Genomic DNA, 54,289 nt, shown 5'->3' on the forward strand with positions numbered 1-54,289 from the left:
CCGTTCGAGCAAGTCGAACAAGAGCTGACGCGCACGAACGCCGGCACTGGGCTCGGTCTCGCGCTCACCAAGTCGCTCGCGGAAATGCACGGCGGTAAGCTTGCGATCCAAAGCGAAGTGGGACGCGGCACGATCGTGACGATCACCCTGCCGCGCACATTCGGCGGCCATCGCGAACCGGAAGCCACCGCAGCCGAGTAATTATTGCTGCTGGCGGCGCTCGCGCCGTTCCCGACGCCGCTCGCGTATTTCCTCGCGCCGTTCCTGCCACCGCTCGCGCACGGGCGCCGCCTCCTCGCCCGCCAGGTCGCCAGCGGGCGCCAAGGCGGCGCGGCGCGCCGGCCGCGCGCGACGTAGCGCGTCAATGGCAGCGCGACGCTCCGCCGGTGTTAGCTGTCCGAACGCTTCGACGACGTCGTCGTGAATGACGCCGATCGCGGCTTGATCGGCTTCACGCAAGCGCGCGAACGCAGCACGCACACGCTCGACATCGTACGGCTCGGCCGCCGCTGCGTCGAACGCCTCGCGACGCGCTTGACTCGCTGTGCTGCGCGCTGTGCGTGACTCGACCCAACTATCGGCCAGCTTGCTTCGCATCGCGGCGCGGGTCGTTTCGCTCGGCATCGCCACGATAAAAGCGCGCGCGCCGGGCATGCGCGTGACTGCCGCTTCGGGCGCGTCGCGTTGGACCCGCACGCCCGCGCCATAAGCGCCTGCCACGGCGCCGACTACGATCAGGTTGAACGCCACTGAGATGAACAGCAGCGTTCGCCATGGGAACGGTTTGTCGCTCATCCCTCGTCTCCGTCGTCGCCAAACGGCGCTTCGAACGCCGCCGTGAAGTAGCCGTCGTCCTGATCGGCCAGCGGCGCCAGCATGCCCCCGCCATAGCCCAGCACAATTCCAAACACCGCGCACGCGGCCAGCGCCAACGCCGCGCGCGTATCGAACGCAGCGCTTCGGCGTGGAGCGGTTGCGAGGATGCGCGCCGCGAGGGCGCTCGTGTCTGGCGCGCCGCCGGCCAGGCTCAGTGCGCGATCCAGCGCTCGCGCCGCGTTGAGCATTGCCGCCGCCCCGGCATCCTGCGCGGCGAACGCCTCGCCCGCGGCGCGCTCATCGTCCGGCCAACGCCGGAAGTCGGCGCCGTAAGCGTCCAGCAAAACCTCGAACCGTTCGCGGTCCATCGTCCGTCCTTCCTTCGTCACACCCGCGAGGCGCCGTCGGCGTCCCCGATTAGATCTTGAGCCACGTCGGCGAGCGCCGCCTTCAGCGCGCGCCGTCCGCGCGCGAGCAGCGACTCCAAAGCTTCAACGCTGATTTCCAGCGTTTCCGCCGCGGCAATGTTTGTCAGTTCCTGAAAGTGCACCAGCTCCAACGCCGCGCGCTGGCGCTCCGGCAGGTCGGCAAGCGCCGCGTGCACTTTCTGCGAACGCTGTCGCGCCAGCCATTGATCGCTCGCGAGCGGCGCGCGGTCGGCGACGTAAACGCCGGCATCCGGATCGGATTTTTCGCGGCGGCGGCGCAGGCGGTCGTAGCAGAGATTGAGCGCGACGCGGTGCATCCAGGTTTCGAACTTGGCCGCACCCGGTTTCCAGCGCGGCGCCTCGCGCCAGACGCGGAGAAACACGTCCTGCGCCACGTCCTCGGCCTCGGCGGCGTCGTTCAGCATGCGGCGGGCGAGGCCGACCATGCGCGGCAAGTGACGGCGCACGAGTGCGGACGCGGCTTGGGCGTCGCCCGCCCCCGCGTTCCGGACTAGTTCGGCGTCCGGGTCGATCACGTGCGCATCGCCTGCCGCACCGAACCTCCGCTGCTATGAACGCACCAGCGGCGCCGATCCGTCGCCGGGCGAGCCAACTATCTGCGCGAAATCGGCGCGGACGGCTTGTTGCAAGGCGCTCAGGCGCCGCTCGGCCTCTTCCACGGTCTCGGCGCCCAGCAGCGCGGCGATGCGTGCCGAAAGCGGCGCGGGCGCGGCTTCGGGCGAGAACTCGCCATCGACCGCGATCCGAAGCAGCTGTTGGAGGTCGCTCAACATGCGCCAGGTGTTGGCCAGCCTGTCGCCGGCCTCTTGGCTCAACAGGCCTGCCGCCGTCAGGCGTTCGAGCGCTTCGCCTGTGTTCGCAGCCACGATTTGGGGCGCCGCAGCGGCGTGGATGAGCTGGAGCGCCTGGGCGATGAACTCGATGTCGACGAAGCCGCCGGGCGCCAGCTTCAAATCCCACGCGCCCCGGCCCCGGCGCTCGCGCTCCATCCGTCCGCGCATGTCGGCGACATCGGCCGCGACTTTGGCGGCGTCGCGCGTACGGGCGAGCGCCGCACGCACAGACGCCATCACGCGCGCGTTCAGTTGCTCATCGCCCGCGACGGGCCGTGCGCGGGTGAGCGCCTGCAACTCCCACGTCCAAGCTTCTTCGGCGTAGTAGCGCTCGAACGAGGACAGGCGCACCGCAACCGGACCTTTCGAGCCGGACGGGCGGAGCTTGGTGTCGATGTCGTAAAGCGCGCCTTCCTCGGTCGGCGCCGATAGCGCGCTGATCAAGCGTTGCGTGAGGCGGGTGTAGAAGTCCGAAGCGGCGGAGGCTGCCTCGACAGGGGCGTCGTAGACCAGCATCAGATCCAGATCGGAGCGCTCGGCCAATTCGCTGCCGCCGAACTTGCCCAATGCCAAGACAACGAAGGCGCCGGGTTGCTTGCCGTACTGGCGCTCGGTCTCTGCGAGCGCCGCGTCTACCATCGCGATCACGCACGCCTCGGCGAGATCGGATTGCGCCGGGCCTACTTCCGCCGCCAACGATATGCCTTGAAGCACTTGCACGCCGATCCGGAACGCCTCCTCGCGATGGTAGCGGCGCGCAGCGTTGAGTTTGGCTTCAAAGCTGCCCGTGTCCGCCAGTTGTGCTTGCAGCTCGGCGCGCTTGCGGCCCGGTTCGTCCTGACCGAACGGCACGGTGAAACGCGGCTCAATCAGCGCGTCGAGCAGAGCCGGTTGGCGCGCCAGCGCGTCGGCCAGGCGCGGCGCCAGGGTGAATAAGCGCGCGAGCAAATCGAGCAACGCCGGACGGGCATCGAGCAACGCCAGCACTTGAACGCCGGCGGATAGCCCTGCGAAGAAGGACGTAAAGCGGGCGAAGGCCTGATCGGGTTCGCCCGCAGTTGCGATGGCGCGGAGCAAGCGCGGCGTCAGCCGTGTCAGCAACTCACGGGCGCGCTCGGAACGCATGGCGCGGATGCGGCCATGGTGCCAGCCGCGGATGGTTTGGCTGACGAAGGCGGAATGGGCGAATCCCAGTTTTTCGATCGTTGCGAGTGTCTCGGCGTGATCCTCAACGCCGGTGAAAATGAGACTGCCGAGCGGATCGGCCAAGCTGTCGCCACGACCGAACAATTGATGGTCGATATCCGAGACGATGCGGCGCTGATCGATCAGCGCCTTGTCGAAGGCATCGAGGCTTTCGAACCCGGCGAGCGCGGCGACGTGGGCGCGCGTTTCCCTGTCGCCCGGCACTTTATGGGTCTGCGCGTCTTCCAGCATCTGGATGCGATGTTCGACGTCGCGGAAGAACACGTACGCGTCATGCAACGCCGTGCGCGCGTCAGCCGTGATCGCGCCTGCATCGACCAACGCATCGAGGGCGGCGAGTGTCCGTCGTGTCCGCAGCGCCTTGCTGCGGCCACCGAGGATGAGTTGTTGGGTTTGCGCGAAGAGCTCGATGTCACGGATGCCGCCGCGGCCGAGCTTTACGTCGAACACGGGATCGCCGAGTTCGGCGCTTTTGTGCGCGGAGAGGATTTGGCGCTTGATCGAATGGACGTCTTCGACCGCGGCATAGTCGAGATGCTTGCGCCAGATGAAGGGTTCGAGTGAGGCGAGGAACGCGCGGCCGCAGCTGCGATCACCAGCCGCGGCGCGGGCTTTGATGAAGGCGGCGCGTTCCCAGTTCTGGCCGAGGTTTTGGTAGTAGTGCTCGGCTGACGCGATCGAGACGGCGACTGGCGTTGAGCCCGGATCGGGGCGCAGGCGCAGGTCCGTGCGGAAAACGTAGCCGTCAGCCGTGACTTCTTCCAACGCGCGCACCATTGGCGCAACTAGACGAACCGCGGCAACGCGCGGCTCCTTGGCTTGTGCGACGGCCAGCAACTCAGGATCGAAGAACACCGAGAAGTCGATGTCGCTGGAATAGTTGAGTTCACCCGCTCCCATCTTGCCCATGGCGATGAGCGCGAAGCCTGGGACTGGGCCAACGTCATCGTTCGCCGGCGAAGCGACGATGTCGCCGCGCGCGATGCTCTCGCGGGCGCCGAGCGCCAGAGCGGCGCGCAGCGAAGCGTCGGCGAAGTCCGTCAGCGCACCGGTCACGCGTTCGAGCGGCCAGACGCGCGCGAGATCGGCGACGGCGGCAGCGAGATGTACAGCGTCCTTCGCGCGGCGAAGCGCGCGCATGCCTTCTTCGATTGGTGGCGGGTCTTGCTCGATCGAACGCGCATCTGCGATCGCCTGGGCAAGCAGGCGCTCAGGCCATTGCGAGTCAGGTTGATCGAGCAGGTCGGGACGGCGTTCAAACAGCCGCTTCAAGTACGGTGCGTGATCGGTCAGCGCCGCTAAGGCGCCAGCCCAGGGCGAGGCGCCAAAGGACGCTGGCGCGGCGCCACGCGCGAGCGCGGGGCCAACGCCGCTCACGCCGCCGCCGGCAAGACGAGCGCCGCACCGAGGCCGGTCTTGTCGCCATTGCTGAGGCCATCACGCAAATGCAGGCCGCCTTGATGCAGGCGCGCGACTGCGGCCACCAAGCTCAGCCCCAGGCCCACGCCCGGCGTCGAGCGTGCAGTTTCCAAGCGCACGAAGCGCTCCAGCACGCGATCGCGTTCAGCGGGCGGCACGCCGGGACCATCATCCAGCACGTCGATCTCGATGCGTCCGTCCGGGCGCCGCAAAGCGCGGACTTCTACGTTGCCGCCACTCGGCGTGTACTTCAGCGCGTTTTCGATCAGGTTCGACACCGCTTGCGTGAAGAGGCCGTGCTCGCCGCGCACGACCAAGCCGTCCTGCACTTGAGCGCGCAAGGTGAGGCCCTGTTCTTCCGCTGCTGGCTCGTAGAACTCGGCAAGTTCACGCAGAATCTCGCTCGCATCGACGCGTTGCAGGCGCCAATTCGACGCCGTCTCCACCCGCGCAAGCTTCAGCACGGCGCTGAACATATTGAGCAGTCGATCGGCTTCATCGACGGCCTTGCGCAGCGCTTCGCGATCAGCGTCGGTATCCGGTGGCGCGTCGAGTGCGTTCTCTATCTTCTGTTTGAAGCGGGTTAGCGGCGAGCGCAGATCGTGCGCGATGGCGTCGCCGGCGGTGCGCGTTGTGTTCATCAGCCGCTCGAGCCGATCGAGCATGGCGTTCATGGCTTCCGCCAATTCGTCAAACTCATCGCCGACGCCCCGCACAGGGGCGCGGCGCGTCATGTCGCCCGCCATGACCTCGCGCGCGGTGTTGGACAGCGCTTCGGCTCGGCGTGCGGCCTGGGTGGCCGCAAGAAGCCCACTGACGATGGAGACGATCAGGCCGACGATTGCGACGGTCCACAGCACCTGGGTGATGCGGCCCGCGATAATGGCGCTGTCACCGAGATCGCGCGCGACGAGCAGGATGGGGCCGTTGATCAGACGCCCGACGCGCCCGCTGGCGCGCCCGCGCACCGGCTCGCCGTTTTCGTCTACGCGCTCGAAACTGAAATCGACGCGCTCCGGCGTTTCGCGTGGCGCCGCCGGCAATTGCTGGAAGTCGCCGGTGACGACGACGCCATTGCTTTCAGCAAGTACGTAGAGGAACGGCCCTTGCCGCGCGGCGCGCTCGACCACTTCCTGGTTCAGCCGCCGCATGCCGCCTTCGGCGTAGGCGCGCTCCAGCGTGGCGTATTCCTGGTCAGCCAGGACGTTGGAGTCGCGGATGAGTTGGCCCACGGTGGCGAAGTAGACGTAGACCAGCATGGCCACGACGAACGCAAGCACGACCCCGGCTTGCACCAGGGCAAGCCGGAACGTTGTCGTGCGAAGGAGCGCGTCGAGGCGGGGCCTCATCCCTCCAGGCGATAGCCTGAACCGCGAACGGTGTGCAGTAGCGTTTGCGCGAAATCACGATCGATCTTCGAACGCAGACGCGAGATGTGCACGTCGATCACGTTCGTCTGAGGATCGAAATGATAGTCCCAGACGTTTTCGAGCAGCATCTTGCGCGTCACTGTCTGACCGGCGTGGCGCATGAGGTATTCGAGCAGGCGGAACTCACGCGGCTGCAGGTCGAGCTTCTTGCCGTCGCGTTTCACGGTTCGAGCCAGCAGATCCATTTCCAGATCGCCGACTTGCAGGCGGGTGGCGGGACCCAGATCGCGGCCGTGCCAGAGTGAACGGACGCGCGCGAGCAGCTCGCGGGTCGAGAACGGCTTGCCGAGATAGTCGTTGGCGCCGGCGTTCAGGCCCTCGATGCGGTGGTCTTCGTCATGCAGCGCAGACAAGATCAGCACCGGCGTCGAAACGCCCTTGCCGCGGAGGTCGCGCACGATCGACACGCCCTGCTTCTTCGGCAGCATGCGATCGAGCACGATCACGTCGTACGCGCCATTGAGCGCCATCGACTCGCCGAGTTCGCCGTCTCCAGCGTGATCGACTTCATGACTATCGGCGGCGAGCGAGGCCTTCAGGCTCTCGGCCATATCGAGGTCGTCTTCGACCAGCAGCACGCGCATGGCGCTTGTCCCCCTCATGATCAACCTTCACCCACATCAGCGGCCACAAAGCGGCGGCCGGTGCGGCCATCGACTTGCAGCAGCAACGGGCGTCCGGCTCGACGCGCCGTCTGAACAGCGGAATTGAGTTCGGCGGTGGTGCGCACAGCGCGACCGCCGGCTTGCAGGATCAGGTCACCGGCTTGGATGCCCTTTTGAGCGGCGTCGCTCGAAGGATCGACCTGGGTGATGACCAGACCGCCTTCGTTGCCAGTGAGCTCGTAGCGCGCGCGATCCGCTTGCGCCAACGGACGCACCGAGACGCCGAGGCCAGCTTGCGCCACACCGCCGCCCGTGCCGGCTTCTGGCTCAGGGGTTTCGTTCGGCGTCGGTGTCGCGCTGGCCAGCAATTGCTGCTCCGACGGGCGCTCAAGCAAACGCATGGTCAGATTGCGGCGCTGGCCGTTGCGGAGGATTTCAATGCGCGAGTTGGCGCCGATCGCAGTGGCGCCGACGCGCTGGGTGAGGTCGCGGCTATCTTCGATGCGATTGCCGTCGAAGGTCAGGATGACGTCGCCCTGCTGAATGCCGGCGCGCGCGGCCGGGCCATCGGGAACGACGCTGGCGACAAGCGCGCCCTGCGCTTCTTCGAGACCGAGGCTGCGGGCGATGTCGTCATCGAGCGGTTGAATCGAGACGCCAATCCAGCCGCGCGTGACGCGGCCTGACGCCAGCAGCTGGCGCACGATGCCGTTCGCGGTGTTGGCGGGAATGGCGAAGCCGATGCCGACGTTGCCGCCGGTCGGCGAGAAGATGGCGCTGTTCACGCCGATGACGTTGCCGTTCAGGTCGAACGTCGGTCCACCCGAGTTGCCGCGATTGATCGGCGCGTCGATCTGCATGTAGTCGACGTAGGCGGAAGAACCCGCGTCGCGGCGGCCCATGGCGGAGACGATACCCGCGGTGGCCGTGCCATCAAGGCCGAACGGGTTGCCGACGGCGACAACCCAATCTCCCACGCGCACATGGCTGGCGTCGTCGAAGGTCACGTACTGGTAACGGCCGCCACCGCGCACGCGGAGCACAGCAATATCGGTGGCTTCATCGGAGCCGACGATGTCGGCTTGGACGTCACGGCCATCGCTGGTGCGAATAGTGATTTCTTCGGCGCCTTCGATGACGTGGTGATTGGTGACAATGACACCGCTCTGATCGACGAAGAAACCTGAGCCGAGCGAAGTGGGCGCGGGGCCAGGACGGCCCGGACGGCCGCGGAAGAATTCTTCGAAGCCTGGCGGCAAACCTTCTTGCGATTGACCCTGCGCCGCGTCGGGACGCTGGCGTACCGAGATCGAGACCACCGCGGGACGCACGCGCTCGATCAGATCCGCGAAGCTCATCGGCGCGCCACTCGGGGGCACGACTGCTGATGGATTGATTTCCTGGGCGCTTGCGAACAGCGCCGGCGCGCCGGCAAAGCCAGCAAATAGAACCACTGCCGCGCCACTGGCGATGGCCGTGCGGCGCAGGAATTTCACTGGCAGTTCAAACGTCATGGATGACCCTCGGGGAGAACACGTCGATTGGAGGCTTTGCCCGGCTCTCTTGCAAGCCCCTTCGTGGCGCAACACACGGTCCCGTAAGCGCCGTTTGGGGCGAGATTGGGATGGATTGGGGCGGAAGCTGGCGGCTTTTTTAGGACCAACAGCGGCAAGTGCGACGAGCCGCATGGTGAGGACGACGTTTACCGCTCGCCTTCTTCCGGCGTCAGCGGCGGTTCGTTCTCCACACGGCGGCGGCGCGTGGTTGTGACAGCAGCCAGCCCTACGCCCAACAGGAGAAATGGCGCGGCCCACAGCGCCCAGGTGCGGGCGTCAAAGGGCGGGCGGAACAGTACGAAGTCGCCGTACCGATCGCGAAAGAAAGCGCGGATCTCGGTGTCGCTGTCGCCAGCCGCAATGCGTTCGCGCACGAGGGCGCGCATGTCGCCAGCAATGTCGGCGGTCGATTGGGCGATGGGCTCGTTCTGGCATTGCACGCAGCGGATTTCGCGGTCGAGCGATTGCGCACGCGCCTCTTGCGCCGGATCGCCGAGGATGGCGGGCGCAGCAGCGGCGAGAAGCATCGCGAAAACGGTCATGCTGGGCGCCTCTTTGAGCGCGAGACAGCGACCAAACTGAGCAGGCCGCCGAGCCCCATCATCAGTGCGCCGAGGAAAATCAGATGCACGACCGGATTGTGATAGAGCCGCACGGCCCAGGCGTTGTCCTGACCGCGCACCGGATCGCCGATTGCAATGTAGAGATCGCCGTCGAGGCCGCTCAGAATGCCGACTTCCGTCGTCGGTGTCGGTGATGTCGGGTAGAAGCGGCGCTCCGCGGAGAGTGAGCGCGCACCGTCCGCGCGGTCGACGCGGAAATTGGCGCGGGTGGCGGAGTAGTTCGGGCCGTCGATGCCGCCGACTTCCAGCAGCGTGATGCGTTGACCGGCAAAGTCGACGCCCTGTCCCGGCGCCAGTGCGAGCGCGCGTTCGGCGCGGAACGCGGTTTCGGCGACGGCGCCGATGGTCAGGACGCCAGCGCCGATGTGCGCGACGCTCATCGACCACACTAGCAGCGGCAGCGCGGCAATCTTCGCAAGTGCCGCGCCTTCGCCGCGCGCCGCGCGCGTCCAAACATAAGTGAGGCCGCCGGCGATCAGCCACACGCCGATCGCCAGGCCGATCGCAGGCACGGCGCGCCATTGCGTCGTCACGAGCGCGACGATCAACGTGAGCAGCGCGAGTGCGACGGCCGGCGCGAGCCGCGTCAGCGCTCCCTTCCAGTCGCCGATGCGCCACGTCATCATCGGACCGAAAGGCAGCAGGATGAAGAGCGCCGCGAGCAAGGGCGCGACCGTTGCGTTAAAGAAAGGCGGGCCGACGGAGATCAAGCCGCCGCCTGCGGCCTCGACGATCAGAGGATAAAGCGTGCCGATCAGCACCACGCCCGCGGCGATTGCCAAGCCGAAATTATTCCAGACCAGCGCGCTCTCGCGGCTGATCGCGGCGAAGCCTGAGGGCTGCGCGAGTTTCGGCGCTCGCCACGCGTAAAGGCCGAAGCCGGCGCCGAGTGCTATGGCAAGCAGCACCAACACTGCGATGCCGCGGCGCGGATCGATGGCGAAGGCGTGTACGGATGTGAGCACACCCGAGCGCACGAGGAAGGTGCCGAGCAGTGCTAGGCCAAAGCCGAGGATCGCCAACAGGATGGTCCAACTCGCCATCGAGCCGCGCCGTTCGGTGACGATTGCGGAGTGTACGAGCGCGCAGGCGATGAGCCACGGCATGAAGCTGGCGTTCTCGACCGGATCCCAGAACCACCAGCCGCCCCAGCCGAGTTCGTAGTAGGCCCAGTACGAACCGAGCGCGATGCCGAGCGTGAGGCAGGTCCACGCGAGGAGCGTCCACGGCCGAAGCGCTTTCGCCCAGGCCTGATCGGCGCGGCCTTCGAGAAGCGCTGCCAGCGCGAGCGAGAATGGAATGCTTAGGCCGACATAGCCGAGATAGAGCATCGGGGGATGCGCCGCGAGTGCGGGATCCTGCAGCAGCGGATTAAGTCCCGCGCCTTGCATTGGCGCCGGATCGAGACGCGCGAAAGGGTTGGAGAGAAAGAGCGTGTAGATCAGCGCGCCGGCCGTCACGAGGCCCTGGACGCCGACGGCGCGCGACCACAAACTCAAATGCTGGGCGCCGCGCGTTGTGGCAAAGATCGCGCCGAACAGCGCCGAGACGAGAGACCACAAGAGCATCGAGCCTTCGTGGTTTCCCCACGCGCCGGCGATCCGGTACACGAGCGGCTTGTCGATGTGCGAATTGGCGGCGACCGCCGCTACGGAAAAATCCGAGCGCACGAAGGCGGCGATCAAGCAAACGAATGCGATCGCGCACATGAACGCCGCCGCCTGCGCCACAGCGGTCGTCGCTTCTGCGCGAGAGTCGCGGCGCGAGGCCGCCAGACCCAGCCAGCCCTGTGCAAAGCTAAGCGCCAGCGCCAAGGCCGCACAGAACGCGCCGATTTCCGCGATCATTGCGCGCCCTTCCACTCGCCGCGTTGCTTCAGCGCTTCGGTGACTTCGCGCGGCATGTAGGTTTCATCGTGACGGGCGAGCACGCGCTCGGCTTCGAACGCGACGCCGGGTGTCCAGCGGCCTTCGGCTACGACGCCTTGGCCTTCGCGAAACAAGTCCGGCAACAGGCCATCGTAACGGACTTCGACTTCGACGGCGCCGTCGGTGACGTTGAAATGGTTCGAGCCATCATCGGCGCGGCGCAGAGTGCCATCGACGACGAGTCCGCCGAGCCGCACGCGTTGACCAGCCTGCGCCTTCTCCGCCAACTCGGACGGCGCAACGAAGTAGACGACGGAGTCGCGTAAGCCCGCGAACGTCAGCGTCGCGGCCAGCACCAGCACGGCGCCCGCGACGCCGATCATCATGAGGCGTTGATCTCTGCGGCGCATGGTCAGCCTCCTCGTCGCGCGCCGGCGCCCATTTGGCGGGCCATGTCACGGCGTGGATCGTCCGGCGCCATGCGGGTGTAAGCCTCTGACCAGAACGCGCGCGCGTCGGCTTCGCGATTTTCCTCCATTGCGGCCATGGCCTGATATATCCAAGGCGCCGGATCGTTGGTGAGCGCACCCGCTTGTTGGAATAGCGCAAGCGCTTCGGGCGTCACGCGGCCGTCTTCGATGCGCACGAGCGCGCGGCCTAGGCCCAGCATCGCTTCCGCCAAGCGAGGATCGCGCCGCAGTGCGCTGTCGAACGCCGCCGCCGCTTCGCGGTAGCGGCTTTGGCCCAACAGCAGCTGACCACTGTAGAATAGCGGCAGCGGATCGCGCGGATTGGCGCGCGCGGTTTCGCGCAGGATTGCGAGCGTTTCGTCGGCGGTGAACGTGCTCGGGTCGCGTTGCTTTAGTGCTTCGAGGCGCTCGGCATAGGGCGCGTCAGCAAGTTCCGGGCGCCCGATGGTAATGTAGACGCCGAGCGCCGCAACCGAGACGATCGCGCACAACATCAGCGCCGGCATGCGCGAGCGCACGCCGCCGCCGGCGCGGCGATAGGCGCGCAGCACCCAGAACGCCGCGGCCGCCGTGATGACGGCGCCAACTAGAAGGACGGCAAGTGAGGACCACACGGCGCAAGGTGCTAGCGGGATTTGGCCAGGCGCGAAACTGCCCGCTCGCCGCAGGCTAGTCGGTCGCGGGCAGGCGCAGGCGCGCTTTGAGACCACCCAGTTCGCCGCGTTCGAACAGAAGTTCGCCCGCGTAGAGGTCGACTGTTTCTTTCAGGATCGAGAGCCCCAGGCCCTGCCCAGGCGCAGCTTCGTCCAGCCGCGCACCGCGCGCCATCGCGAGCGATTGTTCACTATCGGACAGGCCAGGGCCGTCATCTTCGACCACGATCTCCATCAGGCCGTTGCTTTCGAACGGCGGCAGCAGGCGGACGATGACTTGGCTGCGCCCGTACTTGCACGCGTTGTCGATCAGATTGGCGACCATTTCGAGCAAATCTTCGCGTTCGCCCCGGAAGGTCACGTCGCCTTCGGCTTCGATGGAAATATCGACGGCTTTCTGGTGATCGTATTTTTGCTCCATCATAAAAATAAGATCTTCGAGATTTTGCAACACCGGCGTGCGGTAGGCGATTGTCGGCGCCTGGGCGCCGGCGCGCGCCTCGGCGCGGGCGGCGACGCGGGCGCGGCGGAGTTGGCGCTCCACGAACGCTTCCATCTCGTCGATCGATTGCCTCATCACCTCGTTGTTCTTTCCATCAGCCGCCGCGTTCTTCAGCACGGCGATGGGGGTCTTTAGCGCATGGGCGAGATTGCCGACGTGACGGCGGGCGCGCTCGACGACTTCACGGTTGTGATCGACGAGGGCGTTGAGCTCTTCGGTGACGGGCTGGATTTCGGCGGGATACTCGCCGCCAAGCCGCTCGGAATCGCCGCGTCGAACGCTGGCGATGTCGCGCTGCAATTGATGCAGCGGCTCCAGCCCCACGCGGACTTGAAGCACCGACACGGCTGCAACCATCAGCGCGCAGAACGCCACGAACACAGCGAACGCGAGGCCCACGAGATTCGCCGCCGGCGCCAGGATCGCGCGCGGCGCGACGCCGACGAGGAAAAGGTATCGTCCTTCCAGCTGCGGAATCTGTTCGACCCGCGCGATCACGCGGAGCGGTTCGTTGTCCGGTCCCGCGACATCGATATAGCGAGGGCCGCGCGGCGCGTTAGCCGCGGTCAGTTCGGCTTGCAGCTTGGGATCGAGCTGAATGTTGACGTCGAACAGCGAGGGCGAAATCACCTGCACTTCGAGCAGATCGTCGTGGATGCGCGCAATCTGGAAGTAGCGCCCGCTGAGCGGCTGCAAATAGCGCGGATCGTACGGCAGATCCTGCAGCGCCAGTTCGCCGGCGAGGCCGGGGCCTGAATTGCCGATCAAATTGTCGGCGACGCTTTCGATTTCGGGATCGATGAGAAGGCGCAGCAGAGCGCGATTGAATTGCGCGTGCGCGATGAAGCCCATCGCAACCAGTCCCAGCACGCTAACAATCGCAATCGTCGCCAGCCGCGCCGCCAGCGAACGGCGGATCAGCCTGCGGAAGCGTTCAAGAATGCCCGGAGGCGCCTCGCTCACTGCTGTTCCGCGGGATCGACCAGGCGATAGCCCAGGCCCTTTTCAGTGATGATGCGGTTGGTGCCGATCTTACGGCGCAGGATGCCGATGAAGACTTCGATCGTGTTGGAGTCGCGCTCGTGATCCTGGCTGTAGATTTTCTCGGTCAGCTCGGATCGCGACACGATGCGGCCGGCGTGGTGCATCAGATAGTCGAGCACTTTGTACTGGTAGGCCGTGAGCTTGATCGGCGCGCCGTTGACGGTGACTTGCCCGGTGGCGGCGTTGAGGCGAAGTTCGCCGACTTCGAGCACCGACGATTGATGATCAGTCTGGCGGCGCACGTTAGCGCGCACACGGGCGAGCAACTCGGCCATATGGAAAGGCTTGGTGACGTAGTCGTTGGCGCCCAGATCGAGACCTTCGACCTTTTCACTCCAGCGGTCGCGAGCGGAGAGAATAAGGACCGGCATGGATCGCCCGTCCTTGCGCCACGCCTTCAGTACGGAGAGTCCATCCACCTTCGGCAAGCCGAGATCGAGGATGGCTAGATCGTAAGGTTCGGTCTCACCGAGGAATTGACCGTCCTCGCCGTTGTCGGCGGAGTCGACCGTATAGCCGGCATCCGTCAGCGCGCCGCTAAGCTGCTCTCGCAGGTTCTTATCGTCTTCAACTACCAGAACCCGCATGCGCGCTTTTTCCTAGCGAACGGCGTCCACGCGGAAGTCGCGCACCTCGCCGTCCGGCATTCGCCAACGCAGCACATAAACGGGCCGGGCGCCGTCCTCAAGGCGCGCGCTAATGAGTTCGCCTCCGTAACGGCCACGCAGGCTGTCCACGACTTCGCGCAGCGGGCGAATGTCTTGACCGCGATTGCCGCGATCCTGGGCCGGGATCAGGTTTTGGACCTGAAACGCCGGGCCGCGCTGATGCGCGCTGACCGGCGCTGCTACAGCGCTGGTCGCGACGATCGCGGAGAGGAGGAGCGTTTTGGCCCACATGACGGTTCCCGTGTACGGGGAGCGCACTGAACGTGCGCTGAATGTAACGGCAGCTTCGCCTTAACCCTGTGGGCGGGGCGGGACATAATCCCTTTTGGCCCATTTCTTGACGAATTTCTTCAAGTCCTCGTCCGGGGTTTCCGGCAGCATGACCTGCAGTTTCACGAACTGATCACCCTGGCCCGCCACGCCTTTGCCTTTAAGTCGCAGCGTTTTTCCGGTGTTGGAACCGGCGGGGATGGTGAGGGTGACTGGGCCGGTCGGTGTTGGGGCCTGAACGCGGCCGCCCTCGACGGCCTCTGTCAGCGAGATGTTCAAGTCCATGTGAACGTCTTGGCCTTCGCGGCGGAAGAACGCGTGCGGGCGCACCGTCAGTTCCACCAGCGCATCGCCTGCCGGCCCGCCTTGCACGCCGGCGCCGCCCTGATTCTTCAAACGCAGCACTTGGCCGCTCTCGACGCCTGCCGGAATGGCGACATCGAGTGTGCGGCCTTCAGCCAGTGAAACGCGGCGCTTCGCGCCGTTGATAGAGTCGAGGAAATCCACTTCCAGCGTGAAGCGAATATCGCGGCCGCGCATGCGCGAATAGCTGCGGCCATTGCCGAAGCCTGGGCCGAACAAGTCTGAGAAGATGTCGCCGAGGTCGAACGCGTCCTGCGCACCGGCCCCACCAGGGCCGGGCCCGGCCCCTGCGCCGGCATGCGCGCGCGCGCTTTGCCGTGGCCGCGAGCTGAACGCCATGCGTTCGTTGCCGTCGGCATCGATCTCACCGCGGTCGTAACGGGACTTCATCACCGGATCGGAGAGCAAATTGAACGCAGCGGTCGCGCGCTTGAAGCGATCCTCGGCTTGCTTATCGTTGGGACGCACGTCGGGATGCAGCTCCTTGGCCATGGCGCGGTACGCACGACGAATTTCGTCGGCGGTCGCGGTGCGGCCGAGGGCTAGCGTGGCATATGGGTCCCAACTCAAACTGACTGCGCTCCGGCCTTCGGGCAGATTTTGGCAGCGATGAGGTCAGACCCGATGGAATCAGACCGCGCCGGCATTCTGGCCCGCCTGGCTATAATGTTATGGTTAACTCCTTGTTCAACCCTGGCGCACCGTTCTCTCCCATCTGGGCGACTCGGAGGCGCAACGAGACAGGCGGAGCACCGAAATCAGCGATCTGGTCGGCGGCGCCGTAGAGGTGAGCCGGGTTTGTGACGTTCACACTTCGCTTCAGAACGTCCGCGCCGTCGAGGATATCCAGGACGTAGCTTTCCGGCGCCGCGCCGAGCGGCGGCTCGCCCGGCCCCCAAGCGTCGCCGCCCACACGTGCGCAACGCACCCAGCTGATCGCGACGTCGCCGCTCGGTTCACGGCGTGCGCGAAGATGCGCCGGCGCCCAAGGACGCAAAGCGGCGTGCGGCAAAGTGAGCGTGAGATGTTCGGCGCGTGGATCGGTAGCGAGTGCGTTCGCGGGCGGCGCCGCGAACGCCAGCGGCTCATTCCATTCGTGCGCGCCAATCTCAGCGCGCGCCAGCCGCGCGTCCAGCTTCACGATGCGGGCCCCGACCGGATGCGGTTCGCGCATCGCGGGAGCGGAGCCGAGCTGGCCGCGTAGAAAGCCCGAGAGTTGATACTCGTTCGGCGCGACCAATTCGCACGAACGCGCTTGCACAACTTCCCAGTCTCCGTCAGCGCCTTCGATTGCGAACACGTTGTCGCCGTTCAACACGGCATCGGGCGTCGCGCTCGCGAGTGCGCCGCCGTAGAGCTTGATCCGGATGATGTTGCCATCGTCCCACCGATCCACTGGCCCCGGCCACAGCGCCCACAATAATTCACCCATCACCGCAGGCTGCGCGACGGTCGCGCGGCGGCTCAGCGCCGCTCCTGCGTAGAGCGCATGCGCACCGCGCCAGGGTGACGCGTAGATCGCGACCAGCGGCCGGCTCTCGCCTTCGGCCTTCGGCAAGGGAGGCAGATTGAGAACTGAGACGGCTGGAGTCGGCGCGGGCGTCGACACCGGCGCGGTCGGATCGCCGATCTGCGTTTGGGTCGGGGCCGCTGCGCGCGCGCGACGAACATCGAGCTGCCGTTCCGCGCCATCCTCGATTGCGGCGATCTCAAACAGGTCGGACCCGCCGGCGAGCGTGATGCGGTCGCCGGGCTCCAGTGCCAGATGCGCCGGACCGAGTGCTATATTCAGCGCTTCGGCCGCCGCGCGGCGATCCGCGAGCACGCTTTGCGCGATGCGTTCTGCCGCCTCCGCTTCGAGCACAAGCGGGGCGTCCAAGCTGATGACGCCGACTTCGGCGCGGTCCAATCGCCGCGCACTGGCGCCGCCGATCAGGTAATCTCGCGCCGCATCGATAAAGCGCACGCGCGCCTCAATTGGCGCGTCCGCCGCATCCGAGCGCCGCGCAAGCGGTGTGGCGACCGTATCGGCAGTGAGATCGCTTATAGCGACATCCACAGGCGCCGCGTCGTCAGCGTGAAAGAACACAATCGCGCCCTCACGCTCGGCCGCGCCGAAATCGTAAGCGGCCATCAACGGCTCCAGCGCCGCACGCGCCTCCATTGGCGCATCCACGACGTAGCCGCTCAACGCGCCGACCAAGGCCGACGCAGCAACGTCTTCCGCGTCGGCGCGCGCACAGATATCTGTCACCACTTCGCCGAGCATTGAGAGCCCAGCGCGACCATTGAGCCAATGACCGCGCCGCCACGCTGGTCCGTCACTCCAGACCTGGCTCAATGCCGGAAACGCCGGATGTGGCCGCGCATCCCATGCCCAGAGGAATGCGCGCTCGATCATCGGCAGGCCGGTGAGCGACGAGACGGGGTTGGCTTCGCCTTCCGCGTCCCAGTAGCGCAGATACGCTTCGAGCGTGCGGCGTTGAATGAGATCGTCGCGCGCGCCTGAGGAGAAGGGCGGCAACATGCTCTCGGCGCTCTTCGCGTCGATGAAAAGGTTGGGCGCGTTGGCGCCTTTGTCGATTGCGGGGCAACCGAGTTCGATCAGCCAAACCGGCTTCGACTCCGGCGTCCAGGCTGTCGGCGAAGCTGCGCGCACGCCGGCCGGGCGATCGAAGTGCGGGTGCGCCCAGAAATTGCGCACGTCCTTGGCGCGATAGATCCAAGGCTCGGCGTGAGCGCCGTCGGTGATCGACGTGCGCGTTTGCGCCGCGCGATCAGCGTCGGAGGCGTAGAACCAATCGTAGTTCTCACCGGCTTCGATCCGGCTTTCCAGATAGGCGCTATCGTGCGGATGCTTGGTAATCGTGGCGTCGAGGTGCCCGATCCCATCACGCCAATCGGTCAGCGGTGGATACCAATCGATGCCGACGACGTCGATCTCGTCATCGGCCCAAAGCGGATCGAGATGGGAGAGCACATCGCCCGACCCGTCTTGCGGGCGATAGCCTCCGTACTCACTCCAATCTGCCGCATAGGTGAGTGTCGTGCTCGGACCGAGCATGGCGAGAACATCGCTGGCGAGATCGCGAAGAGCGGCGACGACAGGAAAACTGGTCGCACTATCGCGCGCCGTTGTCAGGGCGCGCAGTTCCGATCCGATGATGAACGCGTCGACGCCGCCCGCGAGTGCGGCGAGCTTTGCGTGATGGAGGACGAAGCGGCGGTAGGACCATTCGTTTGGACCGGAATAGGTGGGCACGCCTTCACCGGCGCCAAAATCAGATGGCGCAGCAGCGCCGAAGAAGCTTTCAATCTGCGTTGCCGCTGCGCCCGTCTTGTCCACCGCACCCAGCTGACCGACCGCGGGATGCGGTGTAATGCGCCCGCGCCACGGATAGGCCGCCTGCTCCGCGGCGCCGTAAGGATCCGGCAATGCATCGCCCGCCGACACGTCCATCAGCACGAACGGGTACAAACTCACCGCATAGCCGCGCGCTTTCAGCGCCGCGATCGCTTGCAACACGCTCGCATCACTCGGCGTCCCGCCATAGGCCGGCGCGCCCTCAAACTGACTGACGACGTGCGCGCCGCCGCGCGTGACGCCGCCCGCGCGCCAACTCACGGGCGTCGTGCTTTTCTCATCCAACTCGACGCCAGGCCGGATTTGGCATTCGCCGCAGCGCAGGTCATCGCCGAACCAGGAGACCACTAGCAGCACGCTCTCACAATTGGGAAAATCCTGCTGAAGCTGATCAAGCGACACCAACAGGTTGGCGCGGTCCCGTTCGGCGTGAACGTTTTCCGCCGTCTCTTGGCCCGGCCCGATGCGGCGCATCACGGGCTCGGTGGCGTACACGAACTCCCCCGAGCCAGGGATCAGACAGATCGCTTTGACGCGGTCCTCGAAGCGCGGGCCGGGCGTGCGTTGTGGCGCCGGCCGCACGATCTCAAATGAAAGCTGCGGGATGGTGTTGCCGAAGCGGTCGAGCGGCAGATCTTGCCTCAGACGTAGCTGCCTTCCGCGACTGCGTCGTAGTCCAGGAAGCCGCGCGGCTTGTCATCGCCATCGCCATTGACGAACGCGGCGCGCTCTTGGCCCGCGAAGGCTTCTTCGACTTCGGTCGCGATCCATTCTTCGAGATTGACGAAGCTGTCGTCGAGCAACGTCTGTGTCGCGGCGAGGTTGGCGTAAAGCTCTGAGGTTGGGAATTCGAGCAGTGCCAGTGTCGGCGAAGTCGTCTGCGTGCGCGCCGCGGTTTCCGCGACCCAACCCGTGCCGGCGTTGGTGAGGCTGATCGGCTTCTTGAACACGTTGGCGCCGGTGGTGCGCACGGTCGCAATGCCGCGCATCGGCGAAACCTGGCGCAAACGTGTCTCAATCATGCGGTCGAGTTCAGGGGGCGCGACGTAGCCGCCGTCGGCGCCGCCCGGAGTGGGATCACCAACGACCGAAAGTGCTTTCGCCTCGAATTGCGCGAGCGCCGAAATATCGCCACGGCGAAGGTATGAACTCCATGCCGACTTGTGCTCGCTCAGCGCCGGATCAGCAGCAAGCCCCGGCCGGCGGCCGGCGAGTGCTGCGCGTTCGATCTGCGACTTCTGCTCACTCAGCGCCCGGTCGATGCGATCGACCTTCTCTTCCAAGAGAACGTCGGCGCGTTTACGCTCGATTGCGTCGAGGCGCGCGTCGTTTGCGGTCTTGAAGTCCTCGAACGCGCGCATGAGCGCGTCCTGCGCGCCAACAGGCGCGGCCTTGGTCTCTTTTCTCACGTTTTTCTCCTAAGCTAGCGCGGGTGAACTCTCGCGCAAGAGTCAACCGCGCTTGCGGCTGCATCGGATGGGTCACGATGGACACTTCCAGAAGCTCGATTTCTTCCAACACGCGCCCGCTGGCTTTGCGGTGCGCCACGATCGGCACGAACCCGATCGACAACCCATCGACGCCGCGGGCGATCAAACGCCTGGCGCGCGCGGCGCCGGGCAGCTCGTCGCGGATCTGGCCTCGCAGGTAGAGCCCGCGCCCATCCTCGCGCACAACATCCCAGTGCCCGGCATGCAAGCGCCGTTCGTGTTCAACCAGCATCGGCAGCGGCTCACCGCGCCGCGCCAAGCTCGACGCGAAAGCGCCGGCGCGCACCACGTCCGCCATCTGATCCGCGACGCCGAACAGAGCGGCGTAGCCTTCGATGATCACGGCTCGAGCCGCGCCTCGATGCGCGCGAGCGAACGGCGCGCGTCCGCAACTTGCTCTTCCAACCGCGCCAGGCGCTCGGCTACTTCAGGCTGCGTCGCGACGGCTCGTTCTACCTCTTCCAACCGCGCCGCAGCGCGGCCAGCCCAGATCAAACCACCAGCGGTTCCAGAAACAGCGCAAGAATGAGCGCCAGCGTGACGCGCGGATCAATCCTCATTGCGCACGCTCCGGCGTCTCGACTCCCGCCATCCGGCGCTTCTCGTCCTCGCTCAGGAAATTCGCGCTGCCGATGCGCGACCACAAGGCCTCGCGCTCAATCGTTAGCGCTGGCACATTCTCGACATCGACATTCACTGCAGCAGGCCCGGTCTCGGGCCAGCGATCTCCGATCCACGCTTCGATCCCCCGCGCACCTTTCATGGCGAGCGGCAAAGCTGTCTGGCGCCAGAACGCCAAGTTCGCTTCGCGGTAGTTGGAGTAGGTGTTGTCGCCAGGAATGCCGAGCAACATCGGCGGCACGCCGAACGCCAACGCAATGTCGCGCGCGGCCGAGTGCCGCGCTTCGCTGAAGTCCATCTCCGACGGCGAGAGCGACATCGGCCGCCACTCCAGTCCGCCTTCCAAAAGCATTGGCCGGCCAGCGTTTGCGGCGCCGACATGCATGTCTTCCAGCTCTTGCTTCAAACGCCGGAATTGCTCTTCGCTCAAGCGATCCGCGCCGCCGGCGCCTGTGAACACAAGCGCGCCTGACGGCCGCGCCGCGTTGTCGATCAGTGCTTTGTTCCAGGCGCCGCCGGCATTGTGGATGTCGATGGAGAACGCCGCTGCTTCCATCGGCGAGAGCCCGTACCAGTCGTCGGCCGGATGAAAGAGCTTGAGATGCAGGATCGGCGCATCGCTCGTGACCGGATCGCGTTCGAACTTGCGCACACTTGAACCAACCCGATGCTCCCATCCCACCGGCCAACCATCGGCGCCAGGCACAACGCTCATCCGGTCTGGCCGAAGCACATAAAGCTCGGACGGCGCATCGCTCTCGATGCTCGCCGCTTCGAGGTACGCGTTCCCCGAAACCTGCAGGTGGCCGTAGAACGCTTCCAGCAGCTCAATCCCGGTTTGCTCAGGGTTGGGTCGTGCCAGCAAACGCGCCAGCGGGTGATCCGCCGGGCCGACCTTCAGCGGCGCACTTGCCGCGGCTTCGGCGATCATGCGCACACAACGATACGCGATCGCGTTGCGCGCATAGCCTTCGCGCGCGAACACGCTGGGATCGCGCGCCGACCAGGCCGGGCGCCCAAGCGCGTGCCACGCCAACAGCTTTCGCTCCACGCGCGGCGCGCGGAGACGTCTCCACCAATCCAACATCTAGAGCTTTCTCGTTAAAGTATCCGCACGCGCGGCTGTGCGCCGCCCATGAACAAATCCGTCAGCGCCCACACCAGTGCGTCCACGCGATCAGGGCTGGCCTTCGCAACACCGGCGCCGAACGCGCACATCTCGTCTTCCAGCGCCGGGAACACGCCAGCATGTGTCACGCGCCCTTGCGCGTAGTATGCTGCGACGGGTTCGGCCCGCGCGCGCTTGCCTTTGCTGGCATGAACCAAGCGCACGAAGAACTCCGGCGCAGCTGCGCGCAGAACCTCTCGCACCATTTCGCCGCCGTTGTTCGCCTCGGCGACAATTGCATCAGCACCGACGGATCGCGCCAGCGCTGCCGCGCGCCCGGCCCACTCGTGTGGCGCCGCGCCTTGGATGGTGGCGTCCGCCAGCACTACAACCTGTCGCGCCGCGCCTTCGCCATATGCGCCCGCAGCGATGATGCCGCACGAGTCTGCCTCAGCGCCCACGCTCGCCGGCGGATCGACGGCGACAACGACGCGATCAAACTCCGCATCGACATTGCGCCGCAACGCTTCAACTTCCGCGCGCCGCCACAGCGCACCTTCGAACGTCTCGATCAGTTCACCCAACAATTCCTGCCGGTGATACGCAGTGCCCGCCCAGCGCTCGTTCAGCTTGGCGACGAAGTCCGGCGAGACGTTGTGCCGGTTCGCCCAAGTCGCAGATATTGACCGGACCGTGTCGCGCGCATCGAGCAGGCGCTTCAGCGCCGGCATCGGGCGCGGTGTCGTAGTCACCATCAGCCGCGGCCGTTCGCCCAAACGCAAACCATGCTCCAGGGTCGAGAGCGCTTCCTCTGGATACGCCCAGAAACACAATTCATCCGCCCACGCCGCATCGAACTGCGGCCCGCGCAGCGACTCTGGGTCCTCCGCCGAAAAACAGTACGCTTGCGCTCCGTTGGCCCAGCAGAGCCGCTTGCGGCTCGCCTCATAGACGGGCCGTTCATCGGCCAGGGCGCGTAAGCCCGATGAGCCTTCGATCATAACCTCGCGCACATCTTGAAACGTCGGCGCGATCAGCGCGATCCGCCCCGCTTTGCTCCATCGCGCCAATTCCGAAACCCATTCCGCGCCAGCGCGGGTCTTGCCGGCGCCACGTCCGCCCAAGAACACCCAAGTGCGCCAGTCGCCGTCCGGCGCGATCTGTTCCTCCCGCGCCCAGAACCGCCAATCATTGAGCAGATCCTGTAGCTGCGATGCGCTGAAGCACGTCGTCAGGTGCGCCAGCCCTACTGGCGTCAACGAACACAGCAATGCGGCGGCGCAGTTCGGCGCGTCTGGACTGCTCATCTTCCTCCACGGACGGCGCAACCGGCGCCGCCATTAGTTCACCTACTTCTCGCTCCGCCTTGACCAGCGCCGAGATGGCTTTCGCCCGTCGATCGGCGTCCGAGGCGTTGTCGCCGCGCGTCATCGCCACGAGCGCATCGTTCAGAAGGCGCTTCATCGTTTCAGCTGCTTCGCTCATCGTTGCCTCCTCGAAACCCAAAGCCTCGACAGTGCCTGGATGCTAAGGCTTGGCCGGGTCGGTCGGATAGATTTTGGAGAAGTCCAACCGAATCTGTGCTTTGAACGCGGAACTTGAGGGATACGCAGGGGCTCTATCCGCGTTTCTCCCGCCAGAACGCTGGCCAGAATTCGGCCATACCTCTATTGGACACCCGCTCCCGGAGAACTCCTTGTCCGATCTACCACCAGACCCGCGCCGCGGCATCGACTGGGCGAAGCTGCGCGCCGCCGCGCAGACGCACGCCGCTGCGATCGGCGACCGCTCGAACTTCACATGGCGCCGGATCGCGAGCTTCGCGGCCGGCGGCGTGTTGCTGTTCGTGTTGGCGCTCTGGATTTGGATTTACTGGGGCCTGCCGCGCGTTCCGGATGCTGAAGCGCTGTGGGCGCTCAATCGTCAACCGTCGATTATGTTTGTCGACACCGAAGGCGAGATCATCGGCGTGCGCGGGCCCTATTATGCGCGGCGCGCAACGCTCGCAGAGCTGCCCGAATACGTGCCGCAGGCCTTCCTCGCGATCGAGGACCGGCGCTTCTATCAGCACGAGGGCGTCGACCGCATGGCGATCTTCCGCGCCATCCTCGCCAACCTTCGCGCCGGCGAGACGGTGCAAGGCGCGTCAACCATTACGCAGCAGCTCTCGCGCAATCTTTTCCTCACGCCGAACCAAACCATCAACCGCAAGCTCCGCGAGATGGTGCTCGCATCCCGCATCGAGCGGCGGCTGACCAAAGATGAGATCCTCGAGCTCTACCTCAACCGCGTTTATCTCGGCGACCAGGCTTACGGCGTCGATGCAGCCGCGCGGCGTTTCTTCGGAAAAACCTCAAGTGAGTTGACACTCGCGGAAGCCGCCATGCTGGCTGGTTTGCCCAAAGCGCCATCGCGCTCGGCGCCGACGGAGAGCATGGAACGGGCGACAGCGCGTCAGCACGTCGTGCTCGATGCGATGGTCGAGGCAGGCTTCATCACCGCCGAGCAAGCCGCCGAAGCCAAGGAAGAGCGCATCCGCGTCATCGAGCGCCCGAGCACCGAACGCGCCATGGGCTACGCGTTCGATCTCGCCGTCGAACAAGCACGCGCCGCCGTCGGCCGCGACACACCCGACCTCGTGATCCAGATGACGATTGATCGTGACGTCCAAGAGGCAGCCGCCAACTCGATCCGGCGGCGCCTCGGCAACCGCGCCTTCGGCCGCCGCCCGCTGCAAGCCTCGATGATGGCCGTCAACCGCCAAGGCGCAATCGTCGCGCTCGTTGGCGGGACTGATTACAACACGTCGAAGTTCAATCGCGTCACCCAAGCCGAACGCCAACCCGGCTCAACATTCAAGACGTTCGTCTACACCGCCGCGCTTGAAGCTGGCCTCGACACCGAAGATGTGCGTTACGACGAACCCGTCGTCATCGATGGCTGGCGCCCGCGCAACTACGATGACGGCTATCGCGGCGCCGTCACGCTGCGCACGGCATTTGCGCTCTCGATCAACACTGTCGCTGCCTCTGTCGCCAACGAAGTCAGTCCACGCCGTGTCGCCGACGTCGCCACGCGCCTCGGCATTACCGACATGCCCGCTCGCGGCCAATTCGTGCCGCCTTCGATCGCGCTGGGCTCTATCGAGACGACGCTGTGGGACATGACATCGGCGTTCGCCGTTTTCATGAATGACGGCCGGCGTATCGACGCGCACATCATTCAGTCGGTCTCGAACTCCGCGGGTCAGCTGCTGTATACGCGCCCGCCCTATGAAGGCGCGCGCGTCCTCGACGAGCAAGTCGTCCAGCACATGACCAGCATGATGGGCGCTGTTGTCCTGCGCGGCACCGGTACAGGCGCCAGCCTCGGCGGGCGCGACGTCGCAGGCAAAACCGGCACCAGCTCCGATTGGCGCGACGCCTGGTTCGTCGGCTACACCGCCGACTACACTGCCGGCGTCTGGGTCGGCCACGACGACTTTACCTCGATGGGCCGCACCACCGGCGGCACCTTGCCGGCGCAGATCTGGAACGACACCATGCGCGTCGCGCACCAGGGCGTCGAAGATCACCCGCTCCCCGGCATCGAGCAGCCAGCGTATTCGCCAGCGGAAATAGAGACGGCGTCGTTCTTCGACGATCTCGCCAATGCTTTCGGCGATTCCGGCAACGATCTGGGTGACGCGCTCGAAGAGATTTTCAACTAGTCTCGCGCGATGGCAGGTCCAGCTCTCGCGCACGCAAAGGACTTGCGCCTAACGCTGGGCAGCGCGCCGCTGTTCGAAGGCGTCTCCTTCGTCCTGCACAAGGGCGAGTGCGCCGCGCTCATCGGCGCCAATGGCGCCGGTAAATCGACGCTGATCCGCATGCTCGCCGGAGAAGCTGAACCGGACTCAGGCATCATCACCTATGCCTCCGGCACGGTGGTGGCGCTGGCGCGCCAAGAGCCGGATATGGAGGGCTTCGCCACCCTCCGCGACTACGCACGGGCGCCTTCTGTCAGCATCGCCAGCAGCGACCGTCCGGCGCCCGCGCACGACGCTGACTCCGAACTCGAACTCTTCGGGCTTGATCCCTATCGCGCGCCTACCGGTCTCTCCGGCGGCGAGACGCGCCGCGCTTCTCTCGCGCGTGCATTCGCCGCTGGGCCAGACATTCTGCTCCTCGACGAACCAACGAACCATCTCGACATCGCGGCGATCGAACTGCTTGAACAACGTGTCGCTGCGTTCAACGGCGCCTGCCTGATCGTCAGTCACGACCGCCGCTTCCTCGAACGCGTCACCACCGCGACGCTTTGGTTGCGGCAACGCCGCGTCCTCACATCCGACGAAGGCTATGCGCAGTTCGAGAGCTGGGCAGAACGCATTGAGGTCGAAGAGGAACGCTACGCCGCGCGGCTCGAAACCCACCTCAAAGCCGAAGAGCACTGGCTCCGCCGCGGCGTCACAGCCCGCCGCTCGCGCAACGAAGGTCGTCGCCGCAAGCTGGAAGCCATGCGCACGGAAAAGCGCGACTTCAAGGCTCTCAGCGCAACGCCAAAGGCTGCGTTGCAAGCCGACAAGGGCGCGGAATCCTCGAAGCTGGTGATCGAGGCCAAACGCGTATCGATCGCGTACGGACGTCCCATCGTGACCGACTTCTCCACCCGCATCATGCGCGGTGATCGCGTCGGCGTCGTCGGCGCCAATGGCGCGGGTAAGACGACACTGCTCGAACTTCTGCTCCAGCGCCGCGATCCGGAGTCCGGCGAAGTTCGCTTGGGCGGCAACCTCGAAATCGCCTACGTCGATCAATCGCGCGCCATCTTGGGCAACGCCGGCACCATCTGGGACGCGCTTGCGCCACGCGGGGGCGATCAGATCATGGTGCGGGGCCGGCCAAAGCACGTCGCTGCGTACGCCGGCGAATTTCTGTTCTCGCCCGCGCAGCTCCGGCAACCCATCGACGCGCTTTCCGGCGGCGAACGCAATCGCCTCGCGCTAGCGGTGGCGCTGGCCAAGCCGGCGAACCTGCTCGTGCTCGATGAGCCGACGAACGATCTCGATATTGATACGCTCGACGCGCTCGAAGATATGCTCGCCGCTTACGACGGCACCGTGATCCTGGTCAGCCACGATCGGGCCTTTCTCGACGGCGTTGCAACGCAAATCATTGGCCCCCTCGGCGACGGCAAGTGGGTGGAGGCACCGGGCGGCTGGTCTGATTTCGAGCGCGAGTATGGCGGTGTGAAACCGAAACGCCGCGAGCAACCTGCAGCTCAACGCGCCGAACCCAAGCCGCAAGCGCCACGCAAGGCCACCAAGCTGAGCTACAAGGACGAACGTCGCGCCGCTGAACTCGATACGCTGCTGCCGAAGCTATCTGCGGAAATCGGCGTACTCGAAGCAAGTCTCGCCGCTTCCGGCGTCTTCGAGCGTGACCCGAAAGCGTTCCACACGACCGCAGCCCGCCTCGAAGCGGCGCGGGCCGAGCACATTGCTGGCGAAGGCGAATGGTTGGAGATTGAACTCAAGCGCGAGGCGCTCGCGTCGGAGGAATGAATCCTCTGTTAACCGTGTGCGGGCATGGTCACAGCCATGCGTCTGACCTCGCCCTTCATCGCCCTGGCACTCGGCGCCGCGCTCGCGGTGGCGACTTCGGCCAATGCCACCAGCCAGCGCGTTAACGGCTCATATACGAGTGTGACGACACACGACGCCAACGCATGCGCGCGCGCTTGCGCCGACGACGGGCTCTGCATTGCCTGGATCCGACACGCCGACGGCGCCTGCGCACTTATGGCGATCGCGCCTGAGACGCCGGCGCCGACCGGCACCGAGGCCGGCATCGCCTCGCGCGCGCCTTCGTTTGCTGCATGGCCCGCTCCAAGCGCGGCCACAGAACCCGTAATCGCGTTGCCCATCGCAACGCAGGAAACCGCATTTCACCAGCCGGAAACCGAGGCGACACTGGCGCTCCTCGGCGGGCCTGATGGGGAAACGCTGCGCCCTCGTCTCGGAGGCCGGCAATGAAGCGCGCGGGACAATTTATTAACGGGCGTGAATTAGTGTCCCGCCGGATTCAGGAGCTCCCGGCCTAATGTCCCAACCGCGCTTCGCAAAACTGGTTGACCTTGCGCGCACGACCGATAGCGGCCAGCGCCGCGAGTTGCTGCGCGAAGTCACCGATCTCTTTTTCGAAACTTCCGCCTCGCGCTCGGAGCGCGAAACGGCGCTGTTCGATGATGTGCTCCAACTCGTCGCCGCCGAGATGCAGGAGAATGTCCTGGCGGAGTTGGCGCAACAATTCGCCAATGCAGACGACGCGCCCGTGGGCCTGATGCGCGACCTGGCCAACCACGCCTTTGAGATTTCCGAACCGGTGCTGAGGAACAGCCGCGTGCTCGATGAGCAAACCCTGCTCCAGATCGTGAACTATCAAAGCCAGCAGCACATCAAGGCCGTCGCTCAACGCGATCAAGTCAGCGAGACGCTCTCCGACGCCATCGTGAAGTTCGGTGATGACAATGCGCTCGATGCGCTCATCCGCAACGAAGGCGCCGACGTCTCGCGCACCAGCATGGAAGCCGCCGTCGATCGCGCACGCCGCAACGCCGTGCTGCATGAAGGCGTGGTTCAACGCCGCGACCTGCCGCTCGATCTCTTGAACGAAATGTATTTCGTCGTCGAAGCGAGCCTGCGCAACCAGATCATGCAGCGCAACGCCTCGGTCGATCCCGCCACACTGGACGCCGCCCTCTCCAAGGCGCGCGCTCGCATCACCAAGTCGGTCGGCGACATGGGCGCGGAAGCGAAGAACGCGATGGCGTTCATCCAGTCGAAGAAGAACAACGGCGAACTCAATGCGCGCCTGCTGGTTTCGCTCTATCGCGAAGCCAAACGCACCCACTTCCTCTACGGCCTGGCCGAAATCACCAATCTCGAACACGAGACGGTCGCCAGTCTGCTTGAGCGCAAAGACATCGACGGCCTCGCCATGATCTGCCGCGCCTCGAACATCGAGCGCCCGCTGTTCGTCACGCTGGCGGTGCTGGCATGCGGCGGCGAAGAGGCGATGGACCGGGCCGAAGAGTTCGGCAAGCTCTACAACGCCGTACCGATCGAAGCCGCGCAACGCGCCATGCGCTTCATGAAAGTGCGCAAAGCGGCCTAAGCCGCGCGTTCCTTGGTGTCGGAGAAGCGAACCTTGGGGTTCTTCTCCTGCACATAGCCGATTTCCCAGGCGCTTTTGCCGAGATAGACCGGCGAGCCATCGACGTCTTCAGCCATCTGCGACTGCGACTTGTCGATGAACGCATCCAGATCGGCGCGCGCATCGGCGCTTACCCACCGCGCAGCTTGATACGGCGACGTTTCGAACACGACGTCCAAGCCGTATTCCGCCTTCATCCGCTCGTCGAGCACATCAAACTGCAGCGCGCCGACGGCCCCAACCACAAGGTCGCCGCCCTGCACCGGCTTGAACACCTGCGTCACGCCCTCTTCGCCCAGCGACTCCAGCGCTTTGCGCAAGTGCTTCTGCTTCAGCGGATCGCGCACGCGCACGCGTTTCAGAATTTCCGGCGCGAAGTTCGGAATGCCCTGAAACACCACTTCGCCGCTTTGCGACAGCGAGTCCCCGACGCGCAGACCGCCATGGCTCGGTATGCCGATGACATCGCCCGGAAACGCCTCGTCGGCGATCTCGCGCTCTTGCGCCATGAACATCAGCGGATTGTGGACGTTGAAGCCCTTGCCCGCCGCCGTCTTCAACGTCATGCCGCGCTGAAACTTGCCCGACGAAATGCGGAAGAAGCCGACGCGGTCGCGATGCTTCGGGTCCATGTTCGCTTGGATCTTGAAGATGAAGCCGGTGACATCGGCGCGTCCTGGCGCGACTTCCGTCTCCGTGCCTTTCACCGTCGCCTTCAACGGTCGCGGCGGCGGCGCATTCGCCGCCAGCCCCGCCAACAGTTCCAGCACACCGAAGCGTCGCAATGCCGAACCGAAGTAAACTGGCGTTAGGTGGCCTTCGCGAAACGCGGTCAGATCGAACTTTGGCAGCCCTTCGCGCGCCAGCTCAGCCGTCTCTTCCAGTTCCTTGCGGACATCGTCCGTGACGTTGTGCAAGTAGGAGTTCGTCCCGCGCTTCTGCCGATCCTCGACAGCAAAACCCTCTTCGCCATGCTCCAGCCGGCGGAACGGCACGAACTCTTCCGTTGACAGATCGAGCATTCCGGCAAAGCGCTGCCCGGACGCGGCCGGCCAATACATCGGCGCGGTATCCATCGCGAGCTTGGAGTGTATCTCATCCAGCAGCTCGAACGGATCGAGCGCCTCACGGTCCATCTTGTTGATGAACGTTGTGATCGGGATGTCGCGCAGACGGCAGACTTCGAACAGCTTCAGCGTCTGCGGCTCGATGCCCTTTGCGGCATCGAGCACCATGATCGCGGAATCTGCCGCAGTCAGCGTTCTGTAGGTGTCTTCCGAGAAATCCTCGTGGCCCGGCGTGTCGAGCAGATTGAACACCAAGCCTTGGTGCTCGAACATCATCACCGACGACGACACCGAAATCCCGCGCTCGCGCTCGATCTTCATCCAGTCGGACTTGGTGCGCCGCGCCTGCCCGCGCGCAGCAACTTCGCCGGCCAAGTGAATGGCGCCGCCGGCGAGCAGCAGGCCTTCGGTCAGCGTCGTTTTGCCGGCGTCGGGGTGCGAGATGATCGCAAACGTGCGGCGGCGAGCGGCCTCGGTGGCGGGGTCGGCGGACATGGCATCCAGGGTTAAAGCGAAGCGCGCGTTTACGCTCCCCGGCGCAGCGGAGCAACCCGAACCGCCTCAAGCCGCGCCGGAATCGACCCGTTCCATCAGGAAATGGCGGCCAAACTTGTCCTCGATCTCGATCACCCAGACATCCGGATCGTTGTCGGCCCGCTTGCGCACGTAGGCGTCCACATCCGCCTCAACGTCCCCGAGCGACCCCGCGGAGAGGTCAAGCCAAATACGCTCCCCCTCACCATCGCGCGCCGGCGCATAGAGCCGGGCCTTGCCGTTCATGGTCGCCACCTTGACCAACACCGCCCCGGCGTCCGTGTCGCCCTTGCGGGTCACGCCCGCGAAGGCGCCGGCGATGGCGGCCCGGCGCATCAGCGCCGTGGCCCAAAAATCGGTCTTCAGCTCGTCCATGCCGCACCCCGGCGTTCACTAGAACGCAACCACCACACCTTAACCTTTGCCGCTCGCATGCGCCTCCTCTTCCTTGCCGCGGCCTTTGGCCTGCTGACCGCCGCTTCGGCCTCCGCTGACGCGCCCAACGCACGCGCCGCCTACGCCGAGCGCCGGGGCTTGATCGAAGCCGACACGCAATGCCGCCTCTTCACCACCTCAATCCGCTCCGCACTCCAAGTTGGCGCCGCCCAAGCCCGCGGCGCGCTGCTGCGCTCAGGCTGGACCAACGCGCAGATGCGTGAACTGGAAAACGCCGCCGTCACCGCCGCGCGCGCCCGCACGTGCACCGACCAGCGCACGACGACTGCCGCCGCCGACGTGCGGCGCGTGTTCGGCATGTGGGTCAACGCCGGCACGATGGAATTTCCGGGCTGGGAACGCACCTGGATCGCGCGCCGCGCCGCGGTCACCGATCCAGCCTGGCGCTTGAGCCAAGCCGTCGATGCGCCAATCCCCGCCGTGTTCGGCGTGCGCCAAAGCGGCGACGCACAACACCTCACCCTCGTTATCCTCGTCGCGCGCGGCGCGACCGCGCCAACGTCCGTCACACTGGTCATGCGCGATGCTGCACGAGCGCGCGTGCAAGAAGTCAGTCTCACACAACGTATGTCCTACGGCATCGAAGCCGGTGTTCCCGCGCCCAACGCCGCGACCAGCGCGCCATCAACGCGCACAATTGAACATCTCGAGGGCGGCCGCTCGCAAGCTGTGTTCACGTTCCCGGATACAGCCTTCCGCGCACTGATGACGCTCGACCCGCGCGAGTCCGTAGAACTGCGCGTATCGGGCCGCACAACGCAGCGTTTGTTCGTTGAAGTCGGCGACGTCGGCGCAGCGCGCGCCTTTCTTACGATCCGCTAGGGCGCCAGCACTGGCAGCGTGATACGAACGAGCGCGCCGCCGCCTGGTGCGTCGTGGAAACTCAGCGCGCCGCCGTGCAATACCGCGAGAGCGCGCACGAGCGACAATCCAAGTCCGGTCCCCTCAGCCCGCGCGCCGCCTGAACCGCGCTCATACGCCTGGCCAAGCTTCTCGCGCTCTTCCTCGGGAATGCCCGGTCCGTTGTCCGTCGTATCCAGCACTAGCGCGCCGTCCACCATTGCCGCACTCACGAACACGCGGCCGCCCTCCGGCGTGAACTTGATCGCGTTGCCCACCGTGTTGATCAACATGCGCTTCACGGAGCGATCGTCGGCGCGCACCATCAGCGGCGTCTCCGGCGTCAGCATGCCCAGTGCGATCTGCTTCTTCTCAGCGCTATCGGTAGAAAGCCGCGTCACCTCTTCCACGACGGCGCGCACATCAAACGTCTGCAGATCAAGCTCGTACCGCCCCGCCTCGATGCGCGAGAGATCAAGCAGATCGTTGACCAGACTAAGTAGGTGCGTGCCGCTTTTACGAATGAGGCCCGCGTACTCGACATAGCGATCGCTGATGTCGCCGAAGATCTTGCGCTCGATCATCTCGGAGAAGCCGAGGATGTGCGTCAGCGGCGTGCGCAATTCGTGCGACACTTCCGCAATGCGCTGGCTCATCGCCGCTTCGCGCGTGTGCGCGCGCCGCCCAAGCGCCATCACGCCGGCGGCAAAAACGATCGAAACCACGGTCATGATCTCCGCAAATGGTCCGAGTTCCGCGCGCGCGTCGAAGCGCGATAACAGCGCTGCCAGCGCATATCCCAACACCGCTGCCGCGCCCGCTTCCGGCGCCCAGGGCCTCCCCAGCGCGATCGCCATGGCCGGCACTATCAACAGCCCCGCCGCCAGCGGCGAACTGGCCCCACCGGTTCCCGCGACCAAACCTGTCAGAGCTGTAAGCCAAACCGCGAGCCAACCCGCGTCGGCCCACTTCCGGCCAAAACGCAGCAACAAGGTGAAACCCGTTAACGCTGGCGCGATCGCCAAAGCAGCAGCTAGCGCGGTCGGTGCGCGCTCTGCACCGTTCGCAAATGCCAAAAGCACCGCCGAAACGACGCCCGCAAGCCAAAACCAGCACGCCATCCCCAGCGCCACTGCGCGTGGCGCTGCTATTGCTGGAGAGTTTGCTGCGTGTTGTGTTGACACTGAGAGCCGGCCCGCGAGTAAAAGACTTCTTAACGCGATGGCGGACATGCTGCCCGCTCTGAGTCGCCCTCGGAAGCGGACTCGCCATCAAGGATTTAGGGGAGTGAGCCCATGCGAAGCCTAGCGGTCTGGACGACTACCGCTGCCGTCGCCCTTATTGGCGTCGCCAACGCTCAAACAGCTGCGCCCGCGGCCGAGGCCGCGCCCGCGGCGACGACCAGCGCAAGCGATCTGCAAAGTGCGATCACGGCTTACGCCGCGTATCACAACGATGTCTCCGGCCTGCGCGCATCGACGGTCGGCAACGCCAACCAGCTTGAGACCGCGCTCGACACTGTTGCGCGCCACAACCGCGATGCGATCACACGCGGTTGGGTTGCCTACGGCGCCCAAACCGCCACGCAATCGCCGGCCTTCGTGCAAGGCGTCCGCGACGCCGCCGCCTATTACGGCCGCGATGCGGTGATCTGGGCCGTCACGGTCGATCCGTCTTACGCGCGCGGCCTGCGCGGCGGCCAAGAGGCCACCCGCTTACTGCTCGACTCCGCCAACGCAGACAGCGCCCGCATCATCAGCGTCGCCGACCGCTATCAGGAACTCGCCTACTCGCTGCAACGTCAGCGCTGGGCCAACCAGGTCGCGCCACAGCAAGCAGCGCGCGTGCAACGCATCCGCACGCTCGGCACCGCTAGCGGCCACACCGCAGCGATCCCGTCGGAAATGTCGCCCCGCCTCACGGTTGCGCCGCTTTCGATCACCACGACGGACGCCACCGCTTACGGCGGCCGCCGCTTCTGGGACGCGCTCGGCGGCAACGCTGAAGTGACAGAAGTCGCCGCACAGCCGGTCACCTATCAGTGGCGCGCCAACGTCACCCGCGCCGAAGTGCTGGACCGCATGTCGGCGGTCGCGGCGCTGCAAGCGCTAGACGCGGTCGACGCCAACCAGAGCGCTGTCACCCGCCTTATCGCCGATCCGCGCTCGCGCGATTGCTTCGAGATGGCCCAACTGCAGCTTTATCAATGCATGTCGGCCGCGCGCTTTCGTTATGAAAACGCGTTCTGCCTTGGCCAGCACGGCCTCCGCGATATCGGTACCTGCATCGGCGCCGTCGCCCAGCCGGGTGAAACCGCGATGACACCCGTCACCACGGGCGGCAGCGGCGGGCGCGACTAAGCCGGCCTTGTTCTAAGCCGCGTTCCAGCGCATCTCAGGGCTATGCCGAGCGCCGATCAAGCGATCCAAGACCTCGCTGACGAATTTGCGCTCCTCCCTGACTGGGAGGAGCGCATTTCGCATGTGATCGAGCTTGCGCGTTCGCTTGAACCGTTGCGTGACGACGAACGCACCGAACACAACCGCGTGCGCGGCTGCGCCAGCCAAGTCTGGTTGGTTTCGGAGCGCCGGCCCGAAACGCCGGAAAGGCTCTATTTCCGGGGAGATTCCGATGCGCACTTAGTGCGCGGCGAAATCGCCATGCTGATGCGGGTCTTCTCCGGTCGCACACCGTCGGAGATCCTCGCCGTCGATCCGCGCGCCATGTTCGATCGCCTCGGCCTTGGAGAAGCCCTGACAGCGCAACGCTCCAACGGCCTCTTCTCAATGATCAGTCGCATCCAAAGCGAAGCCCGCGCAGCGCAGAACGGCTAACCTGCCGCCAGTTGCGACAACGCCAACTTTAACGCGATCTTGCCCGACCGCGCTGGCCAAGCTTCGGCGCGCTCCAGCATCTCCAGCCCCTCCTCGCGTAAGCATACGCGCTCGACCACGCGCCGCAACGGCGGCGCCAATCGCTCCAGCGCCTCGGCGCTTCGCCGCTTTGCATCGCAATGCGCAGCGAGCGCGGCTTCGCGTCCGTTGCCGCCGCCGCGCGTTCCACTCATGGGCGGCGCTGCCCAATCGGAGCCGCGCACCATGCCGCGCTCGGCCGCTTCCCAATCGCTACGCAAGCGGCTCGCCGCCGCCAGTTCGGCGCCGTTGAGCCATGGTGCGCCGGCGGCGTCGCGCAACGCGGCGAGCCGGCGAAGCGTGGCGTCCGCATCGTGACCGCGAACGGTGGCGACGCCGCCGTCAGGGCCGACAACGGCGCGGTCGATCACGTCACGGTGCTGCGCCACGAACGCTTCGCCGGGCGCAGCTTGCTCGCGCCGCGCGCGCGAGCGGCCCGCTTCGCTCAGTACGAAGGCGTCGTCAGCCACCGGTTCGAGTGCGCCATCGGCGTGCAGGCTGTGCACTTCGTCACGGGTCAACCGCACGATCGGCCTGCGCCGCCGGTCGGCGTTGGGATAGAGCCCAAAATGCGCGCCGCTTCGTTCCGCCGCGAGGAGATGCGAAGATACGGCCATGCGCTCCAACGCGCGCGTCACGTTCCGCGCGCTCATGCCTTTGCCCCTTGCGGTGCGCTTGCCGGCGCGTCGCGCAGCATCGCCTCGAGCGCGCCGATCCAAAGATCGAACTGCATCTCATCGCGGCGATCCTCGATCGCGTGGCAAGCATACGCGACGGTTGAGCGATCGCGCCCAAAAGCCGCCGCCACGCGCGACAAACTCAGCTCAAATCCCGTGTGACAAAGGTAAGCCGCCACCTGGCGCGCAAACGCGACTTGCGACGATCCCCGCGCATCCCCCAATACGTCATCAGCCGGTACATCCAGCGCATACGACGCTACACCAGCGGCCAATCGCGCGGCGGCTTCGTCGCGCGCACGGCGTTCTGAAACGCCCATTCAACACCTCCACCTAGACCTCCCATGACCCACCGACATTCGGAGGATACAGGCGTCTCAGAGGTGTAGGATAGATTTTTTCCTAGTATTAGGATTATTTTCCGCTAACTCGGAAAACCGCGCCTATTCGGCCCGCCGTGCGTGGCCGAGGCCCATCCGCTTGGCCAGATTGGACCGCTCCTTCGCGTAGTTCGGCGCGACCATCGGGTAATCGTGCGGCAAACCCCACTTCGCGCGGTATTCGTCAGGTGTCATCGAATATCGGGTACGCAGATGGCGCTTCAGCGACTTGAATTTCTTGCCGTCTTCCAAGCAGATGATGAAATCCGGCGTCACTGATTTCTTGATCGCGATGGCAGGTTCTTGCGCCGGGTCCTGAGATACAGGCGCGGTGCCCGATACCTCATTCAGCGCCAAGTAAACCGTCCGGATTAGTCCCGGTAAATCCTGGGGCGGGACCTGATTGGCTGAAACGTATGCGGATACTATCTCGGCAGCCATCTCGACCAAGTCATTCTTTGCTTCCATTTCAGTCCGCCAGCTAAGGGAAACAAAAGTCGCGGCAATCTAGAACGAGGCGAGAATAACGCAAGCGCATCTGCACTTCAAATATTGTCAGCCATTTACCCTGATTGACCTGCGGCCGTTAAATAGAGGCCAAAGTCAATTTTGATGGCCTCAAGACACGCGCCAGAACATGGCGACGGCCACTAAGACCGCAAGTGCCGCAAGTTGAACCACGCCCGCTGCGCGGACACGGTACGGGCGGTCGCAATTGCGGCTCCACCGCCCAGCGGCGCGCGCGAGCTGAGACGCCACGCGCCCGAGCAGCGCCTGCCAGGCGCCGTAGAGCCGCAGCAAAACGACACCGACCCATCGTCCCGCGCCGGCCGCCGGGCCGCGGTAAAATGCATCGACATCCAAAAGCCCGCCCGCACGGGGTTGCGGGGCGAGCCGCAGGGCGCGGAGTACCACATAGATCACGCCAGCCGCGCCGAGCAGCTCGAGCTGCGGCGCCATGCGATCAATCGCATATGGCTCGAACGCCAACTCGGTCGGCAACAATCCGTAGAGCCACGCCGGAGCAAGGCCGACGGCGAGGCAAAAGAACACCGCCAATGCAGCGCCGAGCAGCATCGGAAACGGCGCCTCCTTGATCGGCGCGGGCAGTGCGCTGCGAAACGCCGTCATCGCCGGCCGCAACATCAGCGCGACCAGCAGCGCGGGCGAGACGCTCGCCATCAAGATCCAGGCCCACTCCAACTCCCACTGCGCTGTTGCTTCGAGCGCGATCACCGTCGTCGCGTACAGCGCAAAGCCCGGCGCGGCGGCAACGGCAAGCCCCGACGCGATCAGCAGTAGCGAGCTGATTGGCATCACCCGCACCAGACCCTCGATCTCGGATTGCTTCACGTGTCCGGTTCGCCCCAGCACCGCGCCCAGCACCAGTTGCATCGCGAGAAACGCGAATATGAGCGCGAACGCGTGCCCCTCCGCAGCCGCCATGGCCAGCGGTGAGCCAACACCGATCAGCGCCACACAAACACCGGTCTGCGCCGTCAGCCCGCTCGCCGCGGCACGCCGCAAATCGTCCTCCGCCATCGCATAGGCGACGCCGATCACGCCCATCGCCAAGCCGATCGGCGCCAAGATCGGTTCGGCCGGGAAAAGCCGCGCCAAGGCGTAGACACCGAGCATCGATGAAAACACGCTCACCGCGCCCGCGCCCACAGGCGAAGCGTGCGCCGATGCGTCCTTCAGCCAGACATGCGCAAACGGCGCGCCCACGCGGATCATCAACGCCGTAAAGATCGAGGCGCCGCCGATCGTGGCGATGTCCAAGCGCGCAAAGATCGAACTCTCGGCGCCCGCCGAAAGCTGAAACGCCACGCCAACGAGAAACAACAATCCTTCGACGCCTTGCCAAATCAGCAGGCGCACTCCGCTGCGCGCCGCGTTCTCCACCGGCGACGAAAACACCAGCCAAGCCATGGCGAGTCCGGCGAGCGCCGTGGCGGCGACAAAGCTGATCAAATCGCCCACGAACAGCGCGGAAACCGCACCACCCGCCATCAGCAAGATCGCGACGTCCTCGGAGCGGCTGCGCCGCGCGCCGCTGCAAATTGAAATCGCGATCAGCGCAATCAGCATGGCGATTCCGAAGATGCGATTGAGCGCGTCGAGACTGAGCAGCACGACCGGCAGACCCATCTGCGCCGCCGCCGTCGCCGCGCCGAATTCCCGGTCGAGCATGAGCCAAAGCGCAAGCAGGGCCGCACCAGCCATCAGCGGTGCGCGCAATCCCCGCGGCGTCCCAAGCGCCAACAACGCCGCGATGATGCAGACAAAGCCCGGGTTAAGCGTGATCGACAGCATCGCGCTCTCCCGTCGGCTTGCGGCGCAGCAGCAATCGCATCGCATGCGCCATCAACACCGCGCATACCGCCACCACCACACCGAGCATCGCGCGCCCGCCGGGCTGCGCAACTAAGCCAAAGCGCGGTGCGTCATCACGCGCGAAGTCAAAACCGAGGCCCACTGCGAGGGCGACGATACAGAAGAGCAGCGCCAGGCCGGCGATGCCGCGTGTCGGAGGTGGTCCGGGTTTGATCATCGCGGCGTCCACACAGGCGAGAGGAACGACGCCAACGGATCCGCCAACACCAGCAGCCACAACGTCGCCGCCGCGCACAAGATCACCGGCGCCACAAGCAGGATCGACGCACCGTCTGGCCGTTTGAATGCATCCGTGGGCGCGCGTCCCGCGAACGCGTTGGCCGCCAATGGTCCCAGATGCGCAAACGTGAGGATCGCAGCGACGGCGACCAACCCTGCCGCCCACACCACGCCGGTCGCAGCCGACGCTGTGATCAGCCAGAGTTTCGCCCAAGCGCCCGAAAACGGCGGCATGCCGATGAGGCTCGCGCTGCCGATGGCAAAGCCCGCGAACGTCCATGGCATCACGCGGCCCAACCCCGGATAGTCAGTCGTCTGTGTCCGCCCTGTCACTGCCGCCACGGCGCCAACCGCCATCACCAAGGTCGCAGCCGCGCAGCACGTCGCCACGATTTGCAAGGCCGCCGCAAACAACCCAACCGGCACCGCAAGCAAACCGCCCATTGCCACCGCCATCGCTTGCGCCAAGCTTGAATACGCCAAGCGCTCGCGAATGTCCGTCTTCGACAGCGCAATCAGCGCCGAGACGCACATGCCGGCGCCGCAGAGCGCGAGCAAGATCTGCGTCGCCGGCGCCGCCGTGATCAGCGCTGGCCCAAACACATAGGCGAGCACTTTCAAAAGCCCGACGCCGCCGGCGGGCAAAACGGCCACCGCTTGAACGGAAGCAATCGCGGGGAAAGGCGCAGTATGCGCCGCAGGCAGCCAACGCTGCATCGGCGGCGCCGCTGCCGCCGCAATTCCCACCACGAAGAGCACAAGCAAGATATTCGCCGTGACCGGGTCGACGCGCCCCGCCAACACGCCACCAACTTGAAAGTCCTGTGCGCCGGTCAACGCGTAGGTCCAGATCATCGCCGGCAACAGCAGCGCGATCGACGTCGCCAACAGCGTTCCGAGAAATACACGCGCGGCGCGACGTGCATCGTCGTCGCCGCGATGCGCCACTAGCGGAAACGCCGCCAACGCCAACACTTGATAGGCCACGAAGAAGCTCAGCAGGTTTGCCGAAAACGCCACCGCCATCGTGGCGCCGCTCGTCATCGCGACGAACGCCATCAGCCGCGCCGGCGCCTTCTCCTGCACCGCGCGGACCATGCCGGCGTTGTGGATCGCTTGCAGCACGCCCACGCCCGCCACGACCGCTGCCACTAGGGCGCCAAGCGGTTCAATCGTGAACGCCAGCTCTACATTGGGTAGCGGATGCGCCAGCACGATGCGCGCACTCTCTCCGTCGGCGAGCGCCTGGATCAAAACGGCCGCGCACACCGCTGTCGCGATTGATCCGAGGATGTGCGTCAAGTCTCGCAACCCAGGCGGGCGCGACAGCACCAGCACCAGCAACGCCTGCAAGAAGGGCGTCGCCAGGACACCGATGAGGGCGAGTTCGGCCGTCATGGCGCGTGCCCCAGCGCCATCGCCGCCGCGCGCGCCGCCGCATCCAGCAACACCGCAGGCGCGAACGCCAACAACACGCCGCCAAGCGCCGCAAGCAGCAACGGAACGCGCGTGAACCGCCAAACATCGCGCTCACCAATTGCGGCTGCGTTTGCGCGCCGGAAGTACACGCGCTCGATCAAACGGCCACCGTAGAACACCGCGGCCAACGACGCCGCGATCGCCGCGCCCATCGCCCACCACCAGCCCGCGCCAACGCTCGCCTCGATCAGCCGCCAACGGCCCAGAAAACCGATCGTCAGCGGCGCGCCCATCAAACTTAGCGCGCCCGCGGTGACCGCGACGCTCGCCAATGGCGCACGCCGGCTCAGCCCGTCGAGGCCTGCCAAGTCGGAGGACTTCGAAACAGACGCGCCGCCGAGCAGCGCCAAAGCGGCAGCGCTCCAAGCGAACAACTGGATCAACACCGCGCCGAAGCCAGCCGGCGATCCCAACGCCATCGCCAACAAAATGCAGCCCACCTGCGTCGCGCCTGCGTAAGCCACGAGCCGGCGCACGTTCACCGCCCCAACAGCTTGGATCGAGCCAAACGCGACGCTGGCGACGCCAAGCACGACGAACGCTGCCGAAAGCGACTCGGCCACCGCCGGCGCCGCTGACGCCAAAGCGGCCAAGCGCGCCAGCACGGCAAGCGCCCCGATTGCGCCGAGAGTCGTCACCATCACCGCGAATTCGCTGGCGCGGCCGTACGTGGCGCCCGCCCACGGAGAGAGCGGCGCGGCGCCCGCATAGAGCGCAAGCGGCGCAACCATCAGCACGAATCCAAGCACCGCCAGTCGCGGCGCATGAACATGCGCGCTTGCCGCCGCGGCGGCCTCCCCGCTTCCCAGCGCATAGGCAAGACACGCCGCGCCCATCAACATAAGCGCGGCGCCGGCCCCGCCCGCCGACCACATCCGCAGCGCGCCATTGAGGCTCGCGCGATCGGCGTCGCCCGCGCCACCGACGATCAACACCGAGCTGATCCAGCCGATCTGCACGCCCAGCACGACGCCAAGCAGTCCGTCCGAAAGCAGCGCGCCGACCCATCCCGCCGCCGCGCACAATGCGAGCGCCAACAGATGCGGCGTCGCGCGCGCGTTCGCGCCCTGCAACGCCGACGGCGCCGAGAGCACCACAAACACCAGCCACGCCACGATCAATGGCGCACAGAACGCCGCCACGCCGTCCAGCGAAAGCGCGATGCCCGCGTCGCCAAAGCGCGCGGCGTGCATCAGCCGCCGCCAGCCCATGTCGAACGCGACCACTGCCGCCGCCGTCGCTGCGAGCGTCGCAATCACCCAACTCACGCGCGCGCTGGCCGAAGCCGCAGTGCAGGCGCCGCCGACAAACAACACTGCCAGCGTCAGCATTGGTGCGTTCGTCCGCGCGGTTTCGAGCAGCTCTGCGATCACGCGCCCGGCTCCGGCGGTTCGCCTTCATCATCAGCCGCGTCGATCGCGCTCGTTTCGGCGGCGCCGTAAGCCTCCTGCAGACGCACCACGACGGTGGTCCCCACCACGCAATACCCAAGCGCAACGGCGGCGCCAGCGATCAGCCATGAGGGCGGCGCTTGAAGCGCGGCCATCGCGATGATGGCTCCGATTAACGCAACGATGACCCCGGCCACACGCTTCGTCGCGTTCGGCGCCGTCCACGCCGCAACCGCGCCCATCAAGAGCAACATAAATGCGCCGATCAGTACTGCGGCTTGAACGATAAAGCCCGACCCCATCACGAATCCTCGTCGCGCAGCGTCGGCGCGCGGCCCACCAGCACAGCGAGGATCAGCGCGATCCCGGATGCGGTCACAACGAAGACACCAGCTTCGCCAAGCTGCGGCGCGATCTCCAAACGCGGCGCGGCGGCGCTAACAACGGCAAGCGCCAAGCCACCCGCAAGCAGCACGCGCGCCAAGTAAGGCGGGAACGCCGCGCGCGACGCTGCCGCGCCGAACACCAGCACATGCACCGCAAGCGCCAGCCCGAGGATCATGCCCGAGACAAACCCGACGCCCTCGCCAGGCAGCCGCAAGACGAGCAGCAACAGCGCGGCAAGCACGATGATCGGCGCGTAGAACCGCGTCGCCGCCGCAAGCACGATATGTCCGCCGGGCTTCACAGCTCACGCCTCGGCCCGTCGAGCACGCCGCGCTCGCCGTACCCCAGCAGCCCTGCGCAACCGATAGCGACCACGAACAGCAGCGCGCCAAGCCATAAGCTTGGCGCGTCGCCACTCTCGATCGCTTGCGGCCGCGCGTTCGGCAGATCTTGCGCGATGTAAAGCACCACCGCGACGGCGCCCGCCACGCCGATCGCGCTCAACAATGCCACGCCCCGGGCCGGCGCTTTGGTGACGCGCGCGCTGAGCAACACGCCAGCGAGAAGAATGATCGGGGCCAATCCCACGCCGAACGCAGCCAACGCCAGCGCGCCGTCGCCGCCGCGCAGCGCGAGGACCGTCGCCGCGGCCACCGCTGATGTCGCCGCGATCGACAAGCTCATCACGAACAGCGAGCGCGCGTTCACCACCGCGATCGCCGCGGCGATCGCAACGAATACTAGAACGGCGGCAAGCCATGGCCCCGCGGCGGCGATCATTGTCTCGACTCCGGTGGTTTGGCGCCTGGACGCGGCGCGGTGTAGCGCCCAACCGTCGGCGCAAGCCCCGCGGCGTGCGCCGCATTGGCAAGAAGATGCGAGAGCGTTGGCCCAAGTGCTGCAATCAACGCCGCGAGCAAGAGCAAGCGAAGCATCGTCGCCCCGTCGGCCGCGCATAAAGCCAAGCCCAACACCAGGATCGTTGCGCCGACAGCATCCGACACGCGCGCCGCATGCAGTCGCGTGTAAAAGTCGGGGAAGCGCAACACGCCGAGCGTACCGCCAAGCATGAACACGAGGCCGATCAGAACCGCGACGCCGCCCAGCGCATAGCGCACGAGCTCGAGGATGCTCGCCTGCTCCATCACGACGCCTCCTCGCGAGTCATCGGCGCCTGGAATGTCCGCGCGCGGAAGAATTTCAAGGTCGCCGCGCCCAACGCAAACGTTGCGAGCATCAGCACCAGCGCCACATCCACGCCTTCGCTGCGCCCTAACGCCACCGACACCGCCGCGCACAGAAGCGCGCCCTTCACAACAACTGAAATCGCGATCAAGGCGCGGTCATAGAGCGTTGGTCCGGCGAACAGCCGAACCAATGACAAGGCGAGCGTGGCTGCAACGCCGATCGCGGCAACGATGGCGATCATGTCCTCGCTCCGTTGCCCAGTGCACCGATCACACGCGCTTCCAGCGCACCGATATCGGCGGCGTCCACGGCGTCCTCGTCATTGACGTGGATTAGCGCGCTATCGGTATCGGCTTCAACGACCACCACGCCAGGCGCGGCGCTCATCAATTCAGCCAACGCCGCCTTCGCGAAGGGATCGGTTGCACGCGTGCGAACGCGCACGAGCGCCGGGTTCAGCGTAACGTCGGCCGCTATCGCGGCGCGCATCGTGGTGAGCGACCCGCGCACCACCGCGCCGGTTCTTGACAACGCAAGCCATGCGAGTTGCGGCGCGCCGAACGCGCCGCGCGCAATGCCGCCAAAGCGCGCGCTGATCAGAACGCAGACCAACGAGACAGCGGCAACGGCAATCACGACATCGGGTGCGAAGCCGCTGCCAGCGATCACAACGCCGAGCAGAAAAAGGCCAATCAGCATCGCTGCGGCGTGAAGCATTGGTGCGCCTCCCCGCGCCGCCGGCGCGCGGCTGAAGACTTAGCCCTGTGGGGAAGGATTCGCCAGTTGGAAGCGGTGCGGCGCGCTAGCCGTTGCGGTGAAACAACAACGCCGCGTTGCGCCGCGCCAGCGACAGTTCGAGACCTGCATCTTCGAACGAAACGCGCTCGATATTCACAGCATCGGCTGTGAAAGACCAATTCCAGTAACGGAGTACGGTTTGCGCCTTCGCGGTCGCCAATGTGTCAAACACGTAAACTGTGCGGCCAAGCGGATTGTCTGTGACATCGGGGTCGCCGTATGGGCGCCGCAGCGCCCGCCACAAGGCCAGCAAGGCCGGACGCTTCAGTCCAACAGCTTTGCACAGCACGCCAATGGCTTCGCCGCCTGGATCGGCGAAAACTTGCGCTGCCGTTGTCGGCTTCACGCCCGACAAGTGCGCGATCTCGCTCAACAATCCGCGATCGAGCCCTTGCTCTGTTGCGGCTAGGGCGCCTTCGAGCGAACCGTAAGGACTTTTCGCCGCCGCCGCGCGGTTGCGCTGACGGCGTTCGATCACTTGTAGCGTTTTGCGCGTGTCGGGATCGGACCAGCCTTCCGCGGCGGCCAGCGCGAAGACATCGCCGAGCTCTTGCAACAGAACGTTCCGATCGATGGCAAAACGACGCAGAATGTGAAGCCGCGCCTGAAAATTTGCCCACCAGAACAAAACCAACGCCTGCGTTTGACGCAGTTCCGGCCGCGCAACAATGTGCGCCGCGAGCCCCGGCGCCTGCCGCGATCGCGCAACAGCGATATCAACACCCTGGGTCGACAGCCGCGAGTACGCGTTGCGCAGTGTCGCTTCGATCACATCGACGTCGCCGCTCTGCAGCAGTGCGTCCGTCACCGGCTCAGACAATCCGCGCCGCCGCGCAATGGCCAACCAGTGCGACGTCATCCCGGCCCTAATCGTGGCGATCAGGTCGGAATCATCAAAGCCAGCGCCGCTCTCCAACAGCATCTCGGCCACGCTGATATCGTCGCGCGCCAAGTACCGCAGCAAAGTCTTAGGTGCGTCGTTCACACGTGCGAGCCCTTGCGCGCAGCGACGGCGCAACTCCGTGTTGCTGGTCCGCAACAAGCCAACCAGCACGTCGGCCGCCAGCTGGCGCTCATGCGCCGGGATACGGCTTTCCGGCCACGAAACGATATCGCACAGCCGCTGCACCAGAGCGGTGCGCGCCTTGGGCTCGTGCGCCTCGCTCAATTCGAGCGGCGGCGGGTCGGACGGGAGATGATTCGCGCGCGCCATATAACGGTCGAGTGAGCACGTGCGGCGTTAAGCTCTCGTCAATGCAACCCGAATGAACGCTGGACGCGAGCAACACCCCGCCTTTATGCCAAGCGCGATGGAACCCAAGGACGAGCCGTCCGGACGCTGGGAGCCGCCCGAACTCGCGTTCTACTACGCGATGGTCGGGTGCTATTTTTTCGCGTTCGGCATGCAGTTCGTGCTGTTTCCGTCCCTGGTGGCGTTCTTCCTAGGCGCTACGCCCGCTGGTGTTGGCCTGGCTCAATCAGCGCTTTCGGCGCCGATGTTCTGCTTCTTGCTGTTTGGGGGCCTGTTGGCTGAACGCGCCAAGGCAGGGCCGACACTGGCTAAGCTTCATGTCGCGTTCGCCATCGCCTCGATCGGCCTCTGCGCGATCGTCATGGCGGGTGCGCTCAGCTACACCATTCTCATCGGCTATGCCGTGCTGGTGGGCGGCTGTGCCGCGTTCATGATGCCGGTGCGGGATGCTGCGTTGAACGGCGTGGTGATGCGCGAGTCCGCCCGCGGACGCCACACACCGATCGCAACCGCCGCAGCGACAACCACAGCGGTGCAGATCGGCGCGCAGATCGCCGGCATTCTGGTCGCGCGCGACGCAGGGGCTGAACCAGGGCCGTACCTCGTCTTGCAGGCCATCGCGCTGTCGATCGGCGCCGGCATTTCGCTTCTGCTGCAGGCGCCAAAGCCGACCGGACACGAGCGCAGCGTCGCCGGCGCGCTCCGCGACATGCGTGACGGGCTCACTTATGCGTTCCGCAATCCGATCATGTCGCCGATGCTGATCTCCGCCGCTTATGTCGGTGTGTTTGTGATCGGCTCATTCCAAGTCCTGTTCCCGCTGATCGTGCGCGACGCCTACGGCGGCGACGCCGACACGCAGGCCGCGCGCCTGGGTTCGCTGTTCGCGGCTTTCTGGGGCGCGTCCTTCATTTCCGCCGTGATCTTGAGCCGGACCAAGCCACTGAAGCGGCCAGGCCGCGCCATGATCCTATCGCACCTGGCAGGCGCCGCAGCGTTGTTCACGTTCGCGACCGACAAGCCGTTTCTGATGTTTATGGCGATCGTCGCATTGTGGGGCTTGAACGCCGGTGTTGCGATTTCGATGAGCCGCACCATCGTGCAAGGCGCTGCAGGCCAACGCTATTTGGGCCGCGTGCTCGCCGTCTATTCAATGGGCTTCATGGGCGGGGCGCCGATCGGCTCCGCCATCGTGGGTTTCGCAGCAAGCGAATTGGGGCCGCGAACGGCGGCGCTCATCCCAGCGGTGGGACTCGCGCTCGCCGCCGTAGCCCTCGCGTTTCTAACGCCGCTTTGGCGTTACGGCGGCGAGCCCACCGATCAACCTAATTAGCGGCGGCGGTTAGCCGGCCGCGCATTGTACTCGGCCACGTCCGCTTCCCAAGTCGTTGTCGCCGTGTTGAGCGCTTCAACAGCTGCGTTGTGCTCTAGTACGCGAGCGTCCGTTTGCGTGCGGAGCGCCTGGGCTTCGGCGTGCCGGCATACAATAACTTGGCGGTAGGCTTCAGCCCACGCCGTGTACGTGGTGTTGGCGGTGTCCATATCCGAGCGGCTTGCGGTTGCGCCGTCCGGCAATGTCGGCGCCGGCAGCAGCGCGCCGCAGGTGGACGGGGGGATAGGGGTCGGCGAGGTGGCGGTGGTTTCACCGGCCGTTTGCGCGAGCACGGGGGTGGCGATCAGCATCGCCGCGACCGCGACGCCCATAAACAGCTTCATCCATATTCTCCTGGAGTGCGTAGAAGACGCGAAACTTAGCCCTCACTGCCCGCATGTGCGAGCAAAACAGGGCTAAAATGCGGAAAACCGCCCGCGTCGCGTTTATTCAGCCCGGAAGGGAACGCGCATACGATAGCGCCCTTCAACCGGCGTTCCGTTGCTCCGCGCGGGCTCCATCCGATGCTCGGCTGCGATCCGTAGAGCAGCATCGCCAAAGCCCCACTCCAGTGGTGTCTCCGAGATCACCCGGCAGCGAAGGTCGCCCGTTGTCGCGACCATGCAGTCGAGCACCACCATGCCCTCAACGCCGCGCGTGATCGCCGCACGAGGATAGTAACGCTGCAAATTGCGGGGCCGGCGGAGCCACTGCGGGTCCGTGATCTCCTGCGCTACGGCTAGCGTCGGCGGACCGTCCGCTACGATATCTGTTGTCGGATCGGCGGGCTGAGACGGCAAGATCGTGGTCATTGGATCCGCGGCCGTCGTGGGCATGCGCACGGGCTGATTGACTGGTTCAGGCGGTGGCGGCGTCGGCGGTGGTTCTCGCACCGTTTCGAAAGTCGGCGCTTCCGGGAACGGGTCGGCAATCTCCAGCACGTACGTGAACGTCAGCGCGACGATCACCAGGCTGCCCAAAATTCCCGCTGACGCGAGCAACGACGTTGCCCGCACTGTGGCTGTTTCGCTCATGATTTTTCCTCCGAGTTCGCCTCTTTGCGGGCGTTTGTCCCAGCGGAAGCCTGAGCTGCGTTTGCGGTGCGCGCTATTCACACGCGCGAGAGCGCGATCACTAAAACGAGAAGCCGCGAGGCTGTTAACCCTCGCGGCTTCGTTGTTGAACGCTGCCGTTCGGCTTAGCTGCCGAGGCGCCAGACAATCGTTCTTCGGATGCGGCCACCGGTGGTCGGGCGTCCGTCCGAGGTTTGCGCGGCGACGCGGAAGTGACGCGCCACACGAAGCGCTGCTTCACCAAAGCCCCAGTTCGGCGGGTCTTCCGAGGTCACCGAGCATGAGATGCGGCCGCCAGCATCGACCAAGCAGTCGAGCGTGACGCGTCCTTCCTGGCTGCGATCCATCGCGCGCGGCGGATAGTAACGCGCGTAGTCGCGCGCATCCGGTTGCTCCAGCCAGGTGACGCCGGTGAGAACCGAAGCCACAGGCGGAGACGGCGGCGGATCGACGGCCACCGGAATGGGCGTCGGCGTCGGCGGGGCGGATAGATCCGGCGGCGGCACGCGCTGTTCAGGCGGCGGCGGCGGCGGCGGACGATCCGGCGGCGGCGGTGGTGGCGGTGGCTTTTCCTTCTCTTCGATTTCGACTTTCACGGCGTCGGAGTCTTCGAAGAGATCGCTCATGGCGCTGAACTTGTTGGTCAGCGCCATATAGATCAGCACAACGCAGATAAGGCCTGCGAGGCCGAGTGAGATGAGACGAAGGCGGACCATCTGATCTTATCCTTCGCTCTGCGCCAGTTCAGAGAAGATGCCGACTTTGGCGAAGCCTTCTTCCTGAAGCTGACTCATGACGTTGACCACGTTGCCATACGCCGTGCTTTGGTCCGCACGGACGAAGATGCGCGCTTCCGCATAGACGTCGTTGAAGTCCAAAGCCGGATTGTTGTTGCGCGCGTGATCAAGCGTGACCTGACCAAGCTGCGAAAGCTGTACAACTTCTGAGTCGACGGCGATCACCATGCCAGCGCCCGTTTCGCTGATGATTATGAATGTCGGGTTCAAGCCTTCAAGTCGGATAGGAACCGGGTTCGGCGGTGGCAGGTCGACGCGAATGTCGACCGTAGGGATCGGCGCGGTGACCATGAAAATGATCAGCAAAACCAGCAAGATGTCGATAAAAGGGATGACGTTCGGTTCCGAGAAACCGTCTTTGGAGGCGCCTACTTTACCGGCCACGGGCTACCTCCGGTCTTCGGCGACGAAGCCGATCTTGGTGAAGCCCTTTTCCTGCAACCGGTTCATTGCCCGCACGACGTTGCGATATTCGAGGCCAGCGTCAGCGCGGATATAGATGCGCTGATCCTTGATCTCAAACTCGTCGTTGGCGATCTGCGGAGAGTTGACCTTCACAGACTCGTATGTGGCTTCGCCGAGCCGGTCCATCGCGACGAGGTCGTTCATGACGTAGACCTCGACGCCGCTGGCGCCGGCGCTGAGCGAAATCCAGGTTGGCCGCGGCGGCCGCTTCGAGGGGTCGATCTTCGAAGCGGGCATGTCCACTTCGATATCGACGCTCGAGATAGGCGCGGCGATCATGAAGATGATCACCAATACGAGCATGACGTCGATGAACGGAATTACGTTCGGATCGGCGTTCACGTCGAGGCGGCCTTTTTTGCCGCCTCCAGATGAAATTTTACCCGCCATAGGCGTTATCCTCCAAGGCTATGGCTGGGCTCAACCGGCGCGGCGGTCCATGTCTCGCGACACGAGCGAGATGAACTCGCCGGCGAAGTCATCGAGCTTTTGGCCTTGCTTGGAGATTTGCTTGGCGGCGAAATTGTAGATCAGCACCGCCGGGATAGCCGCGGCGAGACCGGCGGCGGTCGCGAGCAGAGCGCCGGCGATGCCAGGCGCGACGACCGCGAGCGAGGTGGTTTGCGATTTCGCGATGCCGACGAAGGCGATCATGATGCCCCAGACCGTGCCGAACAGACCGATAAACGGTGCGTTCGCGCCGATCGACGCCAGGAACGTCATGCTGGAGCCAAGGTCTTCGAGGTGCTCGTTCTGGCGGGTCGACATCGCGGACGCGACACGTTGCATGGTGTGGTCGCGCGCGTCGCGCATGGTGTAGAGGCCGAGATCTTGCGTCCGGCGGACTTCCGCCATGCCCGCATCGAACATCGACTTGATGCCGGAGTTCGGCAACTTGCGGACGATCGCTTCGGCTTCTTCAACCGAGTTCGCCTTGCGGAACGCGGCGAGGAAATCCTTCGTCTGCTTCGAGGCCTTACGCATCACGTAGATTTTTTCGAACAACAGCGCGACGGCGTAGATGGCGCAGAGCGCCAGGATGATCATGACGCCGAGCTCGAGCGGCTCGAGCTGGCGGACCAGCTCCATGAGGCTGACTTCTTGGTGGCCGGCGGCTTCAGCCGCCGCGTCGGCGCTCCGTTGCTTCGCTGCTGCGATATCTGACGCGCTCGGCGCTGGGCCAGACGGCGGCGCCGGAGTAGCGGGCGTGACGCCCGGAGCGGCTGCTGGTGCTGCACCTTGCTGCGCGAACGTCAGCAGCGAATAAATCAAGCTCATTGTCTGCCCTTTTGCCTCTGCCTGTTGTGCTCTGACGATCGAGAACGAGCATAAGAACCGCGCGTTCGGCGTCGCCGCCTAGTTCATCTCTAGCGTGATGGCGATAAGAGGGCGTCTGGTCCGCCCATCGGACCCGGGATCGCCTCCACCCACCAAATCCAGGCCGCCGCAATGATCGCGGTCTTCTCTCCCAGACGGTACTTCTAAACCGCGCCTAAACTTTAGGAAATAGTGCGCTTGTCAACGTCTCCCACGCAGTGGGCGACCTTTCCGGCCGCCCATCCCCCAACCTGCGCTGGATGCCCCGAACGTGAGCCAGCGCGCAATCAAAACTTTCGTGATCGTCATGCGTTCCCACGATGCGGCGAAAACATGTCCCAAAAGGGTAGTGTAGCCTCTACTTTCCGTGCCGGCGCCGCCTAGGAGACGCGAGAATGGCCATGTCCGCACAAGACCTTGAGGGCCTGCTCCGCGACGCTTTCGCCGATGCGGACATCAAAATCGACGATCTCGCCGGCGACGGCGATCATTATCGGGCCGTGATCCGCTCTGACACCTTCGTGGGCAAGAGCCGGGTCGCCCAGCATCAAATGGTCTATGCCGCCCTCAAGGGCCGGATGGGCGGGGAGCTTCATGCTCTTGCCCTGGAGACTGGCCCCAAGTCGGCTTGATGGAGGCGAGCGGCGCGCTTAAGTGCGGCTCAGGAGCAGATATGTCCGACTCGCAAGAAACCATCGCCCGCACCATCGCGGACAATGACGTGGTGCTTTTCATGAAAGGCACAGCCGACCAGCCCCAGTGCGGCTTCTCAAACCAAGTCGTGCGCATCTTGGATCATCTTGGCGTCGACTATAGCGACGTGAACGTGCTCGCTGATCCTGACATCCGCGACGGCGTGAAGGTGTTCTCCAGCTGGCCCACGATCCCGCAGCTTTACGTCAAAGGCGAATTCGTCGGCGGCTGCGACATCGTCCGCGAGATGTTCCAAACCGGCGAACTGAAAACGCTCCTTGCCGACAAAGGCCTGCTCGAAACCGCCTAAGCCCTACGCCGTTCGTCCGGCCGCTCCGTCACTTGCAGATTGAGCTTCACGATCACTCCGTCGCGCAAAACATCGAGCGCGACCTTGCGCCCGATCTTGTCGCGCGTAAGCACCTTGTGCACAGCATCGACCGACGGCGTTGATAAGCCATCGAGCTTCAGCACGACGTCGCCAACACGAAGCCCCGCCGCCTCGGCCGGCCCGCCGCTATTGACGGCCGCAACCAGTACACCGCTCCCGACGTCGAGGCCCACGCGTCGCGCCAGAGCGCGTGACAATTCCTGCGTTTGACCGGCGATTCCAAACCAACCACGCGACACGCGCCCGTCGCGCATCAGTTCGGGGATGACCAGTTTCGCCGTGTTGCTCGGCACCGCGAAGCAGAGCCCCTGTGCACCGCCGATGATGGCGGTGTTGATGCCAACCACCGCGCCATCGCCGTCCACCAGCGCCCCGCCTGAATTGCCCGGATTGAGCGCTGCGTCAGTCTGGATGACGTCCTCGATCAGCCGGCCGCTTTCGCCGCGCAGCGTCCGCCGCAACGCCGATATGACGCCCGCCGTCACTGTCGCCTGCAGGCCAAGCGGATTGCCGATGGCGATCGCGAGTTCGCCAACCTTCAACGCATCAGAATCGCCAAGCTCCGCCGAAGCGTGCATGCGACCATTCAACCGCAAGAGCGCCAGGTCCGTATCCGGATCGGTCCCGACGATCTCGGCGGTCGTCACGCTGCCGTCATTCAGCACGCCTTCAATCCGACCGGCGCCGCGCACGACGTGATTGTTGGTCAGCGCATAGCCATCCGGCGAAATGATCACGCCCGAGCCCGCGCCATCATAGAGATCCCGCGCCCTGCTCGTGCGCCGAATGCCGATAACGGCTGGGCCGATCTCCTCGACCACACGGATCACTGTTTCCGAAAACCCGTCTCGTGGACCGCGCCGTGGCGGCGCCGAGACGAACGTGCTTTTGCGACCGAACATGAGGGCAAACGTAGGAACCGCCCGCCCGCGTCGCTAGGGCGCTTTCGCAGCCCCTTGGCATGCCCTACATCCCGACGAGATGCCTCCCCCGCCAGTCACGCCACCGCGCCCATTCCACCTCTTGACGTGGCTGCGCAATTCTTTCCTCACCGGCGTCGCGCTGGTCCTGCCGTTCGTCATCACCGCCTGGCTGATCTGGATCGTCGTCACCTTCATCGACACGCGGGTCGAACCGATTATCCCGCCCGGTTTCGAGTTCTTTACCCGCTTCCCGGGCGGCGGCGTAATCCTCGCAATCGCAGCGCTCACCGTGGTCGGCGCGCTCGCGGGAAATCTCGTCGGCCGTTGGATTGTGAACACCGCCGATAGCGGCATCGCCAACTTACCCTTGGTGCGCACGATCTATGGCGGCGCCAAGCAAGTGTTCAAGCAGGTCGCAGCGCCCGAGCGCACGTCCTTCAAGCAAGCCGTGCTGGTAGAATTTCCGCAGCCGGGCTCTTACGCGATCGGCTTCATCACCAACGAAGACACCGCGGAGGTCGCGCACGACATCGGCGTCGATCTGGTCGCGGTTTATGTCCCGCAAGCGCCAATCCCGACATCCGGCTTTCTGCTCTACCTGCCGCGCAACGCCATGCGACCGCTGGCGATCCCGCCGGACGAAGCGCTCAAGCGCGTAATCTCGCTTGGCATCATCCGCAAAGAAGATAGCCTGCCCTCTAAGTGATCTTGAAGTCCGAAGGCTTCCAATCAGTCTTCGGATATTTCGGGTTCATGTCTTCCAGCGTCCGGCGCACAACCGCCGAGATGATGGCGTTGCGTTGCCATTTTCTGTCGGACGGCACGACACGCCACGGCGCGTGCTCCGTCGAGCACCGATCCAGCGCGACCTCATATGCCTTCTGGTAGTCGCTCCAAAGTTTGCGGTCTTCGAGATCGTCCGCATTGAACTTCCAATTCTTTGCTAGATCATCGAGCCGCGCCTGCAGGCGCTCTTTCTGCTCGTCCTTCGAGATGTTGAGCATGAACTTCAGCACGGTGACGCCGTTCTCGGTCAAATGCCGCTCGAACGCGTTGATCTGCTCGTAGCGCCGCTCCACCACATCCGCTGGCGCCAGCCCACGCACCTTCACCACCAGCACATCTTCGTACTGCGAGCGGTTGAAGACGCCGATCATGCCCTTCTTCGGCGCTGCCATGTGAATGCGCCACAGGAAGTCGTGCGCCAATTCCTCTTCGCTCGGTCGGCCGAACGCCGTGACAGCCACGCCAAGCGGCCCGCAGCGATTGAACACCGCGCGCACCGTGCCGTCTTTCCCGGAGGTGTCGATGCCTTGCAGGATCACCAACAACGCGCGCGATCGCCCCGCCCACAACGCATCCTGCAATCCGTCAATGGCCTTGGCGTTTTCCTTTGTCTCAGCTTCCGCCGCTTCCCGTTCCGGAAACAGCTCATCCGCAACCGTGCTGCGTTGCGCGAGCTTCGAGGCTTCGCCTGGCTGCACCAGAATAGCGTCGTTGATCGACTTAATCAGCTTCGGCATCGACGCCCCTCGGTCACGCTCACGCGAACACCACTGTCTTGTTGCCGGTGATGACCACCCGGCGCTCTAAGTGCCAACGCACCGCTCGCGCCAGCACTTGGCTTTCAACATCACGGCCCATCTCGACCAAGTCGCGCGGCGTGTGATGATGCGCCACGCGGCTGACGGCCTGCTCTATGATCGGCCCTTCATCGAGGTCGGGCGTAACGTAGTGAGCCGTCGCGCCAATGATCTTCACCCCGCGCGCGTGCGCCTGTGTGTAGGGCTCGGCGCCCTTGAAGCTCGGCAGGAACGAGTGGTGGATGTTGATGCAGCGCCCCGCGAGCGCCGCGCAAATCTCGGGCGACAGTACCTGCATATAACGCGCGAGCACGAGCAATTCCGCGCCGCTTTCGTCCATGATCGCTAGCAGCCGCGCCTCAGCATCGGCCTTGGTCTCAGCCGTCACCGGCACATGATGGAACGGCTTCTCGCGCCAGCGCGCAAACGGCTCCATCTCGGTGTGGTTGGAGACGATCGCGGCGATGTCGCCGCCCAGCCATCTGGTCTGCTCGCGGTGCAGCAGATCGTAGAAGCAGTGCCCGATCTTCGAGACCGCCACCACGATGCGCGGCCGCTCCGCCGTGTCGTGGATCCGCCACTCCATGGCGAACCGCGCCGCGATCGACGCGAACGCCTGCTGCAGCTCGGCCAGATCCGCGCCGCCGTTCTTCTTCGAGAACGCCGTGCGCATAAAGAAATAGTCGCGCGGGAGATCGTGAAACTGATCGGATTCCTCGATCGAGAACTGCCGCTCAGCCAAGAACGTCGCCACCGCCGCCACGATGCCGACGGCGTCCGGGCACTGCAGGGTGAGGATGTAGCGCCCGGACGTCATGCGCCTACCAAGCAGGAAAAAGGCCCCGCGTCACCGCGAGGCCTGATGTCCAGCGAGTTTATGCGCTTAGCTCGCGTAATATTCGACGACGAGGTTCGGCTCCATCTGCACCGGATATGGCACGTCAGAGAGAACCGGGATGCGCTGATAGCGCGCAACCATGCCCTTGGGATCGACTTCGAGGTAATCCGGCGTGTCGCGTTCGCCGCTGGCCAGCGCTTCGAGAACGATGGCCATCGACTTGGCCTTCTCGCGCACTTCGATCAGATCGCCGACCTTCACCAGGAAGGACGGGATGGTGACGCGGCGGCCGTTCACCTTGACGTG

61 protein-coding genes (2 of these 61 only partly in view) are annotated in these 54,289 nt (G+C 65.2%); 12 read left to right on the plus strand and 49 right to left on the minus strand.

The annotated features are described in order from the left end of the window. On the plus strand, positions 1-201 hold the 3' end of the coding sequence (locus DSM104635_RS11950) for a PAS domain-containing sensor histidine kinase (protein WP_158766416.1). It extends 2,247 nt beyond the left edge of the window; 201 of the gene's 2,448 nt are visible here — the last part of the coding sequence; the start codon falls outside the window, past its left edge; the stop codon is at positions 199-201. Here the strand turns inward: DSM104635_RS11950 and DSM104635_RS11955 are convergent, their stop codons facing one another. The 22 genes from DSM104635_RS11955 to DSM104635_RS12055 form a co-directional block, all read right to left on the minus strand. Beyond that, a complete protein-coding gene (locus DSM104635_RS11955) occupies positions 202-795 on the minus strand; it encodes a periplasmic heavy metal sensor (protein ID WP_158766417.1) in 594 nt (197 codons plus the stop codon). After that, the gene (locus DSM104635_RS11960) at positions 792-1,184 is read right to left on the minus strand and encodes a hypothetical protein (RefSeq protein ID WP_158766418.1); all 393 of its coding nucleotides are present in this window, start codon (positions 1,182-1,184) and stop codon (positions 792-794) included. Before DSM104635_RS11960 ends, DSM104635_RS11955 begins: the two co-directional genes overlap by 4 nt. Before the next feature lie 17 nt (positions 1,185-1,201). Next, positions 1,202-1,780 (minus strand): RNA polymerase sigma factor, encoded by a 579-nt coding sequence (locus DSM104635_RS11965; protein WP_158766419.1) that lies wholly within the window; start codon positions 1,778-1,780, stop codon positions 1,202-1,204. A gap of 33 nt (positions 1,781-1,813) precedes the next feature. Continuing rightward, complete coding sequence (locus tag DSM104635_RS11970; RefSeq protein ID WP_158766420.1) at positions 1,814-4,681, minus strand: bifunctional [glutamine synthetase] adenylyltransferase/[glutamine synthetase]-adenylyl-L-tyrosine phosphorylase; 2,868 nt, start codon at positions 4,679-4,681, stop codon at positions 1,814-1,816. After that, positions 4,678-6,072 carry a sensor histidine kinase gene (locus DSM104635_RS11975; RefSeq protein WP_158766421.1) on the minus strand — a complete coding sequence of 465 codons (1,395 nt, stop codon included), beginning with the start codon at positions 6,070-6,072 and terminating at the stop codon, positions 4,678-4,680. Before DSM104635_RS11975 ends, DSM104635_RS11970 begins: the two co-directional genes overlap by 4 nt. Beyond that, positions 6,069-6,737 (minus strand): response regulator transcription factor, encoded by a 669-nt coding sequence (locus DSM104635_RS11980; protein WP_158768084.1) that lies wholly within the window; start codon positions 6,735-6,737, stop codon positions 6,069-6,071. Before DSM104635_RS11980 ends, DSM104635_RS11975 begins: the two co-directional genes overlap by 4 nt. A 20-nt stretch (positions 6,738-6,757) precedes the next feature. Further along, positions 6,758-8,272: a Do family serine endopeptidase gene (locus DSM104635_RS11985; protein WP_158766422.1), complete on the minus strand. Its 1,515-nt coding sequence runs from the start codon at positions 8,270-8,272 to the stop codon at positions 6,758-6,760. Positions 8,273-8,460: 188 nt separating this feature from the next. Beyond that, entirely contained in the window at positions 8,461-8,856 is a 396-nt protein-coding gene (locus DSM104635_RS11990) for a cytochrome c-type biogenesis protein (RefSeq protein WP_158766423.1), read from the minus strand. Beyond that, a complete protein-coding gene (locus DSM104635_RS11995; RefSeq protein ID WP_158766424.1) occupies positions 8,853-10,784 on the minus strand; it encodes a heme lyase CcmF/NrfE family subunit in 1,932 nt (643 codons plus the stop codon). Before DSM104635_RS11995 ends, DSM104635_RS11990 begins: the two co-directional genes overlap by 4 nt. Next, positions 10,781-11,215, minus strand: coding sequence for a cytochrome c maturation protein CcmE (gene ccmE, locus DSM104635_RS12000; RefSeq protein ID WP_158766425.1), 435 nt, complete (start codon positions 11,213-11,215; stop codon positions 10,781-10,783). The genes DSM104635_RS11995 and ccmE overlap by 4 nt, the downstream gene beginning before the upstream one ends. Before the next feature lie 2 nt (positions 11,216-11,217). Further along, positions 11,218-11,889, minus strand: a complete 672-nt coding sequence (locus DSM104635_RS12005; protein WP_158766426.1) for a tetratricopeptide repeat protein — start codon at positions 11,887-11,889, stop codon at positions 11,218-11,220. A gap of 55 nt (positions 11,890-11,944) precedes the next feature. After that, positions 11,945-13,393, minus strand: coding sequence for an ATP-binding protein (locus DSM104635_RS12010; protein WP_158766427.1), 1,449 nt, complete (start codon positions 13,391-13,393; stop codon positions 11,945-11,947). Continuing rightward, a complete protein-coding gene (locus DSM104635_RS12015) occupies positions 13,390-14,061 on the minus strand; it encodes a response regulator transcription factor (RefSeq protein WP_158766428.1) in 672 nt (223 codons plus the stop codon). Before DSM104635_RS12015 ends, DSM104635_RS12010 begins: the two co-directional genes overlap by 4 nt. Before the next feature lie 12 nt (positions 14,062-14,073). Further along, positions 14,074-14,373 (minus strand): PepSY domain-containing protein, encoded by a 300-nt coding sequence (locus DSM104635_RS12020; protein WP_158766429.1) that lies wholly within the window; start codon positions 14,371-14,373, stop codon positions 14,074-14,076. A 60-nt stretch (positions 14,374-14,433) separates the two neighbouring features. Next, positions 14,434-15,345: a DnaJ C-terminal domain-containing protein gene (locus tag DSM104635_RS12025; RefSeq protein WP_158766430.1), complete on the minus strand. Its 912-nt coding sequence runs from the start codon at positions 15,343-15,345 to the stop codon at positions 14,434-14,436. A 91-nt stretch (positions 15,346-15,436) separates the two neighbouring features. Continuing rightward, on the minus strand, positions 15,437-18,784 hold the full coding sequence (locus DSM104635_RS12030; protein ID WP_456119847.1) for a baseplate multidomain protein megatron: 3,348 nt from the start codon (positions 18,782-18,784) through the stop codon (positions 15,437-15,439). Beyond that, positions 18,781-19,548 carry a phage major capsid protein gene (locus DSM104635_RS12035; protein ID WP_158766432.1) on the minus strand — a complete coding sequence of 256 codons (768 nt, stop codon included), beginning with the start codon at positions 19,546-19,548 and terminating at the stop codon, positions 18,781-18,783. The genes DSM104635_RS12030 and DSM104635_RS12035 overlap by 4 nt, the downstream gene beginning before the upstream one ends. Further along, positions 19,439-19,972 carry an HK97 family phage prohead protease gene (locus tag DSM104635_RS12040; protein WP_228445673.1) on the minus strand — a complete coding sequence of 178 codons (534 nt, stop codon included), beginning with the start codon at positions 19,970-19,972 and terminating at the stop codon, positions 19,439-19,441. The genes DSM104635_RS12035 and DSM104635_RS12040 overlap by 110 nt, the downstream gene beginning before the upstream one ends. Next, positions 19,969-20,124 carry a hypothetical protein gene (locus DSM104635_RS19920; protein WP_228445674.1) on the minus strand — a complete coding sequence of 52 codons (156 nt, stop codon included), beginning with the start codon at positions 20,122-20,124 and terminating at the stop codon, positions 19,969-19,971. Before DSM104635_RS19920 ends, DSM104635_RS12040 begins: the two co-directional genes overlap by 4 nt. A gap of 61 nt (positions 20,125-20,185) precedes the next feature. Beyond that, on the minus strand, positions 20,186-21,337 hold the full coding sequence (locus tag DSM104635_RS12045; RefSeq protein WP_158766433.1) for a phage portal protein: 1,152 nt from the start codon (positions 21,335-21,337) through the stop codon (positions 20,186-20,188). Positions 21,338-21,351: 14 nt separating this feature from the next. Continuing rightward, on the minus strand, positions 21,352-22,665 hold the full coding sequence (locus tag DSM104635_RS12050; protein WP_158766434.1) for a DNA-packaging protein: 1,314 nt from the start codon (positions 22,663-22,665) through the stop codon (positions 21,352-21,354). Beyond that, positions 22,547-22,843 carry a hypothetical protein gene (locus DSM104635_RS12055; RefSeq protein WP_158766435.1) on the minus strand — a complete coding sequence of 99 codons (297 nt, stop codon included), beginning with the start codon at positions 22,841-22,843 and terminating at the stop codon, positions 22,547-22,549. The genes DSM104635_RS12050 and DSM104635_RS12055 overlap by 119 nt, the downstream gene beginning before the upstream one ends. Before the next feature lie 211 nt (positions 22,844-23,054). Here DSM104635_RS12055 and DSM104635_RS12060 point away from each other — a divergent pair, with 211 nt between their 5' ends. From DSM104635_RS12060 to DSM104635_RS12075, 4 genes are all read left to right on the plus strand, one after another. Beyond that, on the plus strand, positions 23,055-25,067 hold the full coding sequence (locus tag DSM104635_RS12060; RefSeq protein ID WP_158766436.1) for a transglycosylase domain-containing protein: 2,013 nt from the start codon (positions 23,055-23,057) through the stop codon (positions 25,065-25,067). A 9-nt stretch (positions 25,068-25,076) separates the two neighbouring features. Beyond that, positions 25,077-26,903, plus strand: coding sequence for an ABC-F family ATP-binding cassette domain-containing protein (locus DSM104635_RS12065; RefSeq protein WP_158766437.1), 1,827 nt, complete (start codon positions 25,077-25,079; stop codon positions 26,901-26,903). A gap of 36 nt (positions 26,904-26,939) precedes the next feature. After that, positions 26,940-27,374, plus strand: coding sequence for a hypothetical protein (locus DSM104635_RS12070; RefSeq protein ID WP_158766438.1), 435 nt, complete (start codon positions 26,940-26,942; stop codon positions 27,372-27,374). Positions 27,375-27,441: 67 nt separating this feature from the next. Then, on the plus strand, positions 27,442-28,515 hold the full coding sequence (locus DSM104635_RS12075; protein WP_158766439.1) for a DUF2336 domain-containing protein: 1,074 nt from the start codon (positions 27,442-27,444) through the stop codon (positions 28,513-28,515). Here DSM104635_RS12075 and DSM104635_RS12080 read toward each other — a convergent pair. Together DSM104635_RS12080 and DSM104635_RS12085 are read right to left on the minus strand one after the other, a co-directional pair. Further along, positions 28,512-30,116 carry a peptide chain release factor 3 gene (locus tag DSM104635_RS12080; RefSeq protein ID WP_158766440.1) on the minus strand — a complete coding sequence of 535 codons (1,605 nt, stop codon included), beginning with the start codon at positions 30,114-30,116 and terminating at the stop codon, positions 28,512-28,514. The genes DSM104635_RS12075 and DSM104635_RS12080 overlap by 4 nt on opposite strands. A gap of 66 nt (positions 30,117-30,182) precedes the next feature. Beyond that, the gene (locus DSM104635_RS12085; protein ID WP_158766441.1) at positions 30,183-30,530 is read right to left on the minus strand and encodes a DUF1491 family protein; all 348 of its coding nucleotides are present in this window, start codon (positions 30,528-30,530) and stop codon (positions 30,183-30,185) included. A 57-nt stretch (positions 30,531-30,587) separates the two neighbouring features. Here DSM104635_RS12085 and DSM104635_RS12090 point away from each other — a divergent pair, with 57 nt between their 5' ends. Further along, complete coding sequence (locus DSM104635_RS12090; protein ID WP_158766442.1) at positions 30,588-31,433, plus strand: hypothetical protein; 846 nt, start codon at positions 30,588-30,590, stop codon at positions 31,431-31,433. Here DSM104635_RS12090 and DSM104635_RS12095 read toward each other — a convergent pair. Further along, positions 31,430-32,572, minus strand: coding sequence for a sensor histidine kinase (locus DSM104635_RS12095; protein WP_158766443.1), 1,143 nt, complete (start codon positions 32,570-32,572; stop codon positions 31,430-31,432). The two genes, DSM104635_RS12090 and DSM104635_RS12095, sit on opposite strands and share 4 nt — an antisense overlap. A gap of 174 nt (positions 32,573-32,746) precedes the next feature. On the opposite strand from DSM104635_RS12095, the gene DSM104635_RS12100 reads away from it, so the two are divergent. After that, on the plus strand, positions 32,747-33,811 hold the full coding sequence (locus tag DSM104635_RS12100; RefSeq protein ID WP_158766444.1) for a hypothetical protein: 1,065 nt from the start codon (positions 32,747-32,749) through the stop codon (positions 33,809-33,811). A gap of 42 nt (positions 33,812-33,853) precedes the next feature. Then, on the plus strand, positions 33,854-34,285 hold the full coding sequence (locus tag DSM104635_RS12105) for a SufE family protein (RefSeq protein ID WP_158766445.1): 432 nt from the start codon (positions 33,854-33,856) through the stop codon (positions 34,283-34,285). Here DSM104635_RS12105 and DSM104635_RS12110 read toward each other — a convergent pair. The 14 genes from DSM104635_RS12110 to DSM104635_RS12175 all read right to left on the minus strand — a co-directional run bounded on the left by DSM104635_RS12110 (position 34,282) and on the right by DSM104635_RS12175 (position 44,492). Continuing rightward, positions 34,282-35,016, minus strand: coding sequence for a DUF6456 domain-containing protein (locus tag DSM104635_RS12110; RefSeq protein WP_158766446.1), 735 nt, complete (start codon positions 35,014-35,016; stop codon positions 34,282-34,284). The genes DSM104635_RS12105 and DSM104635_RS12110 overlap by 4 nt on opposite strands. Further along, a complete protein-coding gene (locus DSM104635_RS12115) occupies positions 35,013-35,360 on the minus strand; it encodes a helix-turn-helix domain-containing protein (protein ID WP_158766447.1) in 348 nt (115 codons plus the stop codon). The genes DSM104635_RS12110 and DSM104635_RS12115 overlap by 4 nt, the downstream gene beginning before the upstream one ends. 123 nt (positions 35,361-35,483) lie before the next feature. Further along, entirely contained in the window at positions 35,484-35,888 is a 405-nt protein-coding gene (locus DSM104635_RS12120; protein WP_158766448.1) for a Ros/MucR family transcriptional regulator, read from the minus strand. Between the two features lie 150 nt (positions 35,889-36,038). Next, positions 36,039-37,736 carry a proton-conducting transporter transmembrane domain-containing protein gene (locus tag DSM104635_RS12125; RefSeq protein ID WP_158766449.1) on the minus strand — a complete coding sequence of 566 codons (1,698 nt, stop codon included), beginning with the start codon at positions 37,734-37,736 and terminating at the stop codon, positions 36,039-36,041. Next, a complete protein-coding gene (locus DSM104635_RS12130; RefSeq protein WP_158766450.1) occupies positions 37,717-37,974 on the minus strand; it encodes a hypothetical protein in 258 nt (85 codons plus the stop codon). The genes DSM104635_RS12125 and DSM104635_RS12130 overlap by 20 nt, the downstream gene beginning before the upstream one ends. Beyond that, positions 37,971-39,434 (minus strand): proton-conducting transporter transmembrane domain-containing protein, encoded by a 1,464-nt coding sequence (locus tag DSM104635_RS12135; RefSeq protein ID WP_158766451.1) that lies wholly within the window; start codon positions 39,432-39,434, stop codon positions 37,971-37,973. Before DSM104635_RS12135 ends, DSM104635_RS12130 begins: the two co-directional genes overlap by 4 nt. Further along, positions 39,431-40,888, minus strand: coding sequence for a proton-conducting transporter transmembrane domain-containing protein (locus DSM104635_RS12140; RefSeq protein ID WP_158766452.1), 1,458 nt, complete (start codon positions 40,886-40,888; stop codon positions 39,431-39,433). Before DSM104635_RS12140 ends, DSM104635_RS12135 begins: the two co-directional genes overlap by 4 nt. Continuing rightward, positions 40,885-41,208 carry a hypothetical protein gene (locus DSM104635_RS12145; RefSeq protein WP_158766453.1) on the minus strand — a complete coding sequence of 108 codons (324 nt, stop codon included), beginning with the start codon at positions 41,206-41,208 and terminating at the stop codon, positions 40,885-40,887. Before DSM104635_RS12145 ends, DSM104635_RS12140 begins: the two co-directional genes overlap by 4 nt. Further along, positions 41,208-41,594 carry an MnhB domain-containing protein gene (locus DSM104635_RS12150; protein ID WP_158766454.1) on the minus strand — a complete coding sequence of 129 codons (387 nt, stop codon included), beginning with the start codon at positions 41,592-41,594 and terminating at the stop codon, positions 41,208-41,210. Before DSM104635_RS12150 ends, DSM104635_RS12145 begins: the two co-directional genes overlap by 1 nt. Further along, entirely contained in the window at positions 41,591-42,073 is a 483-nt protein-coding gene (locus DSM104635_RS12155) for a hypothetical protein (protein WP_158766455.1), read from the minus strand. Before DSM104635_RS12155 ends, DSM104635_RS12150 begins: the two co-directional genes overlap by 4 nt. Further along, positions 42,070-42,438, minus strand: coding sequence for a monovalent cation/H(+) antiporter subunit G (gene mnhG, locus DSM104635_RS12160; RefSeq protein ID WP_158766456.1), 369 nt, complete (start codon positions 42,436-42,438; stop codon positions 42,070-42,072). Before mnhG ends, DSM104635_RS12155 begins: the two co-directional genes overlap by 4 nt. Continuing rightward, complete coding sequence (locus DSM104635_RS12165) at positions 42,438-42,722, minus strand: MrpF/PhaF family protein (RefSeq protein ID WP_158766457.1); 285 nt, start codon at positions 42,720-42,722, stop codon at positions 42,438-42,440. Before DSM104635_RS12165 ends, mnhG begins: the two co-directional genes overlap by 1 nt. Continuing rightward, on the minus strand, positions 42,719-43,198 hold the full coding sequence (locus DSM104635_RS12170; RefSeq protein ID WP_158766458.1) for a Na+/H+ antiporter subunit E: 480 nt from the start codon (positions 43,196-43,198) through the stop codon (positions 42,719-42,721). The genes DSM104635_RS12165 and DSM104635_RS12170 overlap by 4 nt, the downstream gene beginning before the upstream one ends. 85 nt (positions 43,199-43,283) lie before the next feature. After that, positions 43,284-44,492 carry a DUF2336 domain-containing protein gene (locus DSM104635_RS12175; protein WP_158766459.1) on the minus strand — a complete coding sequence of 403 codons (1,209 nt, stop codon included), beginning with the start codon at positions 44,490-44,492 and terminating at the stop codon, positions 43,284-43,286. A 52-nt stretch (positions 44,493-44,544) separates the two neighbouring features. Here DSM104635_RS12175 and DSM104635_RS12180 point away from each other — a divergent pair, with 52 nt between their 5' ends. Beyond that, on the plus strand, positions 44,545-45,864 hold the full coding sequence (locus DSM104635_RS12180; RefSeq protein ID WP_158766460.1) for an MFS transporter: 1,320 nt from the start codon (positions 44,545-44,547) through the stop codon (positions 45,862-45,864). On the opposite strand, the gene DSM104635_RS12185 is transcribed toward DSM104635_RS12180, so the two are convergent. The 6 genes from DSM104635_RS12185 to DSM104635_RS20085 all read right to left on the minus strand — a co-directional run bounded on the left by DSM104635_RS12185 (position 45,861) and on the right by DSM104635_RS20085 (position 49,516). Next, on the minus strand, positions 45,861-46,247 hold the full coding sequence (locus tag DSM104635_RS12185) for a hypothetical protein (protein ID WP_158766461.1): 387 nt from the start codon (positions 46,245-46,247) through the stop codon (positions 45,861-45,863). The two genes, DSM104635_RS12180 and DSM104635_RS12185, sit on opposite strands and share 4 nt — an antisense overlap. A 102-nt stretch (positions 46,248-46,349) precedes the next feature. Then, complete coding sequence (locus DSM104635_RS12190) at positions 46,350-46,937, minus strand: TonB family protein (RefSeq protein ID WP_158766462.1); 588 nt, start codon at positions 46,935-46,937, stop codon at positions 46,350-46,352. A gap of 164 nt (positions 46,938-47,101) precedes the next feature. Beyond that, complete coding sequence (locus DSM104635_RS19795; RefSeq protein WP_187448149.1) at positions 47,102-47,692, minus strand: energy transducer TonB; 591 nt, start codon at positions 47,690-47,692, stop codon at positions 47,102-47,104. Between the two features lie 6 nt (positions 47,693-47,698). Then, positions 47,699-48,157: a biopolymer transporter ExbD gene (locus DSM104635_RS12205; protein WP_158766464.1), complete on the minus strand. Its 459-nt coding sequence runs from the start codon at positions 48,155-48,157 to the stop codon at positions 47,699-47,701. Positions 48,158-48,160: 3 nt separating this feature from the next. After that, positions 48,161-48,628, minus strand: coding sequence for a biopolymer transporter ExbD (locus DSM104635_RS12210; RefSeq protein ID WP_158766465.1), 468 nt, complete (start codon positions 48,626-48,628; stop codon positions 48,161-48,163). Between the two features lie 30 nt (positions 48,629-48,658). Continuing rightward, a complete protein-coding gene (locus DSM104635_RS20085; protein WP_158766466.1) occupies positions 48,659-49,516 on the minus strand; it encodes a MotA/TolQ/ExbB proton channel family protein in 858 nt (285 codons plus the stop codon). Between the two features lie 434 nt (positions 49,517-49,950). On the opposite strand from DSM104635_RS20085, the gene DSM104635_RS12220 reads away from it, so the two are divergent. Next, on the plus strand, positions 49,951-50,187 hold the full coding sequence (locus DSM104635_RS12220; RefSeq protein WP_158766467.1) for a BolA/IbaG family iron-sulfur metabolism protein: 237 nt from the start codon (positions 49,951-49,953) through the stop codon (positions 50,185-50,187). 41 nt (positions 50,188-50,228) lie between these two features. Beyond that, complete coding sequence (gene grxD, locus DSM104635_RS12225; protein WP_158766468.1) at positions 50,229-50,558, plus strand: Grx4 family monothiol glutaredoxin; 330 nt, start codon at positions 50,229-50,231, stop codon at positions 50,556-50,558. Here grxD and DSM104635_RS12230 read toward each other — a convergent pair. Beyond that, complete coding sequence (locus DSM104635_RS12230; RefSeq protein ID WP_158766469.1) at positions 50,555-51,541, minus strand: S1C family serine protease; 987 nt, start codon at positions 51,539-51,541, stop codon at positions 50,555-50,557. The genes grxD and DSM104635_RS12230 overlap by 4 nt on opposite strands. A gap of 79 nt (positions 51,542-51,620) precedes the next feature. Here DSM104635_RS12230 and DSM104635_RS12235 point away from each other — a divergent pair, with 79 nt between their 5' ends. Then, on the plus strand, positions 51,621-52,268 hold the full coding sequence (locus DSM104635_RS12235; RefSeq protein WP_158766470.1) for a DUF502 domain-containing protein: 648 nt from the start codon (positions 51,621-51,623) through the stop codon (positions 52,266-52,268). Here DSM104635_RS12235 and DSM104635_RS12240 read toward each other — a convergent pair. The 3 genes from DSM104635_RS12240 to rpsD form a co-directional block, all read right to left on the minus strand. Beyond that, positions 52,261-53,085 carry a PPK2 family polyphosphate kinase gene (locus tag DSM104635_RS12240; protein WP_158766471.1) on the minus strand — a complete coding sequence of 275 codons (825 nt, stop codon included), beginning with the start codon at positions 53,083-53,085 and terminating at the stop codon, positions 52,261-52,263. The two genes, DSM104635_RS12235 and DSM104635_RS12240, sit on opposite strands and share 8 nt — an antisense overlap. Before the next feature lie 19 nt (positions 53,086-53,104). Continuing rightward, complete coding sequence (gene purU, locus DSM104635_RS12245) at positions 53,105-53,962, minus strand: formyltetrahydrofolate deformylase (RefSeq protein ID WP_158766472.1); 858 nt, start codon at positions 53,960-53,962, stop codon at positions 53,105-53,107. Between the two features lie 66 nt (positions 53,963-54,028). Beyond that, positions 54,029-54,289 carry the end of a 30S ribosomal protein S4 gene (gene rpsD / locus DSM104635_RS12250; RefSeq protein ID WP_158766473.1) on the minus strand. It continues 357 nt past the right edge of the window, so the window shows 261 of its 618 coding nt (coding positions 358-618); the start codon falls outside the window, past its right edge; the stop codon is at positions 54,029-54,031.

Origin of the sequence: Terricaulis silvestris, from assembly GCF_009792355.1 — a bacterium.
Taxonomy (GTDB): Bacteria; Pseudomonadota; Alphaproteobacteria; order Caulobacterales; family Aquidulcibacteraceae; genus Vitreimonas; species Vitreimonas silvestris.

Excerpts from the sequence above, each read along its gene's own strand:
- DSM104635_RS11995 (WP_158766424.1), bottom strand. The coding sequence starts at position 10,784 with ATGATCGCGGAAATCGGCGCGTTCTGTGCGGCCTTGGCGCTGGCGCTT.
- DSM104635_RS20085 (WP_158766466.1), bottom strand. The coding sequence starts at position 49,516 with ATGAGCTTGATTTATTCGCTGCTGACGTTCGCGCAGCAAGGTGCAGCA.
- DSM104635_RS12085 (WP_158766441.1), bottom strand. The coding sequence starts at position 30,530 with ATGGACGAGCTGAAGACCGATTTTTGGGCCACGGCGCTGATGCGCCGG.
- DSM104635_RS11980 (WP_158768084.1), bottom strand. The coding sequence starts at position 6,737 with ATGCGCGTGCTGCTGGTCGAAGACGACCTCGATATGGCCGAGAGCCTG.
- mnhG (WP_158766456.1), bottom strand. The coding sequence starts at position 42,438 with ATGGAGCAGGCGAGCATCCTCGAGCTCGTGCGCTATGCGCTGGGCGGC.
- DSM104635_RS12180 (WP_158766460.1), top strand. The coding sequence starts at position 44,545 with ATGAACGCTGGACGCGAGCAACACCCCGCCTTTATGCCAAGCGCGATG.
- DSM104635_RS11990 (WP_158766423.1), bottom strand. The coding sequence starts at position 8,856 with ATGACCGTTTTCGCGATGCTTCTCGCCGCTGCTGCGCCCGCCATCCTC.
- DSM104635_RS12185 (WP_158766461.1), bottom strand. The coding sequence starts at position 46,247 with ATGAAGCTGTTTATGGGCGTCGCGGTCGCGGCGATGCTGATCGCCACC.
- DSM104635_RS19795 (WP_187448149.1), bottom strand. The coding sequence starts at position 47,692 with ATGGTCCGCCTTCGTCTCATCTCACTCGGCCTCGCAGGCCTTATCTGC.
- DSM104635_RS12115 (WP_158766447.1), bottom strand. The coding sequence starts at position 35,360 with ATGGGCGTTTCAGAACGCCGTGCGCGCGACGAAGCCGCCGCGCGATTG.
- DSM104635_RS12095 (WP_158766443.1), bottom strand. The coding sequence starts at position 32,572 with ATGGCGTGCTGGTTTTGGCTTGCGGGCGTCGTTTCGGCGGTGCTTTTG.
- ccmE (WP_158766425.1), bottom strand. The coding sequence starts at position 11,215 with ATGCGCCGCAGAGATCAACGCCTCATGATGATCGGCGTCGCGGGCGCC.
- DSM104635_RS12120 (WP_158766448.1), bottom strand. The coding sequence starts at position 35,888 with ATGGAAGCAAAGAATGACTTGGTCGAGATGGCTGCCGAGATAGTATCC.
- DSM104635_RS11985 (WP_158766422.1), bottom strand. The coding sequence starts at position 8,272 with ATGACGTTTGAACTGCCAGTGAAATTCCTGCGCCGCACGGCCATCGCC.
- DSM104635_RS12170 (WP_158766458.1), bottom strand. The coding sequence starts at position 43,198 with ATGCTTCACGCCGCAGCGATGCTGATTGGCCTTTTTCTGCTCGGCGTT.
- grxD (WP_158766468.1), top strand. The coding sequence starts at position 50,229 with ATGTCCGACTCGCAAGAAACCATCGCCCGCACCATCGCGGACAATGAC.
- DSM104635_RS12135 (WP_158766451.1), bottom strand. The coding sequence starts at position 39,434 with ATGACGGCCGAACTCGCCCTCATCGGTGTCCTGGCGACGCCCTTCTTG.
- DSM104635_RS12080 (WP_158766440.1), bottom strand. The coding sequence starts at position 30,116 with ATGTCCGCCGACCCCGCCACCGAGGCCGCTCGCCGCCGCACGTTTGCG.
- DSM104635_RS12235 (WP_158766470.1), top strand. The coding sequence starts at position 51,621 with ATGCCTCCCCCGCCAGTCACGCCACCGCGCCCATTCCACCTCTTGACG.
- DSM104635_RS12130 (WP_158766450.1), bottom strand. The coding sequence starts at position 37,974 with ATGATCAAACCCGGACCACCTCCGACACGCGGCATCGCCGGCCTGGCG.
- DSM104635_RS12220 (WP_158766467.1), top strand. The coding sequence starts at position 49,951 with ATGGCCATGTCCGCACAAGACCTTGAGGGCCTGCTCCGCGACGCTTTC.
- DSM104635_RS12050 (WP_158766434.1), bottom strand. The coding sequence starts at position 22,665 with ATGAGCAGTCCAGACGCGCCGAACTGCGCCGCCGCATTGCTGTGTTCG.
- DSM104635_RS12145 (WP_158766453.1), bottom strand. The coding sequence starts at position 41,208 with ATGGGGTCGGGCTTTATCGTTCAAGCCGCAGTACTGATCGGCGCATTT.
- DSM104635_RS12210 (WP_158766465.1), bottom strand. The coding sequence starts at position 48,628 with ATGGCGGGTAAAATTTCATCTGGAGGCGGCAAAAAAGGCCGCCTCGAC.
- DSM104635_RS12045 (WP_158766433.1), bottom strand. The coding sequence starts at position 21,337 with ATGTTGGATTGGTGGAGACGTCTCCGCGCGCCGCGCGTGGAGCGAAAG.
- DSM104635_RS12110 (WP_158766446.1), bottom strand. The coding sequence starts at position 35,016 with ATGAGCGCGCGGAACGTGACGCGCGCGTTGGAGCGCATGGCCGTATCT.
- DSM104635_RS11960 (WP_158766418.1), bottom strand. The coding sequence starts at position 1,184 with ATGGACCGCGAACGGTTCGAGGTTTTGCTGGACGCTTACGGCGCCGAC.
- DSM104635_RS12175 (WP_158766459.1), bottom strand. The coding sequence starts at position 44,492 with ATGGCGCGCGCGAATCATCTCCCGTCCGACCCGCCGCCGCTCGAATTG.
- DSM104635_RS12230 (WP_158766469.1), bottom strand. The coding sequence starts at position 51,541 with ATGTTCGGTCGCAAAAGCACGTTCGTCTCGGCGCCGCCACGGCGCGGT.
- DSM104635_RS12090 (WP_158766442.1), top strand. The coding sequence starts at position 30,588 with ATGCGCCTCCTCTTCCTTGCCGCGGCCTTTGGCCTGCTGACCGCCGCT.
- DSM104635_RS12065 (WP_158766437.1), top strand. The coding sequence starts at position 25,077 with ATGGCAGGTCCAGCTCTCGCGCACGCAAAGGACTTGCGCCTAACGCTG.
- DSM104635_RS12020 (WP_158766429.1), bottom strand. The coding sequence starts at position 14,373 with ATGTGGGCCAAAACGCTCCTCCTCTCCGCGATCGTCGCGACCAGCGCT.
- DSM104635_RS12125 (WP_158766449.1), bottom strand. The coding sequence starts at position 37,736 with ATGCTGTCGATCACGCTTAACCCGGGCTTTGTCTGCATCATCGCGGCG.
- DSM104635_RS11975 (WP_158766421.1), bottom strand. The coding sequence starts at position 6,072 with ATGAGGCCCCGCCTCGACGCGCTCCTTCGCACGACAACGTTCCGGCTT.
- DSM104635_RS12190 (WP_158766462.1), bottom strand. The coding sequence starts at position 46,937 with ATGAGCGAAACAGCCACAGTGCGGGCAACGTCGTTGCTCGCGTCAGCG.
- DSM104635_RS12070 (WP_158766438.1), top strand. The coding sequence starts at position 26,940 with ATGCGTCTGACCTCGCCCTTCATCGCCCTGGCACTCGGCGCCGCGCTC.
- DSM104635_RS12055 (WP_158766435.1), bottom strand. The coding sequence starts at position 22,843 with ATGAGCGAAGCAGCTGAAACGATGAAGCGCCTTCTGAACGATGCGCTC.
- DSM104635_RS12100 (WP_158766444.1), top strand. The coding sequence starts at position 32,747 with ATGCGAAGCCTAGCGGTCTGGACGACTACCGCTGCCGTCGCCCTTATT.
- DSM104635_RS12075 (WP_158766439.1), top strand. The coding sequence starts at position 27,442 with ATGTCCCAACCGCGCTTCGCAAAACTGGTTGACCTTGCGCGCACGACC.
- DSM104635_RS12105 (WP_158766445.1), top strand. The coding sequence starts at position 33,854 with ATGCCGAGCGCCGATCAAGCGATCCAAGACCTCGCTGACGAATTTGCG.
- DSM104635_RS12240 (WP_158766471.1), bottom strand. The coding sequence starts at position 53,085 with ATGCCGAAGCTGATTAAGTCGATCAACGACGCTATTCTGGTGCAGCCA.
- DSM104635_RS12165 (WP_158766457.1), bottom strand. The coding sequence starts at position 42,722 with ATGATCGCCATCGTTGCCGCGATCGGCGTTGCAGCCACGCTCGCCTTG.
- DSM104635_RS12155 (WP_158766455.1), bottom strand. The coding sequence starts at position 42,073 with ATGATCGCCGCCGCGGGGCCATGGCTTGCCGCCGTTCTAGTATTCGTT.
- purU (WP_158766472.1), bottom strand. The coding sequence starts at position 53,962 with ATGACGTCCGGGCGCTACATCCTCACCCTGCAGTGCCCGGACGCCGTC.
- DSM104635_RS12015 (WP_158766428.1), bottom strand. The coding sequence starts at position 14,061 with ATGCGGGTTCTGGTAGTTGAAGACGATAAGAACCTGCGAGAGCAGCTT.
- DSM104635_RS11955 (WP_158766417.1), bottom strand. The coding sequence starts at position 795 with ATGAGCGACAAACCGTTCCCATGGCGAACGCTGCTGTTCATCTCAGTG.